At 66.0% G+C, this 57510-nt stretch carries 53 protein-coding genes (2 of these 53 cut by a window edge); 47 read left to right on the top strand and 6 right to left on the bottom strand.

All coding sequences use genetic code 11. The features are described 5' to 3' along the window. From ubiB to GV068_RS07680, 9 genes are all read left to right on the top strand, one after another. Positions 1-1243, top strand: partial view of a ubiquinone biosynthesis regulatory protein kinase UbiB gene (ubiB, locus tag GV068_RS07720; protein ID WP_159696774.1) — the 3' portion only. It extends 347 nt beyond the left edge of the window; the window shows 1243 of its 1590 coding nt (coding positions 348-1590); its start codon lies off the left edge, out of view; it ends in the stop codon at positions 1241-1243. A 3-nt stretch (positions 1244-1246) separates the two neighbouring features. Beyond that, complete coding sequence (locus GV068_RS07715) at positions 1247-1852, top strand: methyltransferase domain-containing protein (RefSeq protein ID WP_159696773.1); 606 nt, start codon at positions 1247-1249, stop codon at positions 1850-1852. 328 nt (positions 1853-2180) lie between these two features. Beyond that, positions 2181-2489 (top strand): FmdB family zinc ribbon protein, encoded by a 309-nt coding sequence (locus GV068_RS07710; RefSeq protein WP_159696772.1) that lies wholly within the window; start codon positions 2181-2183, stop codon positions 2487-2489. Positions 2490-2508: 19 nt separating this feature from the next. After that, positions 2509-3096: a DUF502 domain-containing protein gene (locus GV068_RS07705; protein WP_159696771.1), complete on the top strand. Its 588-nt coding sequence runs from the start codon at positions 2509-2511 to the stop codon at positions 3094-3096. Between the two features lie 73 nt (positions 3097-3169). Further along, complete coding sequence (aspS, locus tag GV068_RS07700) at positions 3170-4963, top strand: aspartate--tRNA ligase (RefSeq protein ID WP_201303257.1); 1794 nt, start codon at positions 3170-3172, stop codon at positions 4961-4963. Between the two features lie 82 nt (positions 4964-5045). Then, positions 5046-5498, top strand: coding sequence for a dihydroneopterin triphosphate diphosphatase (gene nudB / locus GV068_RS07695; protein WP_159696769.1), 453 nt, complete (start codon positions 5046-5048; stop codon positions 5496-5498). Between the two features lie 58 nt (positions 5499-5556). After that, positions 5557-6366: an endonuclease/exonuclease/phosphatase family protein gene (locus GV068_RS07690; RefSeq protein WP_159696768.1), complete on the top strand. Its 810-nt coding sequence runs from the start codon at positions 5557-5559 to the stop codon at positions 6364-6366. Between the two features lie 8 nt (positions 6367-6374). After that, on the top strand, positions 6375-7535 hold the full coding sequence (clsB, locus tag GV068_RS07685; RefSeq protein WP_159696767.1) for a cardiolipin synthase ClsB: 1161 nt from the start codon (positions 6375-6377) through the stop codon (positions 7533-7535). A gap of 17 nt (positions 7536-7552) precedes the next feature. Then, on the top strand, positions 7553-7945 hold the full coding sequence (locus tag GV068_RS07680) for an RNA-binding S4 domain-containing protein (RefSeq protein ID WP_159704718.1): 393 nt from the start codon (positions 7553-7555) through the stop codon (positions 7943-7945). A gap of 78 nt (positions 7946-8023) precedes the next feature. On the opposite strand, the gene GV068_RS07675 is transcribed toward GV068_RS07680, so the two are convergent. Next, entirely contained in the window at positions 8024-8869 is an 846-nt protein-coding gene (locus tag GV068_RS07675) for a transposase (RefSeq protein WP_159704715.1), read from the bottom strand. A 425-nt stretch (positions 8870-9294) separates the two neighbouring features. Here GV068_RS07675 and GV068_RS07670 point away from each other — a divergent pair, with 425 nt between their 5' ends. The 7 genes from GV068_RS07670 (at position 9295) to GV068_RS07640 (ending at position 17450) form a co-directional block, all read left to right on the top strand. After that, positions 9295-9897, top strand: coding sequence for a TetR/AcrR family transcriptional regulator (locus tag GV068_RS07670; RefSeq protein WP_159696766.1), 603 nt, complete (start codon positions 9295-9297; stop codon positions 9895-9897). 54 nt (positions 9898-9951) lie between these two features. Next, a complete protein-coding gene (locus GV068_RS07665) occupies positions 9952-11742 on the top strand; it encodes an acyl-CoA dehydrogenase C-terminal domain-containing protein (protein WP_159696765.1) in 1791 nt (596 codons plus the stop codon). 161 nt (positions 11743-11903) lie between these two features. Continuing rightward, positions 11904-14300 (top strand): 3-hydroxyacyl-CoA dehydrogenase/enoyl-CoA hydratase family protein, encoded by a 2397-nt coding sequence (locus GV068_RS07660; protein WP_159696764.1) that lies wholly within the window; start codon positions 11904-11906, stop codon positions 14298-14300. Positions 14301-14329: 29 nt separating this feature from the next. Further along, a complete protein-coding gene (locus tag GV068_RS07655; RefSeq protein WP_159696763.1) occupies positions 14330-15526 on the top strand; it encodes an acetyl-CoA C-acyltransferase in 1197 nt (398 codons plus the stop codon). Positions 15527-15638: 112 nt separating this feature from the next. Then, positions 15639-16418 carry an enoyl-CoA hydratase gene (locus GV068_RS07650; RefSeq protein ID WP_159696762.1) on the top strand — a complete coding sequence of 260 codons (780 nt, stop codon included), beginning with the start codon at positions 15639-15641 and terminating at the stop codon, positions 16416-16418. A gap of 144 nt (positions 16419-16562) precedes the next feature. Beyond that, complete coding sequence (locus tag GV068_RS07645) at positions 16563-17000, top strand: hypothetical protein (protein WP_159696761.1); 438 nt, start codon at positions 16563-16565, stop codon at positions 16998-17000. A 12-nt stretch (positions 17001-17012) separates the two neighbouring features. Beyond that, a complete protein-coding gene (locus GV068_RS07640; RefSeq protein WP_159696760.1) occupies positions 17013-17450 on the top strand; it encodes a hypothetical protein in 438 nt (145 codons plus the stop codon). 33 nt (positions 17451-17483) lie between these two features. On the opposite strand, the gene GV068_RS07635 is transcribed toward GV068_RS07640, so the two are convergent. Beyond that, complete coding sequence (locus GV068_RS07635; protein WP_159696759.1) at positions 17484-18218, bottom strand: SDR family oxidoreductase; 735 nt, start codon at positions 18216-18218, stop codon at positions 17484-17486. A 99-nt stretch (positions 18219-18317) separates the two neighbouring features. Between GV068_RS07635 and GV068_RS07630 the strand changes: the two genes are divergently transcribed. The 4 genes from GV068_RS07630 to GV068_RS07615 all read left to right on the top strand — a co-directional run bounded on the left by GV068_RS07630 (position 18318) and on the right by GV068_RS07615 (position 21431). Continuing rightward, on the top strand, positions 18318-19223 hold the full coding sequence (locus tag GV068_RS07630; RefSeq protein WP_159696758.1) for an AraC family transcriptional regulator: 906 nt from the start codon (positions 18318-18320) through the stop codon (positions 19221-19223). A 92-nt stretch (positions 19224-19315) separates the two neighbouring features. Next, the gene (locus GV068_RS07625) at positions 19316-20470 is read left to right on the top strand and encodes an MFS transporter (protein ID WP_159696757.1); all 1155 of its coding nucleotides are present in this window, start codon (positions 19316-19318) and stop codon (positions 20468-20470) included. 45 nt (positions 20471-20515) lie between these two features. Beyond that, positions 20516-20920 (top strand): OsmC family protein, encoded by a 405-nt coding sequence (locus GV068_RS07620; RefSeq protein ID WP_159696756.1) that lies wholly within the window; start codon positions 20516-20518, stop codon positions 20918-20920. Positions 20921-20927: 7 nt separating this feature from the next. Continuing rightward, complete coding sequence (locus tag GV068_RS07615) at positions 20928-21431, top strand: arsinothricin resistance N-acetyltransferase ArsN1 family B (protein ID WP_201303256.1); 504 nt, start codon at positions 20928-20930, stop codon at positions 21429-21431. Between the two features lie 6 nt (positions 21432-21437). On the opposite strand, the gene GV068_RS07610 is transcribed toward GV068_RS07615, so the two are convergent. Next, positions 21438-22628 carry an MFS transporter gene (locus tag GV068_RS07610; RefSeq protein WP_159696755.1) on the bottom strand — a complete coding sequence of 397 codons (1191 nt, stop codon included), beginning with the start codon at positions 22626-22628 and terminating at the stop codon, positions 21438-21440. Between the two features lie 162 nt (positions 22629-22790). Between GV068_RS07610 and GV068_RS07605 the strand changes: the two genes are divergently transcribed. Together GV068_RS07605 and GV068_RS07600 are read left to right on the top strand one after the other, a co-directional pair. Beyond that, complete coding sequence (locus GV068_RS07605) at positions 22791-23087, top strand: helix-turn-helix transcriptional regulator (RefSeq protein ID WP_159704709.1); 297 nt, start codon at positions 22791-22793, stop codon at positions 23085-23087. Next, a complete protein-coding gene (locus tag GV068_RS07600; protein WP_159696754.1) occupies positions 23084-23413 on the top strand; it encodes a DUF4326 domain-containing protein in 330 nt (109 codons plus the stop codon). Before GV068_RS07605 ends, GV068_RS07600 begins: the two co-directional genes overlap by 4 nt. A gap of 15 nt (positions 23414-23428) precedes the next feature. Here GV068_RS07600 and GV068_RS07595 read toward each other — a convergent pair whose 3' ends face one another. Beyond that, complete coding sequence (locus GV068_RS07595; protein WP_159696753.1) at positions 23429-24052, bottom strand: GIN domain-containing protein; 624 nt, start codon at positions 24050-24052, stop codon at positions 23429-23431. A gap of 281 nt (positions 24053-24333) precedes the next feature. On the opposite strand from GV068_RS07595, the gene GV068_RS07590 reads away from it, so the two are divergent. From GV068_RS07590 to GV068_RS07575, 4 genes are all read left to right on the top strand, one after another. Continuing rightward, positions 24334-24804 carry a GyrI-like domain-containing protein gene (locus GV068_RS07590; RefSeq protein ID WP_159696752.1) on the top strand — a complete coding sequence of 157 codons (471 nt, stop codon included), beginning with the start codon at positions 24334-24336 and terminating at the stop codon, positions 24802-24804. A 216-nt stretch (positions 24805-25020) separates the two neighbouring features. Continuing rightward, positions 25021-26679 carry an acid phosphatase gene (locus GV068_RS07585; protein WP_229463887.1) on the top strand — a complete coding sequence of 553 codons (1659 nt, stop codon included), beginning with the start codon at positions 25021-25023 and terminating at the stop codon, positions 26677-26679. Positions 26680-26899: 220 nt separating this feature from the next. Then, on the top strand, positions 26900-27685 hold the full coding sequence (locus GV068_RS07580; protein WP_159696751.1) for a DUF4142 domain-containing protein: 786 nt from the start codon (positions 26900-26902) through the stop codon (positions 27683-27685). Between the two features lie 76 nt (positions 27686-27761). Beyond that, positions 27762-28415: a DUF4142 domain-containing protein gene (locus GV068_RS07575; protein WP_229463885.1), complete on the top strand. Its 654-nt coding sequence runs from the start codon at positions 27762-27764 to the stop codon at positions 28413-28415. A 36-nt stretch (positions 28416-28451) separates the two neighbouring features. Here the strand turns inward: GV068_RS07575 and GV068_RS07570 are convergent, their stop codons facing one another. Together GV068_RS07570 and GV068_RS07565 are read right to left on the bottom strand one after the other, a co-directional pair. After that, a complete protein-coding gene (locus GV068_RS07570) occupies positions 28452-28988 on the bottom strand; it encodes an FMN-binding negative transcriptional regulator (RefSeq protein WP_159696749.1) in 537 nt (178 codons plus the stop codon). Next, complete coding sequence (locus GV068_RS07565) at positions 28988-29452, bottom strand: OsmC family protein (RefSeq protein WP_159696748.1); 465 nt, start codon at positions 29450-29452, stop codon at positions 28988-28990. Before GV068_RS07565 ends, GV068_RS07570 begins: the two co-directional genes overlap by 1 nt. Positions 29453-29525: 73 nt before the next feature. Here GV068_RS07565 and GV068_RS07560 point away from each other — a divergent pair, with 73 nt between their 5' ends. The 21 genes from GV068_RS07560 to tssM all read left to right on the top strand — a co-directional run. After that, positions 29526-31013: a PLP-dependent aminotransferase family protein gene (locus tag GV068_RS07560; protein WP_229463883.1), complete on the top strand. Its 1488-nt coding sequence runs from the start codon at positions 29526-29528 to the stop codon at positions 31011-31013. Positions 31014-31102: 89 nt separating this feature from the next. Continuing rightward, positions 31103-32992, top strand: a complete 1890-nt coding sequence (locus tag GV068_RS07555; protein ID WP_159696747.1) for a glycoside hydrolase family 2 protein — start codon at positions 31103-31105, stop codon at positions 32990-32992. 332 nt (positions 32993-33324) lie between these two features. Continuing rightward, on the top strand, positions 33325-34371 hold the full coding sequence (tssA, locus tag GV068_RS07550) for a type VI secretion system protein TssA (protein ID WP_159696746.1): 1047 nt from the start codon (positions 33325-33327) through the stop codon (positions 34369-34371). 77 nt (positions 34372-34448) lie between these two features. After that, complete coding sequence (gene tssB / locus GV068_RS07545; protein WP_159696745.1) at positions 34449-34973, top strand: type VI secretion system contractile sheath small subunit; 525 nt, start codon at positions 34449-34451, stop codon at positions 34971-34973. A gap of 10 nt (positions 34974-34983) precedes the next feature. Further along, the gene (tssC, locus tag GV068_RS07540; protein ID WP_159696744.1) at positions 34984-36471 is read left to right on the top strand and encodes a type VI secretion system contractile sheath large subunit; all 1488 of its coding nucleotides are present in this window, start codon (positions 34984-34986) and stop codon (positions 36469-36471) included. 117 nt (positions 36472-36588) lie between these two features. Continuing rightward, entirely contained in the window at positions 36589-37098 is a 510-nt protein-coding gene (locus GV068_RS07535; protein WP_159696743.1) for a type VI secretion system tube protein Hcp, read from the top strand. 64 nt (positions 37099-37162) lie between these two features. Then, positions 37163-37948 (top strand): type VI secretion system accessory protein TagJ, encoded by a 786-nt coding sequence (locus GV068_RS07530; RefSeq protein ID WP_159696742.1) that lies wholly within the window; start codon positions 37163-37165, stop codon positions 37946-37948. After that, positions 37941-38453 carry a type VI secretion system baseplate subunit TssE gene (tssE, locus tag GV068_RS07525; RefSeq protein ID WP_159696741.1) on the top strand — a complete coding sequence of 171 codons (513 nt, stop codon included), beginning with the start codon at positions 37941-37943 and terminating at the stop codon, positions 38451-38453. Before GV068_RS07530 ends, tssE begins: the two co-directional genes overlap by 8 nt. After that, positions 38450-40339: a type VI secretion system baseplate subunit TssF gene (gene tssF, locus GV068_RS07520; protein ID WP_159696740.1), complete on the top strand. Its 1890-nt coding sequence runs from the start codon at positions 38450-38452 to the stop codon at positions 40337-40339. The genes tssE and tssF overlap by 4 nt, the downstream gene beginning before the upstream one ends. After that, the gene (gene tssG, locus GV068_RS07515) at positions 40324-41331 is read left to right on the top strand and encodes a type VI secretion system baseplate subunit TssG (protein WP_159696739.1); all 1008 of its coding nucleotides are present in this window, start codon (positions 40324-40326) and stop codon (positions 41329-41331) included. The genes tssF and tssG overlap by 16 nt, the downstream gene beginning before the upstream one ends. A 26-nt stretch (positions 41332-41357) precedes the next feature. Further along, positions 41358-44066: a type VI secretion system ATPase TssH gene (tssH, locus tag GV068_RS07510; RefSeq protein ID WP_159696738.1), complete on the top strand. Its 2709-nt coding sequence runs from the start codon at positions 41358-41360 to the stop codon at positions 44064-44066. Between the two features lie 35 nt (positions 44067-44101). Next, positions 44102-44677: a hypothetical protein gene (locus GV068_RS07505; protein WP_159696737.1), complete on the top strand. Its 576-nt coding sequence runs from the start codon at positions 44102-44104 to the stop codon at positions 44675-44677. A 43-nt stretch (positions 44678-44720) separates the two neighbouring features. Beyond that, positions 44721-45110, top strand: a complete 390-nt coding sequence (locus GV068_RS07500; protein WP_159696736.1) for a DUF4280 domain-containing protein — start codon at positions 44721-44723, stop codon at positions 45108-45110. A gap of 16 nt (positions 45111-45126) precedes the next feature. Then, positions 45127-47202, top strand: a complete 2076-nt coding sequence (locus GV068_RS07495; protein WP_159696735.1) for a type VI secretion system Vgr family protein — start codon at positions 45127-45129, stop codon at positions 47200-47202. Between the two features lie 6 nt (positions 47203-47208). Next, complete coding sequence (locus GV068_RS07490) at positions 47209-48066, top strand: hypothetical protein (RefSeq protein ID WP_159696734.1); 858 nt, start codon at positions 47209-47211, stop codon at positions 48064-48066. A gap of 36 nt (positions 48067-48102) precedes the next feature. Beyond that, positions 48103-48981 carry a DUF3365 domain-containing protein gene (locus GV068_RS07485; protein ID WP_159696733.1) on the top strand — a complete coding sequence of 293 codons (879 nt, stop codon included), beginning with the start codon at positions 48103-48105 and terminating at the stop codon, positions 48979-48981. A gap of 25 nt (positions 48982-49006) precedes the next feature. Next, positions 49007-50473 carry a serine/threonine-protein kinase gene (locus tag GV068_RS07480; RefSeq protein ID WP_159696732.1) on the top strand — a complete coding sequence of 489 codons (1467 nt, stop codon included), beginning with the start codon at positions 49007-49009 and terminating at the stop codon, positions 50471-50473. Between the two features lie 101 nt (positions 50474-50574). Continuing rightward, entirely contained in the window at positions 50575-52014 is a 1440-nt protein-coding gene (gene tagH, locus GV068_RS07475; RefSeq protein ID WP_159696731.1) for a type VI secretion system-associated FHA domain protein TagH, read from the top strand. Positions 52015-52044: 30 nt separating this feature from the next. Next, positions 52045-53376: a type VI secretion system baseplate subunit TssK gene (tssK, locus tag GV068_RS07470; RefSeq protein WP_159696730.1), complete on the top strand. Its 1332-nt coding sequence runs from the start codon at positions 52045-52047 to the stop codon at positions 53374-53376. Positions 53377-53394: 18 nt separating this feature from the next. Continuing rightward, positions 53395-54717: a type IVB secretion system protein IcmH/DotU gene (icmH, locus tag GV068_RS07465; protein ID WP_229463881.1), complete on the top strand. Its 1323-nt coding sequence runs from the start codon at positions 53395-53397 to the stop codon at positions 54715-54717. A 25-nt stretch (positions 54718-54742) separates the two neighbouring features. Continuing rightward, a protein-coding gene (gene tssM / locus GV068_RS07460) for a type VI secretion system membrane subunit TssM (RefSeq protein ID WP_159696729.1) crosses the window boundary here: on the top strand, positions 54743-57510 show its 5' portion. The gene runs 763 nt beyond the window's last position; only the first 2768 of its 3531 coding nucleotides appear in the window; the start codon lies at positions 54743-54745; its stop codon lies off the right edge, out of view.

Here is a 57510-nt window from a genome sequence, read left to right as displayed (position 1 = left end):
ATTGTTCGCCAGCTTCGACCGGGTGCCGGTGGCCTCGGCCTCGATCGCCCAGGTCCACTTCGCCACGCTGAAGAACGGATTGGAAGTCGCCGTCAAGGTGCTGCGCCCCGGCATGCGCAAGACCATCGACGAAGACCTGGCGCTGATGGACATGGCCGCCGGCCTGATCGAAAAGGTGTGGGCCGAGAGCCGCCGCCTGAAGCCGCGCGAAGTGGTCGCCGAGTTCGACAAGTACCTGCACGACGAGCTCGACCTGATGCGCGAGGCCGCCAACGCGAGCCAGCTGCGCCGCAATTTCGCCGACTCGAACCTCTTGATGGTGCCCGAGATGTATTGGGACTATTGCTCGAGCAGCGTGATCGTGATGGAACGCATGCGCGGCATCCCGGTGTCGCAGATCGACCGCCTGGCGGCCGAGGGCGTGGACCTGAAAAAACTGTCGAGCGATGGGGTCGAGATTTTCTTCACCCAGGTCTTCCGCGACGGTTTCTTCCACGCCGACATGCACCCTGGGAATATCCTGGTCTCGGTGGAGAAGGAAACCTTCGGCCGCTACATCGCGCTCGACTTCGGCATCGTCGGCACCCTGAACGACTTCGACAAGGACTACCTGTCGCAGAACTTCCTGGCCTTCTTCCGCCGCGATTACAAGCGCGTGGCCGAGGCTCACATCGAATCCGGCTGGGCGCCGCGCGACACCCGCGTCGACGAACTGGAGTCGGCGGTGCGCGCCTGCTGCGAACCGATCTTCGACCGTCCGCTGAAAGACATCTCCTTCGGCCAGATCCTGCTGCGCCTGTTCCAGACGTCGCGCCGCTTCAACGTCGAGGTCCAGCCGCAGCTCGTGCTGCTGCAAAAGACCCTGCTCAACATCGAAGGCCTGGGCCGCCAGCTCGACCCCGAGCTCGATCTGTGGAAAACCGCCAAGCCTTATCTGGAGCGCTGGATGGGCGCGCAGGTGGGCTGGCAGGGCATGGTCGAGCGCCTGCGCGCCGAAGCGCCGCGCTACGCCCACATCTTCCCGCAACTGCCGCGCCTGCTGCACCAGACGCTCGAGCGCCACGCGCACTCAGGCATGGCCACCCACAACGGCCAGCCGCTGGCCCAGGCCGAGCTGCTGGCGATGGTGCTGATGGAACAGCGCCGCACCAACCGCCTGCTGGGGCTGATGACCTTCCTGGGACTGACCACCGGCGCGCTCGGCATGGCGGTGCTGGGCTGGTTCTTCTACACCGGTAATTAAGCGGTGGCGGCGACGCCCAGCTTCGCCAGCCGCGATCCGCTCAGTCCCGCGTTCTGGGACGAGCGCTTTGCCCGATCCTTCACCCCGTGGGACCGTGGCGGCGTGCCACAGGCCCTGCGCGACTTCGTGCTGGCTTCGCCGCGCCCGCTCAGCACCCTGATTCCCGGCTGCGGCAGCGCCTACGAAGTGGTCTACCTGTCCGACGCCGGGTGGGACGTGACCGCGATCGACTTTGCACCGGAAGCGGTGGCACGCGCCAAGGCGCTGGCGGGGCCGTGGGCCGAGCGGGTGGTGGAAGCGGATTTCTTTGCCTGGCAGCCGCCGCGCCAACTCGAACTCATCTATGAATGCGCCTTCCTGTGCGCGCTGCCGCTGGCCATGCGCCCGCAAGTCGCGGCGCGCTGGGCTGCGCTGCTGCCGCCCGGCGCCCGCCTGGCCGGCTTCTTTTATTTTGACCAAGCGGTCAAAGGCCCGCCGTTCGGCATCGACAGGGCAGGGCTTGAGGCTTTACTGGCGCCGTACTTCGACTGCATCGAGGATGCGCAGGTAAGCGATTCGATCCCGATCTTCGCCGGCAAGGAACGCTGGATGGTCTGGCGGCGCCGCTAGGCCAAAAGAAAAGCCCGCATGAAGCGGGCTCGGGAAATGCAGCGTTCTTTTACGGACCAGCGGCGGTGTGGCACCGCGCAAAATCTTCTGTTTCTTCTTAACTGTGGGCAGCAGAGCTTGCCTGCCGCCATCATGTTCTCAAGAAAGATGCTATTTAATCACCCGGCCCTGACATTGGGCAAACGAAACCGCGCCTAGCGATGACGAAAAACAACACCGTCAACGCGCCATGAAGCGGTCGGCAATGGTCCGCTGCAGCCAAATTGGGCAAGGCTTCACGTAAAAGCTTTATAATTCAGGGTTTTGAAGATTTTTGCGGAGTACTACGATGCCGATTTACGCTTACCGCTGCGATGAATGCGGTTTTACCAAAGATGTACTGCAAAAAATTTCCGACCCGGTGCTGACCGTCTGCCCGTCCTGCGGCAAGGATGCCTTCAAAAAACAGGTGACCGCCGCCGGCTTCCAGCTGAAGGGCACGGGCTGGTATGTGACCGACTTCCGTGGTGGCACCCCGCCGGCCACCGGCACCGCCGGCGGTGCCGCGGCGCCGGCCGCAGCCGCCGACAGCGGCAGCAGCGCAGCCGGCACGCCGGCGCCCGCGCCGGCCACGGGCGGCGACAAGAGCAGTAGCTGAACAAGAACAAGAGAAACCGATGCGCAAATATTTCCTGACCGGCTTGCTGGTACTGGTGCCCCTGGTGATCACGGCCTGGGTGCTGAGCATGATCATCAGCACCCTGGACCAGTCGCTGCTGTTCGTGCCGGAATCCTGGACGCCGCAGGCAATGTTCGGCCGCGACATCCCGGGCGTCGGCGCGGTGCTCACCATCGCCATCATTTTCATTACTGGCCTGCTGACCAATAACCTGGTGGGCGGCTGGGTCGTGCGCCTGGGCGACCGCATCATGAAGCGCATCCCGGTCGTCAGCTCGCTGTACGGCAGCGTCAAGCAGGTGTCGGACACGCTGTTCTCGTCCTCGGGCAACGCGTTCCGTACGCCGGTGCTGATCCCGTATCCGCACGCGGATTCCTATACCATCGCCTTCCTGACCGGCGTGCCGGGCGGCGACGTGAAGAACCACCTGGTGGGCGACTACGTGAGCGTGTACGTGCCGACCACCCCGAACCCGACCTCCGGCTTTTTCCTGATGATGGAACGCAGCAAGGTCGTGGAACTGAATATGTCCGTGGACGCGGCACTGAAGCACATCGTTTCGATGGGCGTCGTCGCTCCGGAATAAGAAAACGCAGTATCAAAGAATAGGCCTTCGGGCTTGACCGAACAACCAACCTGGAACGAAAACTATGTCCTCCATGCGTACTCACTACTGCGGCCTCGTCACCGAGGAACTGCTGGGCCAAACCGTCAGCCTGTGCGGCTGGGTGCACCGTCGCCGCGACCACGGCGGCGTAATCTTCATCGACCTGCGCGACCGCGAAGGCCTGGTGCAGGTGGTCTGCCACCCGGATAACGCCGAGGTGTTCAAGGCCGCGGAACACGTGCGCAACGAGTATTGCCTGCGCATCACCGGCACCGTCGTGAACCGCCTGGAAGGCACCGCCAACGCCAACCTGAAGTCGGGCAAGATCGAGATCAACACCACCAAGCTGGAAGTGCTGAACGCTTCCGTGCCGGTGCCTTTCCAGCTGGACGACGACAACCTGTCGGAAACCACCCGCCTGACCCACCGCGTGCTCGACCTGCGCCGCAACCAGATGCAGCACAACCTGCGCCTGCGCTACAAGGTCTCGATGGAAGTGCGCAAGTACCTGGACAACCTGGGCTTCATCGACATCGAAACCCCGATGCTGACCAAGTCGACTCCGGAAGGCGCCCGCGACTACCTGGTGCCCTCGCGCGTCAACCCGGGCAACTTCTTCGCGCTGCCGCAGTCGCCGCAGCTGTTCAAGCAGCTGCTGATGGTCGCCAACTTCGACCGCTACTACCAGATCACCAAGTGCTTCCGCGACGAAGACCTGCGCGCCGACCGCCAGCCGGAATTCACCCAGATCGACTGCGAAACCTCGTTCCTGACCGAGCAGGAAATCCGTGACCTGTTCGAAGACATGATGCGCGTCGTCTTCAAGAACGCCGCCGGCATCGACCTGCCGAACCCGTTCCCGGTGATGGACTTCGCCACCGCCATGGGCTCCTACGGTTCGGACAAGCCGGACATGCGCGTCAAGCTGGAGTTCACCGAATTGACCGAGCTGATGAAGTCGGTCGAGTTCAAGGTGTTCAATTCCGCCGCCAACATGGCCGGCGGCCGTGTGGTCGGCCTGCGCGTGCCGCAGGGCGGTTCGATGCCGCGTTCGGAAATCGACGCGTACACCCAGTTCGTCGCCATCTACGGCGCCAAGGGCCTGGCCTACATCAAGGTCAACGAGAAGGCCAAGGGCCGTGACGGCCTGCAGTCGCCGATCGTCAAGAACATCTCGGACGAAGTCCTGGCCCAGATCCTGGAACTGACCAAGGCCGAAGACGGCGACCTGATCTTCTTCGGCGCCGACAAGGCGAAGGTCGTCAACGACGCCATCGGCGCGCTGCGCGTCAAGATCGGCCACTCGGAATTCGGCAAGAAGGCCGGCCTGTTCGACGACCGCTGGGCGCCGCTGTGGGTCATCGACTTCCCGATGTTCGAATACGACGAAGACGGCGACCGCTGGAACGCCACCCACCACCCGTTCACCGCACCGAAGGACGGCCACGAAGACATGTTGGAAATCAATCCGGGCGCCTGCGTCGCCAAGGCCTACGACATGGTCCTGAACGGCTGGGAACTGGGCGGCGGCTCGATCCGTATCCACCGCGAAGAAGTCCAGAGCAAGGTGTTCCGCGCCCTGAAGATCGACGCCGAAGAAGCGCAGCTGAAGTTCGGCTTCCTGCTCGACGCCCTGCAGTACGGCGCGCCGCCGCACGGTGGCCTGGCCTTCGGCCTGGATCGCCTGATCACCCTGATGACCGGCTCCGAGTCGATCCGCGACGTGATCGCCTTCCCGAAGACCCAGCGTGCACAGGATCTCTTGACCAACGCGCCGTCGGAAGTCGACGAGAAGCAGCTGAAAGAACTGCACATCCGTCTGCGCAACGAGCCAAAAGTCGCCTAAGCGAAGCACGGGTTCGGTAAACGCGGGCGCGGCCATATAATGGCTGCGCCCGCGTTTTTTTATTTGCGCTATTTAATTGTCGATGCCTCACAAGATCCCCGAATCCGTCCTGGTCGTCATCCACACCTCCGCCATGGAGGTCTTGCTGATCGAACGCGCCGACCGCCCGGGTTTCTGGCAATCCGTCACCGGCTCGCTCGACTTTCATGACGAGCCCCTGATCCAGACCGCCACCCGCGAACTGTTCGAAGAGACCGGCATCGTGGCCGATGGCGAGCACATTCGCCTGCACGACTGGCATCTGTCCAACATCTATGAGATCTACCCCGTCTGGCGCCACCGTTATGCGCCCGGCGTTACGCATAACACCGAGCACGTGTTCTCGGTGTGCGTCCCGCGTGACGTCACGGTCACGTTGAGCCCGCGCGAGCATACCCAATATGCCTGGCTGCCTTACCTCGAGGCCGCCGACCGCTGCTTTTCCTCATCGAACGCCGAAGCCATCCTGCAGTTGCCTCGGCACATTTCTCCGTGAGCGCACGATTGGGCTGGGCACCAAGAGGGTAGACCCGGGATGTTGTTAGAATGTTCCCATGAAGATTCGTGTGGCCACCTACAACATCCACAAGGGCGTAAGCTCGCTGCGCAGCCAGCCGCGCGTGATCGCGCTGAAGAAGGCGATTGCCGAATTCCATGCCGACGTCGTGTTCCTGCAGGAAGTGCAGGGCCGGCACGACCGTTTCCAGGCCAGGTACGGCAAGGAAGAACACGCGCACCATCACTGGCCCGAGACGGCCCAGTACGACTTCTTCAAGGGCGAGAAGCACCATAGCGCCTACGGCATGAACGCCGTGTACGACCACGGCCACCACGGCAATGCGCTGCTCTCCGCCTTCCCGATCGAGAATTCGCACAACCACGATGTCTCGGACCACGCCTACGAGCAGCGCGGCATCCTGCATTGCGTCTTGAACACCCAGGCCGGCCGCGTTCATTGCTACGTGGTGCACCTGGGCCTGTTCGAGGGCAGCCGCGGGCGCCAGACCGAGGCCCTGATCGAGCACGTCAACACCTCTTCGCATGGCGAGCCGGTGATCATCGCGGGCGACTTCAACGACTGGCGCAATACCCTCAGCGATCGCCTGCGCAACGCCCTCGGCGTGGTCGAGGTGTTCGACGAGCTGGGACCGAAATCGGCGCTGGGCGACATGGTGCGCGGCTGGGCCGGCCGCCAGCCGCGCCTGGCGCCGGCGCGCACCTTCCCGGCCATGCTGCCCTGGTTCCGCCTCGATCGCATCTACGTGCGCGGTTTCGCGGTGGATAACGCCCAAGTGATGCACGGCCCGCTGTGGGCCAAGCTGTCCGACCACGCACCGATCGTGGCGGAACTCCAGCTGTCCTGACGCGCGCCATGCGTCACCTCAGCTTCGTAGACAACAACGACGTCACCCTGCTGGAAAGCGGCACCGCTTTTTTCCCGGCGCTGGTCGCCGCGATCGACGCCGCGCAGTATGACATCCTGTTCGAAACCTATATCTTCGCCGAGGACCCGACCGGCGAGCTGGTGCGCGACGCCCTGATCCGTGCGGCCGGGCGCGGCGTGAAGGTGCGGGTGCTGGTCGACTGGATCGGCACCGAGCACCGCACCGCGAAGCGCCTGGGCGGCATCTTCTTGCGCGGCGGCGTGCACTACCGCGTCTTCAACCCCTGGTGCAAGCGCGGCATCGCCCGTTCGCACCGCAAGATCGCGGTGATCGACCGCGCCATCGCGTTCGTGGGCGGTATCAACGTCAACGACGACTGGCTGTGCGACCACGCCGAGCACAAGCGCCTGGCGGCGCCGCGCTGGGACTTCACGGTGCAGGTACGCGGGCCGCTGGTGGCCCAGATCCACGACGAGGCGCAGGGGCAGTGGCTGCGCGCCGGCCACCTTAAGTTCCGGCAGCGCATCGAGCTGTTCAAGGAGATGCGCAAGAAGCCGGTGCAGTCCTGCGAATTCCCGGCCAAGGCGGCGTTCGTGGTGCGCGACAACCTGCGCAACCGTTCCACCATCCAGCGCGCCTACCTGCAGGCTTTGGGGCGCGCCAAGGACAGCGTGCTGCTGGCCACGCCGTATTTCGCCCCGGGCCGCAAGTTCCGCAAGGCGCTGGCCCATGCCGCGCGGCGCGGAGTGAAAGTCACGCTCCTGATCGGGGTAGGGGAGTTCGTCATCCAGGACATGGTCGCGCATTCCTTCTATCCCAAGCTGCTGGCCGACGGCATCAAGGTGGTGGAATACCAGAAGACCCAGCTGCACGCCAAGGTCGCGGTGGTCGACGACGACTGGGCCACGGTCGGCTCCAGCAACTGCGACGGCCTGTCGCTGTTCCTGAACCAGGAAGCCAACGTGGTGGTGCTGGACGAGCGCTTCGCCGCCACCATGCGCGCGCACATCGAGCGCGGCATTGCCGACGGGGTGCCGGTGCGCGCCGAGGATTACGCGCACATCGGCTGGTTCCGCCGTGCGAGCTACGGATTTGCCTACATGGTGTATAAACTGGTCATGCGGATCTTCGCGATCGGCTATGCATGAAAGAAAGCAGGCGAGAGATGGTGGACAAGGAAGACAACAACGTACGTATCGACAAATGGTTGTGGGCAGCGCGCTTCTTCAAGACGCGCTCGCTGGCAACCGACGCGATCGACCGCGGCCGCGTGCGCATCGATGGCGAGCCGATCAAACCGGCGCGCAACGTCAAGATCAACGACAAAATCGTCATCGACAACGGCTCGGACCGCTGGGAAGTGATCGTGGCCGCGATTTCCGGCACACGCGGCCCGGCGCCGGTGGCGCGCACCCTGTATTTCGAGACCGACGAAAGCATCGCCAAGCGCGAGAACAACAAGACGGCGCGCCGCCTGTTCCCGGAGCCGAGCATGGATCTCAAGGGGCGGCCGACCAAGCGCGACCGCCGGGCCATCAGCCGTATCAATGACGAGTAAATTCGGCAACAAAAATCAGCGCACGACCATCGACACCAACACCGGGGTCAGGTCTAACATTTCTACACGAGCTCTGCTTTAGCGCTCGGGCTTTTCGTAAGCAGCAATTGCTCGGCTTACTGTCATGGCCGATACACCAAACGCACGCGCGATCTGCTGCATCGTGAAAGCCGTGGACCGATAGGCGCGTGCCATCGCCTCGTCTCTATTGGGGTAGCTGGCTTGATACTCAGTCAGCGAAAGTGCAACCGCTCGCCGCTCGGTCCTGGAAACCTCCATAAATTCTTCAGCGCATTGCAGCTGCTGGTGTGACGCGACGAAGTCGTCATCGCCCAGAAGAATCTGGTGGCGGGTCGCGGTCAGCGGACTCGCTTGACCGATGCCCGCCAGGACAAACGCCCGATAGGCGGAGACAGCTTCTGCGGGAGTATGACCGAATCGACTTAGTATCCAGTCGCGCTGAAACCACTTGGGAGAGTGCTTTCTGCCGATAAGATAGTGATGACTGCTCCATAGCCATTCGTCCAGCGAGGTGACCATGTTCGCACGCAGCGGATTTAAGACGATATAGCGGCTCACTTCCAGGAGGTAGTTTTCTTTTTGAACGAGGATGGCTTTATAGCGACCCTGGAAAAGATGGCCGACGAGTTCGTGCCGGCGGTTGATCAGCTGTGAGTACAAGCCGTTCAGCTGGCGCATTCCGTGAGAAAGATTTGCCTCAACCGTTTCAACCAGCAGGTGATAGTGGTTTGTCATCTGGCAGAAGCTATGGATGACAAAGTTGTGCCGCTCGCATACTAGAGCGAGGACATCTAGCCAGGCACGACGATCTGAGTCGTTGCGATAGATGGGACTACTTCGGTTGCCACGGGATGTAACGTGGTAAAGAGCGCCGGGGAATTCGAGTCGAAGTGGTCGTGTCATACCGGTTACGGTACAGAAGAAAATCAATTTCAAGCTGAGCTTGCTCAGTTGCTGCAGGACGCCAGAGTAAAAATGCGGATCTGTGCAAGAACAATACCTTGCGCCTTTGGGCGAGCAACGGTTGAGCTCGTGTAGAAATGTTAGACCTGACCCCCGTCGTGGACCCCCGTCGTGGGCTGGGGAGTAGCGAAACAAAAATCAGCGCACGACCGTGCAAAATGCGGTACCTTTACATCTACGGCAACGCTGTCCGGGCTGATTCGAGGCGCGGACGTCCTGCAGGCGGTTTCTCCTCCTGCCGTTGTCATGCATCAATAGAATCTCGCCTCTAAGTTCCCGTTTGACATTTCAACTCTGGTAGATAATAGTACGAGCGTTCGGATTTTTTCGATTCAGGGGCTGTCATTACTACTTCAGCAAAATTCATGCGCAAGGGCGAACTCACGCGGGCAGCGATTCTCGACGTGGCGCTCGAACTGTCCAGCCGCGACGGCCTGGAAGGCCTGACCATCGGCCTGCTGGCCGACCGGATGAACATGAGCAAATCCGGCGTGTTCGCGCACTTCGGTTCGCGCGAAGACCTGCAGCTCGAGGTGGTCAAGCTGTATCACCACCGCTTCGAGCAAGAGGTGTTCTACCCGAGCGTGCGCGAGCCGCGTGGCCTGCCGCGCCTGCAGTCGATGTTCGACCGCTGGCTCGAACGCGTGTCGGTCGAGATCGCGTCCGGCTGCATCTACATCAGTGGCGCCGTCGAGTATGACGACCGCCCGGGCCCGATCCGCGAGGAGCTGGTCAAGATGGTGCAGGCCTGGCAGGGCGCATTACAGCGCAGCGCGCGCCAGGCGATCGAGGTCGGCCACCTGCGCGCCGACACCGACGCCGAACAGCTGGTGTACGAGATCTACGGGCTGATCCTGGCCCTGCACCATGACGCCCGTTTCCTGCGCATGCCCGGTTCCGTCGACCGCGCGCGCCGCGGCTTCGAGCGGCTGATCGAAAACTATCGCAATCCATCCACGCCGGCCTGAGTCAGCGCCGTCGATCAAACACATACACACTTTACCTTCGTTCAGGAGAAAACCATGGGTCAGTACGTCGCGCCAATCCGGGATATGCAGTTCGTTCTGCACGAATTCCTCAATGTCAGCGAAGAGTTCAAGAACCTGCCTGCCTATCAGGAAATCGACGCCGACATCATCAACCAGGTGCTGGAAGAAGGTGCGAAGTTCACGCAGGAAGTGCTGTTCCCGCTGAACCACAGCGGCGACCGCGAAGGCTGCCACTTCGATTCGACCACCAAGGCCGTGACCACCCCGAAGGGCTTCAAGGAAGCGTATAAACAGTATGTCGAAGGCGGCTGGGCCGCGCTGGCATGCGATCCGGAATACGGCGGCCAGGGCCTGCCGGTCTCGCTGAACAACTCGTTCTACGAGATGCTGAACTCCTCGAACCAGGCATGGACCATGTACCCGGGCCTGTCGCACGGCGCCTACGAGTGCCTGAAGGAGCACGGCACCGACGAGCAGAAGAAGCTGTTCCTGCCGAAGCTGGTCTCGGGCGAGTGGACCGGGACCATGTGCCTGACCGAAGCGCACTGCGGCACCGACCTGGGCCTGCTGCGCACCAAGGCCGAACCACAGGCCGACGGCACCTACAGCATCACCGGCTCCAAGATCTTCATCTCGGCCGGCGAACACGACATGGCCGAGAACATCGTCCACCTGGTGCTGGCGCGCCTGCCGGACGCACCGGAAGGCTCGAAGGGCATCTCGCTGTTCCTGGTCCCGAAATTCAAGGTCAGCGCCGACGGCTCGATCGGCGAGCGTAACGGCATCGCCTGCGGCGCCATCGAAGAGAAGATGGGCATCCACGGCAACGCCACCTGCCAGATGAACCTGGACGGCGCGATCGGCACCCTGATCGGCCAGCCGCACAAAGGCCTGCAGGCGATGTTCGTGTTCATGAACGCCGCCCGCCTGGGCGTCGGCATGCAGTCGCTGGGCCTGACCGAAGTCGCCTACCAGAACGCGCTGGTGTATGCGAAAGACCGCATCCAGATGCGTAGCCTGTCGGGCCCGAAGGCCCCGGACAAGCCGGCCGACCCGATCATCGTGCACCCGGACGTGCGCCGCATGCTGCTGACCGCGAAAGCCTTCGCCGAAGGCGGCCGCGCCCTGACCTCGTACATCGCGCTGCAGATCGACCGCGAACTGAACCACCCGGATGAAGAAGTGCGCAAGGAAGCCGCCGGCGAAGTCGCGCTGCTGACCCCGATCGTCAAGGCCTTCATCACCGACAACGGCTGGATCGCCACCTCGGAAGCGATGCAGGTGTACGGCGGCCACGGCTACATCAGCGAGTGGGGCATGGAGCAGTACGTGCGCGACGCCCGCATCAACATGATCTACGAAGGCACCAACACCGTGCAGTCGCTGGATCTGCTGGGCCGTAAGATCCTGATGGACAACGGCACCAAGCTGCGCGCCTTCGGCGAGAAGATCAAGAACTTCGTCGAAGAGAACGGCCTGGACGAGTCGATGTCGGAATTCGTGACCCCGCTGGGTGAACTCGGCGAAAAGGTCACCAAGCTGACCATGGAAATCGGCATGAAGGCCTTCCAGAACCAGGACGAAGTCGGCGCCGCCGCCGTGCCTTACCTGCGCGTCGTGGGCCACCTGGTGTTCAGCTACTTCTTCGCCCAGATGGCGAAGATCGCGCTGGCCAAGCAGGACTCGGGCGACAAGTTCTACGAAGCCAAGCTGCACACCGCGCGCTTCTACTTCGCCCGCCTGTACCCGGAAACCGCGATGCTGATTCGCCAGGCACGTTCGGGTTCGGCGAACCTGCTGGCCATGGACGCAGACCTGTTCTAACCATCACGTAGCTACTCAACCGACCCGCGCCAGTAGCCCGTCATTCCCGCGAAGGCGGGAATCCAATTTTGCCAGCGTTACGTTATCGCACGCAGAACTTGGATCCCCGCCTACGCGGGGATGACGGAGCAAAGGCAGCGGGTACTAAAAAGGATTCAAGAATGTCCAATTTCATCGTCAAGAAAGTCGCCGTGCTGGGCGCCGGCGTGATGGGCGCGCAGATCGCTGCGCACTGCGTGAACGCGAAAGTGCCGGTCGTGCTGTTCGACCTGCCGGCCAAGGAAGGTAACAAGAACGCCATCGTCCTGAAGGCCATCGAAGGCCTGAAGAAGCTGTCGCCGGCCCCGCTGGGCAACAAGGATGACGCGTCCCTGATCGAAGTGGCCAACTACGAGGACAACCTCGACGTGCTGGCCGGCTGCGACCTGATCATCGAAGCCATCGCCGAGCGCATGGACTGGAAACACGACCTGTACAAGAAGGTCGCTCCGCACATCGCCCCGAACGCGATCTTCGCCTCGAACACCTCGGGCCTGTCGATCAACAAGCTGGCCGAAGGCTTCGACGAAGAACTGAAAGCGCGCTTCTGCGGCGTCCACTTCTTCAACCCGCCGCGCTACATGCACCTGGTCGAACTGATCCCGACCACCAGCACCCGTCCGGAAATCCTCGACCAGCTCGAGACCTTCCTGACCTCGACCCTGGGCAAGGGCGTGGTGCGTGCAAAAGACACCCCGAACTTCATCGCCAACCGTGTCGGTATCTTCGGCATGCTGGCCACCATCCACGAAGCCGAGAAGTTCGGCCTGTCGGTGGACGTGGTCGACGACCTGACCGGCGCCAAGCTGGGCCGCGCGAAATCGGGCACCTTCCGCACCGCCGACGTCGTCGGCCTGGACACCATGGGCCACGTGATCAAGACCATGCAGGACACCCTGCAGGACGATCCGTTCTTCAGCCTGTACAAGACCCCGGACGTGCTGGCCAAGCTGATCGAGAAGGGCGCGCTGGGCCAGAAGGCCGGCGGCGGCTTCTATAAAAAGGTCGGCAAGGAGATCCAGCGTCTCGACTTCGCCACCGGCGAATACGTGCCGAGCGGCGCGAAAGCGGCCGACATCGTCGCCCGCATCCTGAAAGAAAAGGACCCGGTCAAGAAGTTCAAGGCCATGCGCGAATCGACCAACCCGCAGGCGCAGTTCCTGTGGGCGATCTTCCGCGACGCTTTCCACTACATCTCGGTCCACCTCGACACCATCGCCGACAACGCGCGCGACGTCGATTTCGCGATGCGCTGGGGCTTCGGCTGGAGCGTCGGCCCGTTCGAGACCTGGCAGGCCGCCGGCTGGACCCAGATCGCCCAGTGGGTCAAGGAAGACATCGACGCCGGCAAGGCGCTGACCAACACGCCGCTGCCAAGCTGGGTGTTCGAAGGCCCGGTCGCAGAGAAGGGCGTGCACACCGCCGAAGGTTCGTACTCGGTCTCGAAGAACGCGTATGTTCCGCTGTCCGACCTGCCGGTCTACAAGCGCCAGCAGTTCCGTGCACCGGTGGTCGGTTCGACCACCATCGACCCGAAGACTGCCGGCACCACCGTGTTCGAGGACGACTCGGTGCGCCTGTGGCACGCGGACGACGAAGTGCTGGTCATCTCGCTCAAGACCAAGATGCACGTCATCGGCGAAGGCGTGGTGAAGGGCCTGCAGCGCGGCATGGCCGAAGCCGAAAAAGGCTACAAGGGCCTGGTGATCTGGAATACCGATGCGGCCGAAGGCGGCGCCTTCTCGGCCGGCGCCGACCTGCAGTCGGCCATGCCGGCCTTCATGATGGGCGGCGCCAAGGCGATGGACCCGATGGTGCGCGACCTGCAGAACGTGTTCATGCAGATGAAGTACTCGAACATCCCGGTGGTGGCCGCTGTCGCTGGCCTGGCGTTGGGCGGCGGTTGCGAGATGATGCTGCACGCCTCCAAGCGCGTGGCCTCGATCGAATCCTACATCGGCCTGGTCGAAGTCGGCGTCGGCCTGGTGCCGGCCGGCGGCGGCCTGAAGGAAGCGGCAGTGCGCGCCTTCACCGAAGCCAAAGGCAACGACATCCTGCAATTCCTGAAGACCGGCTTCACCAACGCGGCCACCGCGCAGGTGTCGAAATCGGCCCTGGAAGCGAAGGCCATGGGCTACCTGAAGGAAGACGACGTCATCGTCTTCAACCCGTACGAACTGCTGCACGTGGCGAAGACCACCGCGCGCGCCATGTTCGACGCAGGCTACCGCGCCCCGGCGCGCCGTCCGATCACCGTCACCGGCCGCTACGGCTGGGCGACCATCCGCGGCCAGCTGGTCAACATGCGCGACGGCGGCTTCATCTCGGCCTACGACTTCAAGCTGGGCGACATGATCGCCGAGATCGTGACCGGCGGTGACGTCGACCAGGGCAGCGTCGTGTCCGAGCAGTGGCTGCTCGACATGGAGCGCAAGGCCTTCATCGAGCTGCTGGGCAACCCGAAAACCCAGGAACGCATCATGGGCATGATGCAGACCGGTAAGCCAGTGCGTAACTAAGTCGCTGACAAAGAACAGGACGACCAATCATGAGCAAACAACTTCAAGACGCATACATCGTCGCAGCGACCCGTACCCCGATCGGCAAGGCGCCGCGCGGCTTCTTCAACAAGACCCGTCCGGACGACCTGCTGGTGCACGCCATCCGCGGCGCCATGGCGGCCGTGCCGAACCTGGATCCGGCCCTGATCGTCGACGCCATCGTCGGCTGCTCGTTCCCGGAAGCGGAGCAGGGCTTCAACGTGGCGCGTAACGCGGTGGTGCTGGCAGGCCTGCCGAACACCGTGGGCGGCGTCACCGTCAACCGCTACTGCGCCTCGGGCATCACCGCCCTGGCCATGGCCGCGGACCGCATCCGCGTGGGCGAAGCCGACGTGATGATCGCCGGCGGCGTCGAATCGATGTCGATGGTCCCGATGATGGGCCACCATCCTTCGATTAACATGGAAACGTTCAAGGACGAGAACGTGGGCCTGGCCTACGGCATGGGCCTGACCGCCGAGAAGGTGGCCGAGCAGTGGAAGGTGTCGCGCGAAGACCAGGACGCCTTCGGCCTGGAATCGCACCGCCGCGCCATCGCCGCCCAGCAGGCCGGGTACTTCAAGGACGAGATCACCCCGGTCGAAATCGTCACCCGCACCCCGAACCTGGCCACCGGTGAAATCACGGTCAAGCGCCGCACCGTCGACCTGGACGAAGGCCCGCGCGCCGACGCCTCGATGGAAGGCATGGCCAAGCTGAAGCCGGTGTTCGCCGCCAAGGGCTCGGTGACCGCCGCGACCTCGTCGCAGATGTCGGACGGCGCCGGTGCGCTGATCGTCGTCAGCGAGAAGATCCTGAAAGAGCACAACCTGACCCCGCTGGCCAAGTTCTCCTCGTTCGCCGTGCGCGGCGTGCCGCCGGAGATCATGGGCATCGGCCCCAAGGTCGCGATTCCCGCAGCGCTGGCCGCGGCCGGCATCACCCAGGACCAGCTGGACTGGATCGAGCTGAACGAAGCCTTCGCCGCCCAGGCGCTGGCTGTGATCCGCGACCTCGGCCTGGACACCAGCAAGGTCAACCCGATGGGCGGCGCGATCGCCCTGGGCCACCCGCTGGGCGCGACCGGCGCCATCCGCGCCGCGACCGTCGTGCACGCACTGCGCCGCAACAACCTGAAGTACGGCATGGTGACGATGTGCGTCGGCGCCGGCATGGGCGCGGCAGGCATCATCGAACGCGTATAAGCATCAGGTAAGCAGTACCGCGTGGGCGGGAGAACCGCGAGCCCTTCGTAGGGTGGGCGGGTCTCCCGCCCACGCGTCCAACCAGACTCAGAATAAACGGGAGACTCCAGACATGGACATGCTGATCACCAAGGCCAACGGCCTTTTGACCATCGAATTCAACCGCCTCGAACGCAAGAACGCGATCACCGCCGCGATGTACCAGTCGATGGCCGACGCGCTGATCGACGCCGAGAGCGACACCGCCGTGCGCGCCATCCTCATCGCCGGCAAACCCGAGATCTTCACCGCTGGTAACGACCTCGACGACTTCATGAAGAACTCGGCCCCGGTCCCAGGCGTGCCGGCCGAGAACCGCCCGGTGTTCCAGTTCATGCGCGCGCTGAACGGCTCGACCAAGCCGGTGATCGCGGCCGTCGCCGGCGCCGCGATCGGCATCGGCACCACCATGCTGATGCACTGCGACCTGGTCTACGCCGCCGACAACGCCAAGTTCTCGGTGCCCTTCACCCAACTCGGCCTGTGCCCGGAATTCGCATCCTCGCTGCTGCTGCCACAGCTGGCCGGCTACCCGCGCGCGGCCGAGAAGCTGCTGCTGGGCGAAGCCTTCGGCGCCCAGGAAGCCTTCGAGATGGGCCTGATCACCCGCGTGCTGCCGGCCGCCGAGTTGCGCGCTTTCGCAGAACAGCAGGCCGCTAAGCTGGTGGCGCTGCCGGCCGCCTCGATCCGCACGACCAAGGCGCTGATGAAGCGTCCACGCACCGACGCCATCCAGGGCGCGATCGCCGCCGAGAACGAACGCTTCGCCGCCATGCTACTGGCGCCGGAAGCGAAGGAAGCCTTTACCGCCTTCTTTGAAAAGCGCAAGCCGGACTTCAGCAAGTTCGACTGAGCCGGTGATGCATCCGTAGCACACCACCTGTGGGGGAACTGTGGCTTGAAGCCTTTCCCCCGCTGCGTGCGATCCCTATACTTCGCGGTCCATTTCATCGAAGGGATTCACATACAGCATTTTTTCCGCTCCGGTATTGCAGCCTTGCTCTCCGTATCCTTGAGCATCGCGACGGCCAAGGCCTCCACCCCGGACGACCACTACGTCTTGACGGCAGCTGTCGTACAGAAGCTGAAAGCCGCTAACAAGGCGATCGAGCAGGCCGACCTGCCGGAAGATACGCCGGCCCAGGAAAAAGAAGACGACAAGTACCGCGTCAAGGGCGAGCTTCCGGTCGAACGCTTCATCCTCAGCATCGAACGTCGTCCACAGGCCAAGGCCCTGGTCCTCAAGCATGGCTTCACACCGAAGGAATTCGGCCTGGCGACCTACGCCTTGCTGGATGCGTCCATGCACCTGACCTACGAATCCATGGCGTCCAAGGCGGACGTGGCCAAGCAATACGCGAAGCTGACCAAGGAACAGCAGGCGAACATCAGCCTCCTGCGCAAGCTCGGTCCGGCCGCGTATGCATCGCACTGAGGCGGTCGCATCATGAAAAAAGCACCTGTCTCCCTAATTTTCGCGCTGATCCTTGGCGCCTCGAGCCAGCAAGCCGCACAGGCGCAAAGCTGGGCCGATCGCCTGATCAACCTGGGCAGCGCGGCCAAGGCCGCCGGCGGCCTGCGCGTGCCGGGACTGGGCCAGTCCGGCAAGTCGACATCGACCAGTTCCGACGATCCGGTCTTCGGCAAGGCCCGTGTCGAAGCACGCGCGCATCCGCAGTACCCTGGCGACGAATGGCCGGACCGCATGGTCGAGGGCTATATCGCTCGCGACCGCTACGGTTGCCCGGCCTTCTTCGCCAACGGCAAGTCCATGTTCGTTTACAGCTTCGACAAGTTCGAAGAGAAGGTCGACGGCGCCTGGGCGACACTCGACATGCAGAAGCTGGCGAAGGAAGTACCGCAGCACTGCACGGGCGGCGGCTGAGGCATCGCCGCCAACTCCGCGCTGACCGGATGATCAGGCCAGCGCCACCGCATCGGCGCCGGCCGGGATGCGCAGCGGCGCGCCCGGATCGTTTGCCACCCGCCACACCGCTTCCACCACATCCGCCGCATGCGTGACCGGCCCGTCGCCGCCACGGCCTGCGAATACGCCTTCCACAAAAGCCGCATAGGCCTCCGGCACGCCGGCGTGCATGCGCGGCGCGGCATTGCTTGCAAACGCGGTTTCGGGTGAGCGTCCCGGCAAGACCACGTGGGTGCGCACGCCGATGGGCCGCAGTTCCAGCGCAAGCGATTCGGTCCAGGCGTTCATTGCCGCTTTACTGGCGGTGTAAGCGGCCAGCAGCGGCAGCGGCAGCAGCGTCGTGCTGGACGAGACGTTGATGATGACACCGGCGCCGCGTTCGCGGAACTGCGGCAGCAGCGCCTGCGCCATCGCCATCGCGCCCAGCACGTTGGTATCGAACAGTTCGCGCAGGGTGGCCGGCGGGGTAGTCTCGAACACGCCCAGCAGGCCGATGCCGGCGTTGTTGACCAGGACGTCGACCGGTCCCGCCAACTCTACCGCGCGCCGGACGCTGGCCTCGTCGGTCACGTCGAGCGGGACGATGCGCAGCCGCGGGGACGCCGGCAGCAGGCCGGCGCGCGGCGTGCGCATGGTGGCGACGACGTTCCAGTCGCGTTCGAGGAAGTGGCGGGCGGTCTCGAGGCCGAATCCGGACGAGCAGCCGGTGATGAGGACGGTAGGCATGGTGCAGCTCCTTGGTGGTGGTTGGTAGAAACAGGATAGGATCTTCGGGTCGGACTGGATATAATCGGAAGTACACCTTTCATTTGCGAGCGTCCAAACATGGTCGATCCCTTTGCCGAACTCGTGCTGCTGCTCCAGCCTGGCGCGCCCTTCTCGAAATACGTCACCGGCGCCGGTCGCTGGCGTGTGCAGCGTTCGGAGACGGGGCGCCCGTTTTTCTGCCTGGTCCTCGAGGGCGGCTGCCGGCTCGTGGCCGGCGCTCATGCACCGCTTCGTCTGCAGCAGGACGATTTCGTCCTGATCCCGGCGGCGCGCGACTTCACCGTCTCCAGTCTGGACGAAGGACCGGTCGATGCGGACCAGGCGCCGCCGGTGCTGCGCGAGGGCGAGATCCGCCACGGCGTCCAGCACGGCGCGCCGGATGTCCGGCTGCTGGTCGGCTACTGCAGCTTCGGTTCGCCCGATGCGGCGCTACTCGTGTCGCTGCTGCCCGAACTGGTGCACGTGCGCGGCGACCAGCGCCTGGGCGCCATCGTGGGTCTGGTCGGCGACGAGTTCCGTGCAGCGCGGCCGGCGCGCGAGGTCTTGCTCGCCAGGCTGCTGGAAGTGCTGCTGATCGAGGCCCTGCGCTCGGGCGGCATCGAGAACGGCGCCCCCGGCCTGCTGCGCGGACTGGCCGACCCGCGCTTGGCGGGCGCCCTGCGGCGATTGCACGAGGATCCGGCACGTGGCTGGACGGTGGCGGAACTGGCCAAGGAAGCGGCGCTGTCGCGCTCCACCTTCTTCGAGCGTTTCAGTCGCGCGCTCGGGATCGCGCCGATGGAATACCTGCTCAATTGGCGCATGGCGATGGCGCGCTCCCTGTTGCGACGCGGGAGCAGCGGCGTCGCCGAGGTGGCGCAGCGGGTCGGCTACGGCTCGGCCAGCGCCTTCAGCGTCGCGTTTTCCCGCCACGTCGGGGTGCCACCGGCGCGCTACGCACAAAACGCGGCCGCAGCGCCCTAGCGCCGCCCGGTGTAGACTGGGTAGCCGTCACACCTGATTTGCCAATGTCGCCACCTTCCTCTTCCTCACCCACCGCGCCCCCTGGTGCGGTGATGCAAATCCTCTTCTCCGTCGCCTTCGTCCACCTGCTGAACGACTGCGTGCAGGCCGTCCTGCCCGCGATCTACCCGCTGCTCAAGCACGAATTCGCGCTCAGCTTCACCCAGATCGGCCTGATCACGCTGACCTTCCAGTGCACCGCCTCGCTCCTGCAGCCCTGGATCGGCCTGTACACCGACAAGCGCCCAATTCCCTTCCTGCTGCCGGTCGGCATGTGCGCCACGCTGGGCGGCGTCGCGCTGCTGTCGGTGGCCGGCAGCTTCCCGATGCTCCTGCTGGCGGCCGGCCTGATCGGCCTCGGTTCCTCGACCTTCCACCCGGAAGCCTCGCGCGTCGCGCGCCTTGCCTCGGGCGGGCGCTTCGGCTTCGCGCAGTCGCTGTTCCAGGTGGGCGGCAACCTGGGCTCGGCCTTCGGGCCCTTGCTGGCGGCCGCCATCATCGTCGGCAGCGGGCAGGGCAGGATCGCCTGGCTGATGCTGCTGGTGGTGCTGGCGGTGGTGGTGCTGTTCCAGGTCAGCCGCTGGTACGCGGGGCACCTGCGTAATGTGACGAAGAAGATCGCGGTGCACGCGGGCCCTGGCCTGCCGCGCCGGCGCGTGATCTGGGCCCTGACGGTGCTGGCGCTGCTGGTGTTCTCGAAGTACATCTACATGTCCAGCCTGTCGAGCTACTACACCTTCTTCCTGATCGAGAAATTCCACGTGTCGGTGGAGGCGGCGCAGGGCTATCTGTTCCTGTTCCTGGCCGCGGTGGCGGCGGGGACCTTCGCGGGCGGGCCGATCGGCGACCGCATCGGCCGCAAGCGCGTGATCTGGTTCTCGATCCTGGGCGCGGCGCCCTTCGCCTTGGCGCTGCCCTACGCGAACCTGTTCTGGACCGCGGTGCTGTCGGTGGTGATCGGGCTGGTGATGTCGTCGGCCTTCTCGGCCATCGTGGTGTTCGCGCAGGAGCTGGTGCCGAACAAGGTCGGCATGATCGCGGGCCTGTTCTTCGGCCTGATGTTCGGCATCAGCGGCATTGGGGCGGCGGCGATGGGTGCCATCGCGGACAGCACCGGTATCGAGACCGTGTACCGGATCGCCTCCTTCCTGCCGCTGTTCGGCATCCTGGCCGTGTTCCTGCCACGGATGGATGCGGCCCGGCGCTAGCTGCGCTAGCATGGTCCCAGCCCATCCCGGGCTTGGGAGAACGCCATGCGCATCACTGCCTTTGTCGACAACTCCGCTACGGCGCACCAAGTTGCCGTGGACACCGAGGGATCGCGCCAGTCGCTGCAGGTACCAACGAAGGCTTCAGGCCCCGGCTCGGGCGTCAACGGCGGCGAATTCCTGATGCTGGCGCTGGCTACCTGCTACTGCAACGACCTGTATCGCGAAGCGCGGCGGCTCGGCATCGTGCTGGAGGGCGTGCAGGTCGAAGCCAGCGCGGACTTCCCCGGCGTCGGCCTGGCCGCCACCAATATCCGCTATCGCGCCACGGTGCGTTCGCCCGCTTCACCCGGGGACGTCGCCCGCCTGCTGGCCGAGACCGATGCGGTGGCCGAGGTGCACAACACCCTGCGCGCAGGCTGCACGGTCGTGTTCGAGCCCGGCCTATAATGGCCTCATGTCCGAGATCATCATCCGCCCTGCCACGCTTGAGGATGCCGCCGCTTTCTGCGCCATCTACAACCCCTACATCGCCGGCACCACCATCAGCTTCGAAGAGCAGCAGGTAGCCGCCGCCGACATGGCCCAGCGCATCGCCGACGTGGCGGCCGCCGGCCTGCCCTGGCTGGTGGCCTGCCGCGACGGCCGTCCGGTGGGCTATGCCTACGCCACCAAATGGCGTGCCCGTCCCGCCTACCGCACCTCGGTGGAAAGCTCGGTCTACCTCGACATGCAGGAGGCCGGCCGCGGCCTGGGCACGCTGCTGTACCGCGCGCTGCTCGATGCGCTGCGCCTTCTCGACGTGCACATGGTGATCGGCGGGATCGCCCAGCCGAACGAGCGTAGCGTGGCGCTGCACGAGAAGCTGGGCTTTCGCAAAGTGGCCCACTTCAGCGAAGTGGGACGCAAGTTCGGGCGCTGGGTCGACGTCGGCTACTGGGAGCTGCGCCTGCAGGATTGAAGCGCCTCAGGCGAGGCGGCGTTCAGGCGTGGGTGCGCCGACCGCCGACAGATAGAGCAGCAGCGAGGCGACACCGCAGCCGAACAGCGCCAGCGGCAGCAGCATCGGCCCGGACGCAGTCGACAGCACCGCCGCGGCGACCAGCGGCCCGGCGGCGCGCGCCAGCAGCGACGGCACCGACAAGGCGCCGCTGATCGCGCCGTAGTGGCGGGCGCCGAACATTACGCGCGGTAGCGTCCCGCGCACGATCGTCAGCACGCCGTTGCTCATGCCGTAGAGCGCGCAGAACAGCGCCACCGCCCAGGCCTCGGTACCGAGCAGCGCCAGCGCCAGCAGTCCGAAGGGCAGGGTGGCGAACACGATGCGGCCGACCGCCTGCGGCGTGGCGCCCTTGGCCAGCGTGCGCTCGCCGATGCGGCCGACGACCTGCATCGGCCCGATCATCGCGGCCAGCGCCACGGCGGTGGCGGCCGGATGGCCCAGGGTGCGCAGCAGCGGGATCAGGTGCAGCGCCAGCGCGGTGAAGATGAAGACATTGGCGGCGAAGGCCAGCGCCAGCTTCCAGAAGGCTGGATGGCGCACCGCTTCGCCCAGCGTGTGGCTGTCGCGCGGCGCGTCCGGCGCGGCAGGGGGATGGGGCGCGTCGCGGCCGAGGCCCAGGTGCAGCGGCAGGCAGACCACCAGCTGCAGCGAGGCATAGGCAAGGTAGGTGTCGCGCCAGCCCAGGCGCGAGGCGAGCGCCATCGTGAGCGGCCAGAAGATGCTGCTGGCGAAGCCGGCGAACAGGGTCAGTGTCGAGATGGCGCGCGGCGCGCCCACCGCGACCTTGCGGTTGATGGTGGCGAAAGCCGCCTCGTACAGGGTCAGCGACATCGCCACGCCGATCACGGTCCAGGCGCCGAAGTAGGAAGCGTTGGTGGTGCAGCGCGACAGCCAGGCCAGGCCGGCGGCGCTGACCAGCGAACCCGCCGCCATGACGAAGCGGCCGCCGTGGCGGTCGACCATGGCGCCGATCGGCGTGGCCGCGACGCCCGATACCAGCAGGCTCCAGGAATAGGCCGCGAACGCGGTTTCGGAGGAGATGCCCAGCTCGCGCCGGATATCGGGCGCCAGCACCGCGAAGGCATAGTACAGGGCTCCCCATGACGCGATCTGCGTGATGGCGAGGATGCCGATGGTCCTGCGTGCTGCTGACAAAGCCGTTCTCCCGATGCGGTGCTGCGCAAGCCATGACTCTACCGCAGGCGCGCTATTCATGCCGGATGTCATCATCTGGTCAAATCGTTTCGATATCCTTCGAAGGGTGCGACCCGCACGGCTACTACTTCGACAGGAGCGGACATGAGCAAGCAAGCCCCGATGGACAATCGGACCGCGATCGCGGCGCTGGCGGCGCTGGCCCAGGAATCGCGGCTGGCCGCCTACCGCTTGCTGGTGCAGGCCGGCCAGCACGGCATGGCGGCGAGCCGGATCGCGTCAAGCCTGCGCATGCCGGCGTCCTCGCTGTCCTTCCACCTGAAGGAGCTGAGCCACGCCGGCCTGGTCGTGCCGCGCCAGCAGGGGCGGTTTATCATTTATACGGCGCAGCGCGAAACCATGCGCGGGCTGCTGGCCTTCCTGAACCAGCAGGCCAAACCAGAGGCGGGAGCAGAATGAAACCGGTACGTGTGAAACTGAGCAGGAAGAAGGGCTGGAAGCTGCCGCCGAACACGGTGTCGGTGGCGCGTCCCGGACGCTGGGGCAATCCGTTCTCGGTGGCGCCTGACGTGGCGCCGGGCACGCCGGTCGGCGAGCGCTACATCGCGATGCCGAACATCCCGGAAGCCGTTGCCGCCTTCCGGCGCTGGGTGGAAGAGGACCCGGCCGGACGCCGGCTGGCGGAAGCGGCGCGCCTTGAGTTGCGCGGCCGCAACCTGGCCTGCTGGTGCCCGCTCGACGGTCCCTGCCATGCCGAGGTCTTGCTCGACATCGCCAACCGCTGAGCGGGTTTTACATCCTTACTTGACCGCCACCACGCTGCCGATGCCCGACACCGACTTGTTCACCACGCGCGGGTTGCCGTAGTAGGTGAGGTTGCCCATGCCGCGCACGTTGGCATTGAGCTTGTCCTTGGCGTAGATGTTGACCGAACCGATGCCTTCGAAGCTGACGTCGGCTTCCTGGGCGATCAGGGCCTTGGTGTCGACTTCGCCCACGCCTTGCGCGCGCAGGGTCAGCTGACGCACTTCGCCGTCGATCGCCAGGCGGCCGGCGCCGCGGTAGTTCACATCCAGGCGCTCGCCGCGGATCTTGTTCAGCCGCATCACGCCAGCGCCTTCGCCCTTGAAGGTCTGCAGTTCCGGCATGGTCACCACCACCCGGTCGCTGCTTTCGATGCTGTTGCGCGAGCTGTCCTTCATGTCCAGGCGCAGTTCGCCGTCCACCACTTCGCTGGTGACGCGGGCGATGAAGCGCGGGTCGCCATACACCTTCAGCGAATACGATTTTCCGGCTTCCACCGTCAGGCTGACCGGGCCGTGCACGGAGATGCCCTTGAACGGCGAAACGCTACGCGCCTGCTCATCGGCATGGGCGCTCAGCGAAGCGATGGACAGGACAGCGGCGAGGATCAGGCGTTGCATGGTGTTCTCCGGTGGTGTGTTGGTATGAGTCCATTGTAGGGACGTGAAAAACGCCGGGTTGCCGTTTGCGACGAACTGCAAAAAACCGTGCCTGGACTGCTGCGAAGGCGGGATATGTGTATTCAACAAGCCTTTACGGATGCTGGTCAATACGCTTGTGTGCGTTGTTGCACATTTGTCCTGCCAGATTAGGAAAAATAGGTGCGCACGATTGCGTGCGTGGCAATATTGTCACTGAGTTAAGGCTATAATTTTCTTCGTCCACTTGCGTAGCCAACACCATGCACATCACGACCGTTAACCTACCTGAAATGAAGCTTGCCGGGCTGCCACTTGCAGGTCCGATGTCGGTTCTGGAAGCGGACTTGCCGGACATCTGGAGCAGCTTCCTCGAGCGCGAAAGCGAACTGGGCGAGAACAAGGATCACCTGCGCTATACCGTCAGGCTGCAGGACAAGGATGGCGTGCGCGTCGTATTGGTCGCCGCCGAAGTTCCTGACTTGAACAATCTGCCGCCGGACATGATCGGCATCCGCATCCCGGAGCGCCGCTATGCCCTGGTCACCCACCGCGGTCCGGTGACGAAGACCCAGGCAACCTACCTGACCGGCTATGCCACCATCGATCAGCTGGGCATGACGCCCGACGAAGAGGGCTGGCGTATCGAACGCTACGACCGGCGCTACACGCCGGCCATGCACGACGGTAACCGCCCCGACAACGCCTTCGACATCCTGATCCCGCTGTATTAGAAAACTGGTGCCGGTATCTTTTACGACCGCCGGCCCCGGTCGGGCGGCTTGCGCCGCCAGCATCCCTTCCCAAGGACAGACGCATTCTGCCTGCCGAATGTGACAGGCGTTTGACGTGGTATGCGCGCAAACGCTGCCACGCCATATCGCCGTAAATATTCCAGCTGGCAATAAAAGCGCGGATAATGCCTGATTTCCCGCACCACGGAGCAGGCAGTGCACGACCACGCCCCCCACGATCCCCTTGACGCTTCCCCCGACGATCCGGCGCGCCGGCGCCTGATGCAGGCCGCCGCCGCCGGCCTGTCGCTGGCCGTGCCTGGCCTGGCCGAGAGCGCGCAGGCCAAGCCCGCCCCGCGCGCCGCCAACTCGCTGGACGCCAAGCTGCGCGCCCACGTCAAGAACGTGGTCGTGATCTACCTCGAGAACCGCAGCTTCAATAACCTGTTCGCCGACTTCCCCGGGCTGGCCGAGCCGCTCTCCGGCGTGCCCGCCGCGCGCTTCCAGCAGAAGGACCGCGACGGTTCGGTGCTGCCGACGCTGCCGAAGATCTGGGGCGGCATGGTGCCGGGCCGCCAGAACCTCGGCGGCAAGGACTACCTCGTCAAGGAAGACGACATCCAGGGCCTGCCGAACGCGCCCTGGAAGCTGAAGGATGCCGAAGGCCATCCGCTGCCGGAAGGCCTGGTGACGCGCGACCTGACCCACCAGTTCTACCAGAACCAGATGCAGATCAACGGCGGGCGTAACGACGGCTTCGTGGCCTGGGGCGATTCCGGCTCCCTGGTAATGGGGCAGTACGGCGAGACGGCCGAAAACCTGGGCCTGTGGCAGATCGCACGCGCGTACACGCTGTGCGACAACTTCTTCATGGCGGCCTTCGGCGGCTCCTACCTGAACCACCAGTTCTTGATCAGCGGCCGCACGCCGGAGTACTTCAACGCCGCATCGACGCCGGCCAAATCCAAGATCGCGGTCACGGCCGACGGCCCCCAGGGGGCGCGCCTGGCGGTGGCGCCGGATTCGCCCAGGTCGGCGCTCGAGGGCAAGGCCAAGTACGTGCACGCCGGCGCCATCACGCCGGACGGCTACGCGGTGAACACCATGGCGCCACCCTACCAGCCGAGCTGGGTGCGCCCGGCGCCCGGGGGCGATGCGCGCGAGGCCGATCCGCAGGATCCGTCGACCCTGCCGCCCCAGAGCTACCAGACCATCGGCGACCTCTTGTCCGCGCGCGGCGTGAGCTGGGCCTGGTATGGCGGCGCCTGGCAGGCTGCGCTCGATGGCCGCGGCGCCGGCCAGCGCCCCAACTTCCAGCACCACCACCAGCCCTTCAACTACTTCAAGCAGTTCGCACCGGGCACCAAGGCGCGCGAACAGCACCTGCTGGACGGCGGCCTGGGCGACAGCCCGATCTCGAACCGCTTCATCGCCGACGCGGTGGCCGGCAAGCTGCCGGCGGTGGCCTTCTACAAGCCGCAGGGCAACCTCAACTTGCACGCCGGCTATTCGGACATCGAGTCGGGCGACGCCCACGTGGCCAACGTGATCGAGCACCTGAAGAAATCGCCGCAGTGGAAGGACATGGTGGTGGTGATCACCTTCGACGAGAACGGCGGCTGGTGGGACCACGTGGCGCCGCCCCAGGGCGACCGCTGGGGACCGGGCTCGCGCATCCCGGCGATCGTGGTGTCGCCGCACGCCAAGCGCGGCGCGGTCGACCACAATTTCTACGACACCACCTCGATCCTGCGCTTCATCACGCGCCTGCACGGCCTGCCGCTGCTGGAAGGCCTGGCCGCGCGCAATGCCGCCTTCGCGGCGCGCGGCGCCAGGCCGCCGGGCGACCTGACGGCAACCCTGCGCTTCCGCTGACGGCAGCGCACACCCTCCAGGCCAGTCCCAGGACTGGCCTTTTTTTCGCGTGTTACGGGTCACTTTCCGGACGAGTATTGCGATACGGCTAACGTGCGCTGTTCCGAAATACGCGGCGCTACACTCGAAAGCGCTCGACATCTTCTGATGTCAGAAGAAGGAGACGCCGCCGGCCCAGGTCTGGCGGCAGCCCATACCATCGAAAAAACAGGAGAACGTCATGCAGAAGAATTCAGTAGTGAAGAAATTGCTCGCCGTGAGCGCAGTCGCCGCCATGTTCAGCGCCTTCGGCGTCCAGGCCCAGACCAGCGGCCAGAGCGCCCAGTCCATGAGCAACCAGAGCGCGACCGGCAAGCAGAACATGACCGGCAAGACCGCTGCCGACGGCACCGTCAACAACACCAGCAGCCAGGGCATGGAAGACCGCAGCGGCCAGATGGGCGCCACCCGCGCCGACAGCGCCAAGTCGCACACCTCCGGTTCGAGCTCGATGCAGTCGACCTCGGGCGCATCGGGCGCCGCCGGCGCCACCGCATCCGGCGCAGCCAAGCTGAGCGCCGCCGACAAGAAGGCGATGATGGACATGGCCGTGGCCAACATGGCCGAAGTCGAAACCGGCAAGCTGGCGCTGAGCAAGAGCCAGAACGCCGAGGTGAAGACCTTCGCCCAGCAGATGATCGACGACCACGGCAAGGCCTTGTCCGATCTGCAGACCCTGGCCCAGGCCAAGGGCGTGACCCTGCCGACCGAACTCGACGCCAAGCACAAGGCCATGTCGGCCAAGCTGGAGAAGCTGAGCGGCGATGCCTTCGACAAGGCCTACATGAAGCAGGCCGGCCTGGCTGACCACAAGGCCACCCATGCCAAGCTGCAAAAGATCAGCAAGAGCGCGAAGGATACGGATGTGAAGGCCGCGGCCGACAAGACGATCCCCACCGTCGAGCAGCACCTGAAGGCTGCCCAGCAGATGTCGACCGCCAAATCGGGAACGACCTCTGGCAAATAAGCGGCTGATGCTCAGCAGCTAGTCAATGCCGGCGGCACGCCAGCGCCGCCGGCCCGCAGTGCATCAAGGAGATTTCATGCAGAAGAGACCGCGCATCCACGCTGCGCTTGCGCTGTCGTTCGCCGGCGCCATGTTCGCTGCCACCACGCAAGCCCAGACCGCCCAGCCCGCTGCCCCGGCAGCCGCACCCGCCGCCAAGGCGCCCGCCAAGCTCGACCGCTCAGACCGCAATTCGCTGATCGAGATGGCCCAATCCAACATGGCCGAAATCTCGAGCGCCAAGCTGGCGCTGACCAAGGCCGCCAATCCCGAAATCAAGGCCTACGCCCAGCGCATGGTCGACGAGCACACCAAGGCGCTTGCCGAGGTGCAGGCGCTGGCCCAGGCCAAGGGCGTCGAGCTGCCCAAGGAGCTGACCGTCAAGCACAAGGCCAAGGGCGCGATGCTCGAAGCCCTGAGCGGCGACATTTTCGACCGCACCTACATGAAGCAGTCGGGCCGGCGCGACCACCGCGTCACGCACGAACAGCTGCGCGACGGCATGGACAAGATCAAGGATCCGGACATCAAGGCCCTGGCCATGAAGATGCGTCCGATCGTCGAGCAGCACCTGCTGGCAGCGGACGAGCTGATCGCCCGCACGGCGCGCAACGCCACCGGCACGGCCGGTACGCCGGGCAACGACACCAGCACCGCGACCGGCAAGGAGCCGACGCCGATGAAGAAATAAACGGGCCACACGCACCCTGCGGGCGCCCCGTTCGGCTCAAGCCGTCGGGGCGCCTTTCCATTTGCCCTCGATGCGCTCGATCGCGATCTCGATGCCGACGATCGCCTTGAGCATGCCGTCGATATAGGCCGGTGGCGCATCCGCCACCGACCACGGATGCGCCAGCCCCGCCTCGTGGTGCTGCGTTTGCCCGTGCAGCAAGTCGAGCAGCCAGCCCGGCTCCTCGATCGCGCGCAGGCGCCCGTGCACGTGCACCACGTGGTAGTCCCAGGTCGGCACTACGCGTCCGCCGGTGGCGAGCTTTTCCTGCTGGTCGGGCGGCACGTAGGCGGCGGGGCCGCGAAATACCGCCAGCACCTGCTGGCCGGCGCGGCGCCACAGCGGGTTGGCGCGCGCCACGTGGGCGCGCAGGATGCCGAGTCCCTGCGCGCCACCATCGGCGAACTCGAAGGGAAGGTGGTCGGCGTCCGGCAAGGCGCCGTCGTGTGTGACGAGCATGCCCAGCGCGTGCTCGCGGATCAGCGCGCGCATGGCCAGCGGGTCCTGCTGGCGGTGGCGGGTCGGCAGGTACATCAGCGCGCCCCCATGACGATGACGGCGGTCTTGAGCGAATTCGCGATGTAGCAGCGCTCGTGGGCGGCGTGGTGCAGGGCGTCCAGTTGGGTGCTTGACGGCTGGCGCTCGCCCGCGAACACGATCGCGGGGCGCAGCTCGATGCGGCTCATCGCCACGCGTCCATCCTCGTCCGCGCCGAGCACGCCTACGGCGCGGTCCTCGTAGCTGTCCACCGTAAAACCCTGGCTTGCCGCGAGCGACAGGAAGAACAGCATGTGGCAGCTGGAGGCCGCCGCCACCAGCGCTTCTTCCGGATCCACGGCCGCGGCATCGGACATCGGCAGCGGTACCGACAGCGGCGAGGACGAGGCGCGCAGGCGCAGGCCGCCGTCGAATTCCCAATCGTGGGCGCGGCTGTAGCGCCCGTCCAGGAAAGCCTGGCCAGCGCGCTGCCAGGCGACCCGTGCTTCGAACTCCTTCATCGTTCCTCCGTTGATGTGATGCCGCCATCTTAGCCAGCACCTTGGCTTGCTCAAAGTGCCAATCCGAGCGAAGATGGGCGTACCAATCATGCTCGTCCACGAACTCATCGCCGCCGCGCCGCTCGACCGCGCCGCCGCCATTCCCCTGTTCCGCCAGCTGTATGCGCGGCTAAAGGAAGCCATCCTGCACGGCCGCCTGCGGCCGGGGGCGCGCCTGCCCGCCACGCGCGAGCTGGCGCAGCAGCTGCAGGTGTCGCGCCAGACCGTGCTGGCCGCCTACGAACAGCTGACGGCCGAGGGCTACCTGCGCGGCGGGGTAGGGCAGGGCACCTTCGTGGACGCCGCCCTGCCGGCGCCATCGCAGGGAGATGAGGATTTGGCGCGCGGCGCCATGCGTCCGCTGCCGGAGCGGGGCGCGGCGCTGGCTTCGAGCATGGCGCGGGTGCGCCACCACCACGGGCTGCTCCGCGCCTTTCGGCCCAGCATGCCGGGCCTCGACCTGTTCCCCTTCGAGACCTGGCGCAAGCTGGAAGCGCAGCAGTGGCGCCGCCGCACGCTGCCGCTCGGCTACGGCGCCGGCGCCGGCCATCCCGAGCTGCGCGAACTGCTGTGCGCCTACCTGAACGCTTCGCGCGGGGTGCGCTGCACGCCGGACCAGATCATCGTCACCACCGGTTCGCAGCAGGCCCTGTACCTGCTGGCCCAGCTGCTGTTGGCGCCGGGCGAGGGCGTGTGGCTGGAGTCGCCCGGCTACCAGGGCGCCGCCGCACCCTTCGAGGTGGCGGGCGCGCGCATCTGCCTGGTGCCGGTGGATGCCGAGGGCATGGACGTGGCTTATGCCGCCGACCGTTTCCCGGATGCCGCCATGGTCTTCGCCACGCCCTCGCACCAGCTGCCGCTGGGCGTGACCATGAGCCTGGCCCGCCGCCTCGAGCTGCTGCGCTGGGCCGAAGTGCAGCGCGCCTGGATCGTCGAGGACGACTACGACAGCGAGTACCGCTACACCGGTCCGCCGCTCGCTTCGCTGCAAAGCCTGGACCGCGCCGGCTGCGTGATCTACGTCGGCACCTTCTCGAAGGTGCTGTTCCCCGGCCTGCGCCTGGGCTATGTGGTGGCGCCGCCGGCGCTGGCCGAAGCGCTGGCACAGGCCAAGGCGGTGGTCGACCGCCACAGCCCGATCGTGCCGCAGGCGGTGCTGGCCGACTTCATCCGGCAGGGCCATTTTGCGCGCCACATCCGGCGTACCCGCGAGGCGTATGCGGAGCGGCGCGCGACGATGCTGGCGTCGCTCGACCGGCAGCTGGGCGGCATGCTGGCCTGCGGCCCGACGGATGCAGGACTCGATGTCTGCGTCCATCTGACGGGGCCCCTGGCCGAAGCCGATGCGGTGGCGCGCGCCACCGCCGCGGGCGTGGATGTGCGGCCGCTTTCCTACTTCACGCATCCGCAGGCCGGGCCGGATTGCGCGGTGCGTCCCGGGATGCTGCTCGGCTTCTCGGCCTTCACGCCGGCGGAGATCCGCGCCGGCGTCGCGCAACTGGCGCAGGCCTTTGCGGCCTGAGGCGAACTGCGCTTTACCTGCTCATCCATTGCCGATACCATCGTCGAGACGGAACTGGAAACCTTCCCAAAACCGAAGGAGAAAAGAGGATGAGACATCTGGTCGCAGCGCTACTCGCCTGCGTGCTTCACTGCCCGGCCCTGGCGGCCGACCCGCCGCAGGTGGTCGACGTGCAGCTGGCCGGCCAGCCTGCCACCGCGGCGCGCGACAGCGCCCTGATGGCGCCGCTGCAGAACGTGTATGGCCGCAGCCACCTGAGCCTGAACGGCCGCTGGAGCTACATCATCGACCCCTACGAGAACGGCTACTACGATTATCGCCGCCAGGCCTTCGACGCGTCCAAAAGCGGCAAGGGCGGCTTCTACGACGACCGCAAGCCGAAGGACAAGGGCGATTGGGTCGAGTACGACTTCGAGCGCGCCCCGACCATGAAGATTCCGGGCGACTGGAATTCGCAGGCCGAGAAGCTGCAGCTGTACGAGGGGACCGTGTGGCTGCGCCAGGTGTTCGAGGCCGACCCGAAACCGGGCCGCCACTATGTGCTGTATTTCGGCGCCGTCAACTACGAAGCCCACGTCTACCTGAACGGCAAGAAGCTCGGCATGCACAAGGGCGGCTTCACACCCTTCCAGTTCGACGTCAGCGGCAAGCTGGCCAAGGGCCGCAACGTGGTCGTGGTCAAGGCCGACAACACGCGCCGCCAGGACGAGATCCCGACCGTGAACACCGACTGGTGGAACTACGGCGGCATCACGCGCGACGTGCTGCTGGCCGAGATGCCGGCCACCTACATCGCCGACTACAAGCTGCAGCTGGCGAAAGGCGATGCACGCCACATCGAAGGCTTCGTGCAGATGGCCGGTAGCGGCAAGGCGCAGCAGGTGACCGTGGCGATCCCCGAAGCGGGCATCAAGGCCAGCGTGCGGCTCGATGCGAACGGCCGCGCCGCGATCAAGCTCCCGGTCAAGAAGCTCGACTACTGGTCGCCCGAGAAGCCCCGGCTGTACACGGTCGAACTCATGGCTGGCGAAGACAGGGTGGTCGACCGCATCGGCTTTCGCACCATCGAGACGCGCGGCCAGGACATCCTCCTGAACGGCAAGCCGGTGTTCCTGCGCGGGATCTCGCTGCATGAGGAAAACCCCCTGATTCCAGGACGCCTGCGCGGCCAGGGCGACATGCGCATGCTGCTGCAGTGGGCCAAGGAACTGAACTGCAATTTCGTCCGCCTGGCCCACTATCCACACAGCGAGGAGATGACCCGCCTGGCCGACGAGATGGGCCTGATGGTGTGGGCCGAAGTGCCGGTCTACTGGACCATCTCGTGGACCAACCCGGCCACATTGGCGAACGCCGGGACCCAGCTGACCGACATGATCGTGCGCGACAAGAACCGCGCCAGCGTGGTGGTGTGGTCGGTCGGGAACGAGACCCCGATCAGCGCGCCGCGCAATGCCTTCATGGGCAGCCTGGTGCGCACCGCGCGCGCCCTCGACGACACCCGCCTGGTGGCGGCCGCGCTCGAGATCCACCGCACGGGCCGCGACATCACCATCAACGATCCCTTGGCCAGCGAGATCGACCTCGCCAGCTTCAACGAATACGCCGGCTGGTACTGGGCCAGCAATGCCGAGATGCTCGACTTCCGCTTCGACATCCGCCTCGACAAGCCAGTGGTGATCACCGAGTTCGGCGCCGATGCGCTGGGCGGCTACCACGCCGATGCCGACACGCGCTGGAGCGAGGAATACCAGGACCGCCTGTACCAGAACCAGTTCCGGATGCTGGCCGGGATCCCGGGCCTGCGCGGGATGACGCCCTGGGTGCTGGCCGATTTCCGCTCGCCGCGGCGCCAGCATCCCTACTTCCAGGACTTCTGGAACCGCAAGGGTCTGATCTCGGACGACGGCAAGAAAAAGCAGGCCTTCTGGACCCTGAAAAAACACTACGACGAGGTGCAGCGGCGCTACGAAAACTAAGCGAACAAAGCGGTTTCCAGGCAAGGCGCGCGACGCTGTACGGTGTCGCGCGCCTTGTCGTTTATTACTATAAATTTCATAACATTATGGACGATGGGTAGACTTTCCAAGTGAAAAAGTCAATGCCTTTGATTTGATTTAGATAAAAAAAAATTATCTTTTTTCACTAACCTTGAGGCCGCTAGGTGGCGTATAGTGCGCAAAAACAAGAGTAAAACTCACTCGGAAAACGAGTAAGTCTCGCTTACCCATAACAACAAACACGATGGCGCACGCGGGGGGAAACCTTCACCGTGACGCCGTTGGTGATCCAAAACGAACCACGCGCAATCATGAGTATTGTCGACGTCGATGTCCTGCTCCAGGAAGTGGAAGCGGGCATGCCATGCGGTCCGAACCTCGAGTACGACCCGCTGTTCCTGGAGCTTGAGCAGAACGCTCTCGGCAAGCCCGAAGTCCAGTACGGCGCCACCATCGTTCCAGCCGTTCCTCCGGAATGGAAGCTGGTCAAGAAGCAGGCCTTCGAGCTGCTCGGCCGTTCGCGCGACCTGCGCGTGGCCATGCTGCTGGTGCGCAGCCTGCTGGCCCTGCACGCGATCCCCGGTTTTGCCGACGGCCTGAAGCTGGTCGAGCGCCTGGTCGACGAGCGCTGGGACAGCGTGCACCCGCAGCTGGACCCGGATGACGACAACGATCCGACCCTGCGCATCAATTCCCTGGCCACCCTGCTGGACGCTTCCTCGATCCTCCGCGAGCTGAAGGAGACCGCCTTCATCCAGCTGCCCAACCTCGGTCCGCTGTCGGTGCGCGTGCTCGAAGTGTCGTCGGGCGAGACCCCGCCGCCGGCGGGCCAGGCCGCGATTGCCCAGTCCAGCATCGACGCCGCGCTGCGCGACGTGCGGCCCGAAGCCATGCTGGAAGCGACAGCCGCGGTCAGCCAGGCGCACGACAGCGCCGCCGCCCTCGAAGCCGCGCTGGTGCGCCAGGTCGGCGCCGCCAATGCGCTCGACATGGGCATCCTGAAACGCCAGCTGCGCCGCATGCGCGACACGCTGGCTCCCCACCTGCCGCAGACGGAGGAGAACGAGGCCATGCCCGACACCCTCGCCCAGGAAGACAGCACCGCCGCGCCTTCCGCCGGCGTGCCCGCCGCGGCGCCCGCCGCCATCAGCGGCGAGATCAACAGCCGCGCCGACGTGGTGCGCATGCTCGACAAGATCCTGGCCTACTACCAGCGCAACGAACCTTCCAGCCCCGTGCCGATGCTGCTCGAGCGCGCCAAGCGGCTGGCACCGAAGAGCTTCTTTGAAATCATGGAAGAACTGGCGCCCGAGAGCGTCAACCAGCTGAAGATCCTTCGCGGTCCGGAAGCGGCCTGAGACCCAGGCCGCATCACCGGCATCGCGAGCAGCCGTCCAGGCAAAAGCCGTGTAGTCCAATCCTGAAGGAGTCAATCGTGGGCAAAGAGAGTAGCCAGAAGTTCATCGCGCGCAATCGTGCGCCGCGTGTGCAGATCGAGTACGACGTCGAGGTGTATGGCGCCGAGAAGAAGGTCCAGCTGCCGTTCGTGATGGGCGTGCTGTCGGACCTGTCCGGCCAGCCGGCCGAGCCGCTGGCGCCGGTCGCCGACCGCAAGTTCCTCGACATCGACGTCGACAACTTCGACGAGCGCCTCAAGGCCATGAAGCCGCGCGTCGCGGTGCAGGTGCCGAACACCCTGACCGGCGAAGGCAACCTGGCGGTCGACCTGACCTTCGAGAGCATGGACGACTTCACGCCGGCCGCGATCGCCCGCAAGGTCGAGCCGCTGCGCAAGCTGCTGGAAGCACGCGGCCAGCTGGCCAACCTGATGACCTACATGGACGGCAAGACCGGCGCCGAGGAACTGATCGGCAAGCTGCTGGCCGAACCGACCCTGATGCAGGCGCTGACCTCGGCGCCGAAGCCTGCCGACGCATCTGCCGACGCCACTGCCCAATAAGGAGAACACGATGTCTGAAGCACTCGCCGATGTACAGCAGGAGTCCGGCACGCTCGAGATGAGCGACTTCGGCGCCCTGCTGCAAAAGGAATTCAAGCCGCAATCCGACAAGGCCAAGGAATCGGTCGAAGTCGCGGTGCGCACCCTGGCCGAGCAGGCCCTCGCCGGCGCCAACCTGGTCTCGGGGGACGTGCTGGCCACGATCCAGAGCCTGATCGCGGCGCTCGACCAGAAGCTTACCGAGCAGATCAACCTGATCATGCACGCCGAGGAATTCCAGAAGCTGGAAGGCGCATGGCGCGGCCTGCACTACCTGGTGAACAACACCGAAACCGACGAGATGCTCAAGATCCGCGTGATGAACATCTCGAAGAACGACATGGCCAAGTCGCTCAAGAAGTTCAAGGGCACGGCCTGGGACCAGAGCCCGCTGTTCAAGAAGATGTACGAGGAAGAGTATGGCCAGTTCGGCGGCGAGCCCTTCGGTTCGATCGTGGCCGACTACTACTTCGACAATAGCGCCCCGGACGTCGAGCTCCTGACCTCGATGGCCAAGATCTCGGCCGCCGCCCACGCTCCGCTGATCGCCGGCGCCGCGCCCTCCGTCATGCTGATGGAGTCCTGGAACGAGCTGGCCAACCCGCGCGACCTGACCAAGATCTTCCAGACTCCCGAGCACGCCGCCTGGCGTTCCTTCCGCGAGTCCGAGGATTCGCGCTACGTCGGCCTGGCCATGCCGCGCTTCCTGGCGCGCCAGCCCTACGGCGCCAAGACCGACCCGGTGGAAGCCTTCGATTTCGAGGAAGACACCAGCGCCCCGGGCTCGAAGAACTACGCCTGGGCCAACGCGGCCTACGCGATGGCGGTGAACATCAACCGCTCGTTCAAGGAATACGGCTGGTGCTCGCGCATCCGCGGCGTCGAGTCCGGCGGCGCGGTCGAAGGCCTGCCTGTGCATGCCTTCCCGACCGACGACGGCGGCGTGGCGATGCAGTGCCCGACCGAGATCGCGATCTCCGACCGGCGCGAAGCGGAACTGGCGGCCAACGGCTTCATGCCGCTGGTGCACAAGAAGAACACCGACTTCGCCGCCTTCATCGGCGCCCAGTCGATGCACAAGCCGGCCGAGTACGACGATCCGGACGCCACCGCCAACGCCAACCTGGCCGCGCGCCTGCCTTACCTGTTCGCGACCTGCCGCTTCGCCCACTACCTGAAGTGCATCGTGCGCGACAAGGTCGGCTCCTTCAAGGAGCGCGCCGACATGCAGCGCTGGCTGCAGTCGTGGATCATCAAGTACGTCGACGGCGACCCGGGCAACTCGAGCGAAAGCACCAAGGCCCGCAAGCCGCTGGCCGCCGCCGAGGTGGTGGTCGAGGAAGTCGAAGGCAATCCGGGCTACTACAGCTCCAAGTTCTTCCTGCGTCCGCACTACCAGCTGGAAGGCCTGACGGTGTCCCTGCGCCTGGTGTCGAAGCTGCCCTCGGCCAAGGGCTGAGTAATCGGTTCAGATTCAGCGGTTAAAGTTCATCGGTTCATGTAGCAACGCGCGGGCAAGCCTCCTTGCCCGTTCACTCACATCGCCGGTACATCCGGCAAACTAGGGAGAGATGCAATGGCATTAGATATGTTCATCAACATGGGCGACAACATCAAGGGCGAATCGGCCGACTCCGTGCGCGGCGCGAAGGGCGACATCGACGTCCTGGCCTGGAGCTGGGGCATGTCGCAGTCCGGCACCACCCACATGGGCGGCGGCGGCGGCGCCGGCAAGGCCAACTTCCAGGACGTGAGCTTCACGAAGTATGTCGACGCGTCGACCAACGCGATCATGACCGCCCTGGCCAAAGGCACGCACATCCCGAAAGTGCAGCTGCTGGTGCGCAAGTCCGGGGAAGGGCAGCAGGATTACATGCACATCATCATGGAAGAAGTCCTCGTGACCTCGCTCTCGACCGGTGGCAGCGGCGGTGAAGACCGCCTGACCGAGAACGTGACGCTGAACTTCGCCAAGGTCACCTTCGGCTACAAGCCGCAGAAGTCGGAAGGCAGCCTCGAAGCGGTCAAGCCGTTTGCCTGGGATATCGCCGGCAACGTTGCCGGCACCGCGCAAGACGTCGCCTGACGCAGCAATCCGGCGGCCCCTTGCCGGGCCGCCTTTTCCGTCTCTTTCCATATCAGGACAAGCCATGCAAGCGCAAGCGTTGATCAAGGAAGGCAAACTGGCCGAGGCGCTCGCCGCACTGCAGGCCCAGGTCCGCAGCGAACCGTCGAACGCGAAGCACCGCATCTTCCTGTTCCAGCTGCTGTCCGTGATGGGGGACTGGAACCGCGCGCTGACCCAGCTGAACGTGGTGGGCGAACTCGATGCCGAGGCCTTGCCGATGGTGCAGACCTACCGCGAGGCGATCCAGTGCGAAGCGCTGCGCGCCGAAATCTTTGCCGGCCGCCGCGCGCCCCTGATCTTCGGCGAACCGCAGGACTGGCTCGGCCCGCTGGTCGAGGCGCTGCGCGTGGACGCCACCGATCCGGTCCACGCGGCCGCGCTGCGCGAACAGGCCTTCGCACAGGCGCCGGCTTCCAGCGGCAGCATCGACGGCGAGCGCTTCGACTGGCTGATGGATGCCGACGGGCGCCTGGGACCGGTGCTGGAAGCCGTCGTCAACGGCCGCTATTTCTGGATTCCCTTCAGCCGCATCGCCCGCATCGAGATCGACCCGCCGAGCGACCTGCGCGACACCGTCTGGACCGCGGCGACCTTTACCTGGACCAACGAGGCCCAGGCGGTCGGCCTGATCCCGACGCGCTACGACGGCAGCATCGACAGCCAGGACCACGCCATCAGGCTGGCGCGCCGCACCGAATGGCAGGACGGACGCGGCCTGGGCCAGCGCATGCTGGCCAGCGATAGCGCCGACTACGCCCTGATGGACGTGCGCGCGATCGTGTTCGACAACGTGGAAGCCCATGGCTGAACTGGCGCCGCGCGAACGCCTGCAGCCTTCGCTGCTGGACCGGCTGACCGACGAGGAGCCGGAACAGCAGGTCGAAGCGCGCGAGCGCCGCATCATGTCGATGCGCAGCCTGCGCGAAGGCGTGCTGCGCGACCTGGCCTGGTTGCTCAACACCACCAACCTCTTGTCGGTGACCGCGCAGGCGCCGACGCAGCGCCTGCCGCACCTGGCCGGCTCGGTCATCAACTACGGGATGCCCGACATCTCGGGCGCCTCGCTGGCGGGGATGAATACGGCCGACCTCGAACGGGCGATCCGCCAGGCGATCTGGGACTTCGAGCCGCGCCTGATCCGCTCCTCGGTGCAGGTCCGGGCCGCCAAATCCGACAGCATCACCAAGATCACTTTCGAGATCGAAGCCGACATGTGGGCACAGCCTTACCCCGAGCGGCTCTACATCAAGACCGAACTCGATTTGGACCAGGCCCACATCAGCCTGAGCGAATCGGCGGGCAGGCGGCCATGACCAATCCGCGCCTGCTGCGCTACTACAGCCAGGAACTGCAGCACCTGCGCGAGGTGGGCGGCGAGTTCGCCGCCCAGTACCCGAAGATCGCGGGCCGCCTCGGGCTGGAAGGCTTCGATTGCGCCGATCCTTACGTCGAGCGCCTGCTGGAAGGCTTTGCCTTCCTGACCGCGCGCGTGCAGATGAAGATCGACGCCGAGTTCCCGCGCTTCACCCAGCACCTGTCCGAGATCGTCCATCCGCACCTGCTGGCGCCGACGCCCTCGATGGCGATCGTGCAGCTGCAGCCCGACCTGTCCAACCCGGCCCTGAGCGCCGGCTACCAGGTCCCGCGCGGGAGCGGCATGCGCAGCGTGCTGGGCAAGGACGACGTCACCGCTTGCGAATACCGCAGCGCCCACGCCCTGACCCTGTGGCCGGTGGAGCTGGCCGAAGCGCGCTTCTTCACCCATGCCGGCAGCATCGCCGGCGTCGAAGCAAACCTGCCGCCCGGCGTCAAGGCCGGCCTGCGCCTGCGCCTGCGCACCACCAACGGCGCGCCCTTCAATACCCTGGCGCTGCAGCAGCTGGACCTGCACCTGCGCGGCGCCGACGACCTGCCGGGACGCATCCTGGAGAAGCTGCTGGGCAGCGTCGAGGGCGTGCTGGTGCTGCCGCGCCCGGCCGGTGGGGCGAACCCGGCCTGGCACCGCCTGCTGCCGAAGACGGCGCTGCAGCCGCGCGGCTTGCGCGAGGACGACGCGCTGCTGCCGAGCGGGCAGCGCAGCTTCCAGGGCTATCGCCTGCTGCAGGAGTACTTCGCCTTTGCCCAGCGCTTCATGTTCGTCGAACTGAACGGCCTGGGGCCCGCGGTGCGCGCCTGCGCCGAACGCGAGCTGGAAATCATCGTCCTCCTGAACCGCGGCGACGCGCGCCTGGAGCAGACCCTGGACGCCGGCCACTTCGCGCTGAACTGCACCCCGGTGGTGAACCTGTTCCAGCGCCGCGCCGACCGCATCAACCTGTCGGGCGAGCAGTACGAATACCACGTGCTGGTGGACCGCACCCGGCCGATGGACTTCGAGGTGCATGGGGTCGAGAGCGTGACCGGCTACGGCAGCGGCGCCGACGCCGAGCAAAGCTTCCATCCGCTGTACAGCGCACGCGACCTGCAGTCGTCCCTGCCTGAGCAGGCATTTTTCCAGGTGCGGCGCGAGCCGCGCGTGGTGTCGCAGCGCCAGCGCGCGCGTGGCCCGCGCTCGTCCTATGTCGGCAGCGAAACCTTCATCGCCATCGTCGATGCCGCCGAAGCGCCGTACCGCCACAGCCTGCGCCAGCTGGGATTGAACGTCTGGTGCACCAACCGCGACCTGCCGCTGTCGATGCCGCTCGGCGTCGGCAAGACCGATTTCATCCTCGACGACGGCGGACCGGTGCAGGCGATCCGCGTACTCGGCGGCCCCAGCCAGCCGCTGCCGTCCTTCGCCGAAGGCAGCATGGCCTGGCGCCTGATCAACCAGCTCTCGCTGAATTACCTGTCGCTGGTCGACAACGATCCGGACGAGGGCGCGCACGCGCTGCGCGAACTGCTGGCGCTGTACTGCCATCCGCTCGACCTGGCCAGCCAGCGCCAGGTCGAGGGCGTGCGCTCGATCGCCTCGAAAGCCATCACGCGGCGCATGCCGACGCCGGGCCCGATCACCTTCGGGCGCGGCCTGGAAATCACCGTGACCATGGACGATGCCGCCTTCGAAGGCGCCGGCGCCTTCGTGCTGGGCGGGGTGCTGAGCCACTTCTTCTCGCAATACGTGTCGATCAACGCCTTCACCGAGACCGTGATCCGTACCGTCGGGCGCGGCGAGATCATGCGCTGGCCGGCGAGGGGAGGCGCATGCGCGATCCTCTAGCACTCGAGCGCGAGCTGTTTGAGAAGGCCGAGCGCATGGACTTCTTCCAGATCCTGCGCCTGCTCGAGAATGCCCACCCGGACAAGCCGCGCATCGGCGCCTCGCTGCGCGCGCGCGACGATGCGGTGCGCTTCGGCCAGGACCCTTCGATGGCTTTCGAACCGACCGCGGTGCGCGGCTTCACGCCGGCCAACGCGGAGGCGCGCGCCCGGCTGGCGGTGAACTTCATCGGCCTGCTGGGACCGAATGGCCCGATGCCGCTGCACCTGACCGAGTACGCACGCGAACGCGCCCGCCATCAGGGCGACCGCACGCTGGCGGCCTTCCTCGACGTCTTCCACCACCGCATCGTGTCGCTGCACTACCGAGCCCGCGCCAGCGCCGAGCCGGCGATCAGCCTCGACCGCCCGGAGCTCGACCGCTTCGGCGACTACGTCGGCAGCCTGTTCGGCATCGGCAGCCCGGCGCTGCGCGGGCGCGACGAGATCGCGGACTTCGCCAAGCTGCATTTCGCCGGTCTGATGGCGAACCAGCGCCGCCCCGCGGCCGGCCTGGTCACGATCCTGCGGGCGTACTTCAAGCTGCCGGTCGCGCTCGAGCAGTTCGTCGGCCACTGGATGAAGATCCCGCTGGACGGCCAGACCCGGATCGGCATGCAGGACCAGGGCAACCGGCTGGGCAGCTCCGCCGTGCTGGGACGCACCGTGTGGGACTGCCAGCACAAGTTCCGCCTCGTGATCGGCCCGCTCGACTACGAAAACTACCAGCGCATGCTGCCCGGCGGCGACAGCATGAACCGCCTGCTGGCCTGGGTGCGCAACTACGCGGGCATGGTGCTCGACTGGGACGTGCGCCTGATCCTCGAGCAGCACGAGGTGCCGCGCCTGGCCCTGGGCAGCCGCCGCCTGGGATGGACCACTTTCCTCGCCAGCGGCCCGGCCCGGCGCGATGCGAGCCAACTCTTGATTAACCCAACAGCCTTTGCCGGCTGACCTCTTGATAAGCGAAAGAACCGATCATGGCCGAAATCAGTCGTGTTGCCCTCTTTGGAAAGCTCAATTCGCTGTGCTACCGCGCGATCGAGAGCAGTACCGTGTTCTGCAAGCTGCGCGGCAATCCCTATGTCGAGATGGTGCATTGGATGCACCAGATCCTGCAGCTGCAGGATTCGGACCTGCACCGCATCATCCGCCACTATGAGCTGGACGGCGCGGTGCTGGCGCGCGACCTGACGGCGGCGCTCGACCGCCTGCCGCGCGGCGCGACCTCGGTCACCGACCTGTCGGCCCAGGTGGAAGAGGCGGTGGAACGGGCCTGGGTGTTCGGCACCCTGATGTTCGGCGAGTCCCAGGTGCGCAGCGGCCACCTGGTGTTCGGCATGCTCAAGACGACCAACCTGCGCAACGCCCTGTACGCGATCAGCCGCCAGTTCGAGCGGGTCAAGGCCGACGACCTGTCGGAGCGCTTCTCGACCCTGCTGAAAGACTCGCCGGAAGCGAAGCTGGCGGCCAGCGACGGCTTCCAGGCCAGCGCGGCGCCGGGCGAAGCCTCGGGCGCGATCGCCCCGGCCCAGATGGGCAAGCAGGAAGCGCTCAAGAAATTCACGGTCGACCTGACCGAGCAGGCGCGCTCGGGCAAGATGGACCCGATCGTCGGCCGCGACGATGAGATTCGCCAAATGGTCGACATCCTGATGCGGCGCCGCCAGAACAACCCGATCATGATCGGCGAGGCCGGCGTCGGCAAGACCGCCGTGGTCGAGGGATTCGCCCAGCGCATCGCGCGCGGCGACGTGCCGCCAATGCTCAAGGACGTGAAACTGCTGACGCTCGACGTCGGCCTGCTGCAGGCCGGCGCCAGCATGAAGGGCGAGTTCGAGCAGCGCCTGCGCTCGGTGATCGACGAGGTGCAGGCCAGCCAGCAGCCGATCATCCTGTTCATCGACGAAACCCATACCCTGGTCGGCGCCGGCGGCGCGGCCGGCACCGGCGACGCCGCCAACCTCTTGAAACCCGCGCTGGCGCGCGGCACCCTGCGCACCATCGGCGCCACCACCTTTGCCGAGTACAAGAAGCACATCGAAAAGGACCCGGCGCTGACCCGCCGCTTCCAGAGCATCCAGGTGGACGAGCCGAGCGAAGAGCGCGCGATCCTGATGATGCGCGGCGTGGCGTCGACCATGGAGAAGCACCACCAGGTGCAGATCCTCGACGAGGCGCTGGAGGCGGCCGTCAAGCTGTCGCACCGCTACATCCCGGCGCGCCAGCTGCCCGACAAGTCGGTCAGCCTGATCGACACCGCCTGCGCCCGCGTGGCCGTCAGCCTGCACGCCACCCCGGCCGAGGTCGACGACAGCCGCAAGCGCATCGAGGCGCTGAAGGTCGAGATGGAGATTATCCGCCGCGAAGGCGCGATCGGGATCGAGACCGGAGCGCGCATGCGCGACGCCGAGACCCTGCTGGCCGCCGAGCAGGATCGCCTCGCAGGGCTGGAGCAGCGCTGGAACGAGGAGCGCGCCCTGGTCGACGAGCTCCTGACGCTGCGGGCGAAGCTGCGTGACGGCGCCCGTCCGGTGGAAGGTACGGGCAGCAAGCTGGAAGCGGCCGCCGACATGACGCCCGTCACGGACGAAAACGAGCGCGCCGCGCTGAAGGAGCAGCTCAAGTCGGTGCAGGCGAAGCTGAGCGCGCTGCAGGGCGAGAACCCGCTGATCCTGCCGACCGTCGACTACCAGGCGGTGGCCGCGGTCGTGGGCGACTGGACCGGCATCCCGGTCGGCCGCATGGCGCGCAACGAGATGGAAACCATCCTCAACATCGCCTCCACCCTGAGCCAGCGCGTGATCGGCCAGGACCATGCGATGGAGATGATCGCCAAACGCATCCAGACCTCGCGCGCCGGCCTGGACAACCCGAGCAAACCGATCGGCGTGTTCATGCTGGCCGGTACCTCGGGCGTGGGCAAGACCGAGACCGCGCTGGCGCTGGCCGAAGCCCTGTACGGCGGCGAGCAGAACCTCATCACCATCAACATGAGCGAGTTCCAGGAAGCGCACACGGTGTCGACGCTGAAGGGCGCGCCGCCGGGCTACGTCGGTTACGGCGAGGGCGGGGTGCTGACCGAGGCGGTGCGCAGGAAACCCTATTCGGTGGTGCTGCTCGACGAAGTGGAAAAGGCGCATCCGGACGTGCACGAGATGTTCTTCCAGGTCTTCGACAAAGGCTTCATGGAAGACGGCGAAGGGCGCTTCATCGACTTCAAGAACACCCTGATCATCCTCACCACCAATGCCGGCACCGACCTGATCGCGGGCCTGTGCAAGGACCCGGACCTGGTGCCGGACCCGGAAGGCATGGCCAAGGCCTTGCGCGCGCCGCTGCTGAAGGTGTTCCCGCCGGCGCTGCTGGGCCGCCTGGTGACGATTCCCTACTACCCGCTGTCGGACGAGATGCTGGGCTCGATCGTCAGGCTGCAGCTGAACCGCATCAAGAAGCGCGTCGAGGCGCGCTACAAGATTCCGTTCGAGTACACCGGCGAGGTGGTCAAGCTGGTGGTGTCGCGCTGCACCGAGAGCGAGTCGGGCGGCCGCATGATCGACGCCATCCTGACCAACACCATGCTGCCGGATATCTCGCGCGAATTCCTGAACCGCATGATCGTGGGACAGCCGGTCGGCGGCGTGAAGGTCGGCGTCGAGAGCGGCGAGTTCGCATACCACTTTGATTGACATTGTTTTTTCAACGGACAACGAGGACGATAACCATGCCTTACACACAAGCAGACGTGGCCGCCGCCATTGCGCGTGCCAATGGACAGCAACTGGCAACCATCAAGGCGGGCGGTTTGAATGGTTTCACAGCCAGCGACCTGGGACAGTCGCGCACCGTGCAGACGCAGGGCAGCAGCCCGTACAAGAAAGGTACGGGCCATACTTTCTCGCATGTGGCGACCTTCGGCCAGGGGGCGCTGGATCCGAAGATCAAGGCGAGCGCTGCGATGGCCAGTGCGATCAAGTCGCAGTGGCAGGACCGCCGCACCGCGATTGCCGCGGCGACCGAGATGATCAATTCGCCGCAGGCCCAGCCGGGTATCGACTCCTTCCTGAATGGCGGACCGACCCCGGCCAACCCGGTCTGGCTGAAGCGCATTCCGCTCGACGATGTCTACTACGGCTACGAAGCCGGGTCGATGACGCCGCGTCTGGTCGAAACCGGCTCCATCAATTTCTGGATCGCCGGACATTCGCTGTTCATCTACAGCTGCTATCCGGACGGCTTCATTGCCGGCGTCAAGGGCCTGTGCGATCCGACCTTCGACATGCGCGGGCTGTTCGACTGATTCGTGCGCCCCACGCTCAATGGGGCGCGACCGGGAAAACGACATGCCAAATCAGGTTTCAATGGGCGCCATCATGAGCTGCACCTTCGGGGTGGCGCCTTCCTCGCTGGTGGTGCTCCCGAAGAACAAGGTGCTGTGCGAAGGACCGCCGGCCGCCAACATCATGGACCACATCCCGCTGGTGAACATCATGCCATTCGGGATGTGCAACTCGCCGTCCAACCCGACCGTCGCCGCCGCCACCGCGGCGGCGCTGGGCGTGCTTACGCCGATGCCCTGCGTGCCGGCGACCTCCGCGCCCTGGGTGCCCGGCGCACCGACGGTCATGATCGCCAACATGCCCGCCCTCGACAACGTCTCCAAGTGCATGTGCAACTGGGGCGGCGTGATCGGCTTCACCAACGCCGGCACCGTCAAGACCATGATTCCCTGAACCGAGTATCCGAAGAATGCCGATCGTCCCTACCCAAGCCCAGCGTGAAGTATCCGTCAAGTCGGCGCTCGCCGACGACGTGCTCCTGTTCCGGAGCATGAGCTGCAGCGAAGCGCTGGGCCGGATGTACACTTACCGCCTCGAACTGTTGTCGGCCAAGGGCGACATCAAGATCGCCGACGTGCTCGGGACCAGCATGACGGTGGTGCTCGACCTGCCGGAAGGCGGCTCGCGCTATTTCAACGGCATCGTCACGCGCTTCGCCTACCGCGGCTGGCGCGACGGCAGGGCCAGCTACGAGGCGGTGCTGCATCCCGCGCTATGGCTGCTGACCCGTTCTTCCAACTGCCGCATCTTCCAGGACAAGAGCGCGATCGATATCGTCAAGGCAGTGTGCGGCGATGCGGCCTATGGCGGCCTGATTTCGCTCGACGCCGGCAGCCTGTCCGCCACTCCGGCGGCGCGCACCTACTGCGTCCAGTACCGCGAGAGCGACTTCAACTTCGTCTGCCGGCTGCTGGAGGAAGAGGGCATCTATTTCTACTTCACCCACCAGGATGGCGCCCACACCATGGTGCTGGCGGACAGCTATGGCGCCCATGCACCGGCCGAGGGCTACGCCACGGTGCAGTTTCGCGACGAGGAGGCGCGCCGCGATCCGCTCGAGGAGGCGGTGACGCGTTTTGCACCGGGCGGCGAAATCCAGTCGAGCGTGTATGCGCTCAACGACTTCGACTTCGAAAAGGCATCCAGCAGCGTCGGTGGCGGCCTGCTGGTCAAGGCGACCATCGCCGCCGCCTTCGGCCAGGCGAGCTACGAGCAGTACGACTATCCCGGCCTGTACACGACCAGCAGCGCCGGCAGCGGCTTCGCACGTGCGCGCATGGAGGCGCTGCACGGCCAGTGCGAGCAGGTCGAGGCCTTTGGCAACGCGCGCGGCCTGACGACCGGCGCCCTGTTCACCCTGTCCGAGCACCCGCGCGACGACCAGAACCGCGAGTTCCTGATCACGTCCGCCGAGACCGAGATCGCCGGGATCGGTTACGGCAGCGATGGCGCCAATACCAGCACCCAGTTCCGCTGCGCCTTCCAGGCGGTCGGCAAGGAGCACAGCTACCGCGCGCCCGCAACGGCGCGCAAGCCCTTCGTGCAGGGGCCGCAGACGGCGATGGTGGTCGGCAAGGCCGGCGAAGAGATCTGGACCGACAAGTACGGCCGGGTCAAGGTGCAGTTCCACTGGGAGCGCAACGGCAAGGCCGACGAGACCAGCTCGTGCTGGGTGCGGGTCCAGCAGGGCTGGGCCGGGAAAGGCTGGGGCGCGATCTTCATCCCGCGCATCGGCATGGAAGTGGTGGTCAGCTTCCTCGAGGGCGATCCGGACCAGCCCTTGATCACGGGCTGCGTGTACAACGGCGACAGCATGCCGCCCTACGAGCTGCCGGCCGAGCAGACCAAGTCCACCATCAAGTCGAATTCTTCCAAGGGCGGGGGCGGCTTCAACGAGATCCGCTTCGAGGACAAGAAGGACAGCGAAGAGATCTTCGTCCAGGCCGAGAAGGACTTCAATCGCGTGGTGAAGAACAACGACACGCTGAAGGTCGGCTTCGAGAAGGCCGACAAGGGCGACCAGACCATCCAGATCAAGAACGACCGCAGCCTCGACGTCGGCCACGACCACAAGGAGCACGTGACCAACGACCACACGGTCAACGTCGACAACAACCAGACCATCACGATCAAGAACGACCGCAAGCTCGATGTCGGCAACAACCATACCGAGCACGTGGCGAACGACCACTCGGTAACGATCGACAACAACCAGACGGTGAACATCACCGGCGACCAGAAGGTGACGGTATCGAAGACCATCGTGGTCGAGGCGACCACCTCGATCGAGCTGAAAGTGGGCGGTAGCAGCATCAAGATCGAACCGGCCAAGATCACGATGAAGTCGACCCAGATCGCGATCGAGGCAGAGGCCAACATGGACGTCAAGGCCGGCGCCATGATGAACGTGAAGGCGGGTGCGCCGATGTCGGTGAAGTCGGATGCCATCGTGACCATCGAAGGCGCGCTGGTGAAGATCAATTAAAGGCCCATGATGCGTATTCGTTTGATGTTCGCCTGCCTGCCGCTGCTGCTCGCGGCCACCGTCCAGGCCCAGGCGCCGGCCGCGCCGCGCGCGGTGCTGACCCTGGCCGAGCAGCCGCTGCGCCTGGTCCGCGGCGCGGCCGTCTACAAGGCCGGCCCCGGGATCGCCGTGCAGAAGGACGACATCCTGGAAACCGGCGCCGCCGGCGCCCAGATCGAGGCCGGCCCGAACGCCATCCTGGCGCTGGGCCCGCAGACCCGCGTGCTGGTGCTGGAGCTGCCGCCCGGCGGCAAATCCTTTGAACTGGCGCTGCTGCAGGGCTGGGTCAAGCTGATGGCGGACACCCCGGCGCGGGTTGCCACGCCGGCGCTGCAGGTCACGCTGGCGAACGGTTCGACGATCGTGAGGAGCGCGGGCGACGGCCGCGATGCGGTGTTTGCGGAAGAGGGCGCCCAGCAGGCCGCGAAGGTCGACAAGGGGCGCGCCGGCGCGCCGCTCAAGCTAGCCGCCGAAGGCTATGCCGAAGTCGATCCGGCCAAGCCGCAGCCCGTGGCGGGGCGCCCGCCGCGCACCTATATCACGGCCATGCCGCCCGCTTTTCGTGACCGCCTGGCGCGCGTGCCGAACCTGCCGAATGCCGGCAAGGCGGCGCCCGGCAAGGAGCGCGAGGCCGATTTCGCCGATGTCGAGCCCTGGCTGACGGCGCGCCTGCCCGGCGTGAAATCCTTCGTTCCCCGCTTCCGCACGCGCCTGCTGGATGCGGAGTTCCGCAAGCAGCTCGAGCGCGTTCTCGGGCAGCAGGCCGATTGGAAGGCGGCGCTGCACCCGCCGGCCCGTCCGGGCGCCGCCACGTCGCTGTTCTGACGCAGCGGCCCATTACAGATTTTCAGGAGAGATGTCATGAAGCTTTCGATTGCCGCCAAGTTCAACCTGGTGTTCGTGTCCATCTTCGCTGTCGGCTTCCTTGCCGCCGGCGTGGTCGCCGACCGCCTGCTCAAGCAGAGCGCCAGGGAGGAGACGCTGCAGAACGCACGCCTGCTGCTGGAAGCGGCCAAGAGCGTGCGCGGCTACACCGCGACCCAGATCGCGCCGCTGCTGCGCAACCAGATGAAATTCGAGTTCCACCCGCAGTCGGTGCCCTCGTACTCGGCGGTGGAGAGCCTGAACACCGTTCTCAAGTCCTATCCGGACTTTTCGTACAAGGAAGCGACGCTGAACCCGACCAATCCGCGCGACAAGGCCTCGGACTGGGAAGTCGACGTGGTCAACAAGCTGCGCAGCACCGCCGACATGAAGGAATTCATCGGCGAGCGCGATACCGCGACCGGCCGCAGCCTGTACATCGCACGCCCGTTGCAGATCAAGGATCCGGTCTGCCTCGGCTGCCACACCACCGCGGCGGCGGCGCCCAAGACCATGGTCGACATCTACGGCCCGAACAACGGCTTCGGCTGGAAGCTGAACGAAATCGTCGGCGCCCAGGTGATCTCGGTGCCGATGGCGGTGCCGTTGGCCAGGGCCGACCAGATCTTCAAGACCTTCATGGCCTCGCTGTTCGGGGTGTTCCTGGTGGTGTTCGTGGCCCTGAACGTGATGGTGCACCTGTTCGTGACGCGTCGCATCAAGCACCTGGCGCTGGTCGCCGACGAGGTCAGCATGGGCAAGTTTGAAGCCCAGGAATTCGAGGTCAAGGGTAACGACGAGATCAGCGGCCTGGGACGCTCGTTCAACCGCATGCGCACCAGCCTGGCCAGCGCGCTGAAGATGCTGGAAGAGTAAGGCCGCAAAGGAAGAAGTGACAGGAATGCTAGAGAGAATCGGGAAATACCGCATCGACGGGGTACTCGGGACCGGCGCCATGGGCGTGGTCTACAAGGCTTACGACGCCAACATCGCGCGCACGGTCGCGCTCAAGACCATCCGCCGCGAGCTGCTCGACGGCCTGCAGGAAAGCGAACTGATAGCGCGTTTCAAGAACGAGGCCCAGGCCTCGGGCCGGCTGGTGCATCCGAACATCGTCGCCGTGTACGACTTCGGCGAGGTCGAGGACGCGACCTACATCGCGATGGAGTACGTGGACGGCACACCGCTGAGCGCCTTCCTGGCAAAGGAAACGGCGATGGACCCGGCCGCCAGCGTGAACTGCATCGGCCAGCTGCTGCGCGCGCTGGACTATGCCCACGCGCGCGGCGTGGTCCACCGCGACATCAAGCCGGCCAACGTGCTGGTGACCGCAGACGCCCAGGTCAAGATCACCGACTTCGGCATCGCCAAGATCGAGTCCTCGACCCTGACCCAGGTCGGCGCCGTGATCGGCACGCCCAGCTACATGTCGCCCGAACAGTTCAAGGGCGAGATGGTGGACGGCCGCTCCGACCTGTTCGCGGTCGGGATCGTGCTGTACCAGATGCTGACGGGATCGCGGCCCTTCACCGGCGCCGCGTCCGCCGTCATGCACCAGATCCTGAACGAGGACCCGGTGCCGCCCAGCGTGCGCAAGCCCGGGCTGCACCCGGCCTTCGATGCGGTGCTGGGCAAAGCCATGTCCAAGCGCATGGAGGACCGCTATCCGAACGCGCTGGCCTTCCTCGCGGCGCTCACCGAGGCCCATCTGCAGCACAACGGCGGCCTGCCGCTCACCGAGGAAGACAACGAGCGCACCGTGCTGGCCTTCCAGCCGCCGCCGCGCCCGATCGAGCCGGTGCGCCCGGCCACGCCCTCGCAGCATGGCGCGGCGCCGGCCCAGGTTTCTTCGCACGGCTCGAACCTGACCGCCAGTGCGCCCGAGTGGCTGCTGGCGCTGGCGCCGGACCTGCAGGTGGCGCTGTCGACCCAGATCGGACCGGTCGCCAAGCTGGTGCTGAAGAACACGGCGCGCGAAGCGGTCGACCTGGACGACCTGTGCGTGCGCCTGCTGCCGCACATCGGTTCGGATGCGGGGCGGGCCCAATTCCAGGAGGCGATCAAGGAGATCAAGAAGAAGCACGGCCTGTCGACCCTGTCGACCATGGGCGCGCGCAGCCAGGTTCATACCGGGGCGACCCAGCTGACCGCGATGACCGGCATGCCGACCCTGCTGCAGCTGAGTCCCGAGCTGATGGACGCTGCGCAGCAGAAGCTGGCCGTCTACGTCGGACCGATCGCCAAGATCCTGGCCAAGCGGGCCTCCAAGATGACGGGCAATGCCGACGAGTTCTACCGGCTGCTGGCCGAGAACCTGCCCGATCCCCAGGACCGCGCGCGCTTCCTGAGCGAAGTAAAGCGGGGCTAGGCCATCGGCACATATTGTATAAATAATATGCAAATGTATAATTGTTTGATAACCAACAGGTGTTGCCTGCGGCGCGGTCCGGTCCACTTCCCAGGAGTCGTATGTCTCTCACGCTGAGTGTCCACAGCTACCGCGATGCCGCACCCAGCCAGCCGCTGTTCCGGCGCTTCGACCGTCTCGGCGGGGCGCTTGGCCGCGCGGTGGGCAATGAGCTGGTGCTCGACGATCCGGGCAAGTACATCTCGCGCGTGCATGCGCGCATCGAGTTCCGCGACGGCGCCTACTGCCTGGTCGACGTCGGCAGCAATCCGAGCCTGGTGAACGAGCGTCCAGTCGGGCCCGGACGCCATGTGGCGCTGGCCGATGGCGACCGCATCACCATCGGCGACTACCAGCTGGTGGCGAGCGTGGCCGGCGAGGCGGCGCCGACGCTGGCGCCGTCGCCGCTGCAGGACATCACCGTGGCGCCGCCACCTACCAATGCGCTGCCGGCCAATCCGGACGATTCACTGGCCGGCGCCGGCATCCTCGACGTCGGCGGCGATCCGCTCAACCCCAGCTTCGATCCGCTCGGCCTGAACCTGTTCGGCAGTGCGCCGACGCCCCTGCCTCCCGAGCCGGCCTGGCGCGGCGCGGAGAGCGACCACGTGCCGCCCGAGCTGGCGCCGTTCCCCGCGTCCGAGCTGCCCTCGGCGCCGGTCGTCGCGCCCGTCGCCAGCGGACCGATGGCGATCCCGGACGACTACGATCCGCTGGCGGACTTCCTGCCGCCGCGCATGCAGGCGACGCCGGCGCCGACACCGGCCCCGACCCTGGCGCCAAGCGCGCCGCCGCCCCCGACACCGGCGCCGGCCGAGGCGACCGCGATCGCGCCGCCTGCGCCACTGCCGACGCCTGCACCGCAGCCTGTGCCGCAAGCCGCTGCGCCACGCGGCGGCAGTGCTGCCGACGACCCGGTGATCCGCGCCCTGATGCGCGGCCTCGGGCTGGAAGAACTGAACACCCGCCGCAGCGCCGAGGAGATCGCCGAGCTGGCCGGCGCCATGCTGCGCGAAGCCACCGCCGGCACCATGAGCGTGCTGATGGGACGCGCCATGACCAAGCGCGAGAGCCGCCTGGACATGACGATGATCTCGTCGCAGGCGAACAATCCGCTGAAGTTCTTCCCCGATGCCGACAGCGCCCTGACGCAGATGGTGAACGGCAGCATGCCGGGCTATATGCCGGCGCAGCGCGCCTTCGCCAACGCGTTCGATGACCTCAAGGCGCACGAGCTGGCGATCATGGCCGGCATGCGCGCCGCGCTGGCGGGCGTCCTGAAGCGCTTCGACCCGGCGGCGATAGAGGCGCGCCTGGACGTGCCGAGCGTGATGGACAAGATGCTGTCGTCGAACCGCAAGGCCAAGATGTGGGACCGGATGGTCGAGCTGTACACCGACCTGGCCAGGGAGGCCGACAGCGATTTCCACCGCCTGTTCGGCGAAGCCTTCGCCGCGGCCTACGAAGAACAGGTCCAGCTGCTGCGCCAGGCGCGGCGTTGATCATTACTACAATCAGAAACGGCGAACCGTATGTCCTGGAACAGTAAAGTCATCTGGTCGGAAGGGATGCTGCTGCAGCCGCAGCACCTGCAGCAGCACGACCGCTACCTGCACAACACCATCGAGAACCGCGTCGCCGGCATGCGGCCCTACGCCTGGGGCTTCACCCGGCTGGCGATCGACGAGCAGCTGCTTGCGCAGGGCAAGCTGGCGCTGCTGGCCTGCGCCGGCGTGCTCCCGGACGGCACCACCTTCAACCTGCCGCAGGACGATGCGCTGCCCGAGCCGCTCGACATCCCCGAGGATGCGCGCGACGCCCTGGTGGTGCTGGCGCTGCCGCTACGCCGCCAGGGCATCGTCGAAACCGATGGCGACACCGGTGGCGACAACTTCGCGCGCCACCGGCCGGTCGACTACGAGGCGATGGACAGCAATGGACTCGACAACAGCGCCCTGATGCAGGTCGGCAGCCTGCGCCTGCGCGTGTCCCTGGAAAAGGACGTGGTCAATGCCTATGCCACGCTGGGCATCGGCCGCGTGGTCGAGCGCCGTCCCGACAACCGGGTGGTGCTCGATCCCGCCTACTGCCCGCCGTGCATGGACTTCCGCGCGGCGCCGCGCCTATCAAGCTTCGCCGATGAACTGGTCGGCCTGCTGAACCAGCGCGCCCAGGCCCTGGCCGGGCGCCTGAGCCAGCCGGGCGTGGCCGGCGCCGCCGAGATCGTCGACTTCCTGATGCTGCAGCTGCTGAACCGCAGCACGCCGCTGTTCGCCCACCTGGCGGGCGCCACCGGCCTGCATCCGGAGCGCCTGTACAGCGAACTGGCCCAGCTGGCCGGCGAACTGGCGACCTTCAGCCGCCCCGACAAGCGCGCCACGCCGTATCCCGTGTATCGCCACGACCGCCTGAGCGAAAGCTTCGCGCCGCTGATCGAGGATGTGCGCGCCGCGCTGTCGATGGTGGTCGACACCCGCGCCCTGGCCCTCACGCTGGAGGAGCGCCAGTTCGGCATCCGGGTGGCGGTGCTGCCCGATCCGGAGCTGCTGCGCTCCGCGACGTTTGTCTTGGCGGTGAATGCCCACATGCCGCCGGAGGCGGTGCGCAGCGGCTTCCCGGCCATGGTCAAGATCGGCTCGATCGAAAAGATCCGCGACCTGGTCAACCTGCAGCTGCCGGGCGTCGCCCTGCGCGCGCTGCCGGTGGCGCCGCGCCAGCTGCCTTTCCACGCGGGCTACACCTACTTCGAGCTCGACAAGACTGGCGAGAACTGGAAGATGCTGGCCAATTCGGTCGGCTTCGCGATGCACATCCCGAACGAGTACCCAGGGCTGCAGATGGAATTCTGGGCGATCCGCAAATAAGGCCATGAGGACTGCACCGTGAGCGCCGACCAACCGATCAACCCGATGCAGGATCCCGACCGCACCATGCTGATGCCGGCGCCGGGCGGGCGCCGCACGCCCTCATCAGGCGCACCGCCCGCGCCGGCGTCGCCGCCGCCCGGCCAGCCACGCGCCGCCACCACGGGTCCAGCCACCTTGCACGGCGAGGGCCTGAATCCGCTGGTGCGCGCCGCCAATCCGCTGCTCGACCTGGTGACGCCGCTACGCCATATGGCCACGCACCCGGATGTCGAGAGTCTGCGCATGCAGCTGGTCCAGGCCATCAAGGGTTTCGAGGCGTCCGCGAAGGCGGCCCAGGTCCAGCATGACCAGATCGCTGCCGCACGCTATGCCCTGTGCACGCTGCTGGACGAAACCATCTCGTCGACGCCCTGGGGCGGCGGCGGGGTCTGGGCCAGCCGCAGCCTGCTGGTGGCCTTCCACAACGAGGCCTTCGGCGGCGAGAAGTTCTTCCTGATCCTGCAGAAGCTGTCGCAGGACCCGAAAAACAACCTGCCGGCGCTGGAACTGATGTACCTGTGCCTGGCGCTCGGCCTGGAAGGGCGCTACCGCGTGATCGACAACGGCCGCTCGCAGCTCGAGCAGCTGCGCGAGCGCCTGCAGGGCCTGATCGCCCAGCAGCACGCACCGGCGGAGACGGAGCTGTCGGTGCACTGGAAGGGCGCCAGCGGCAAGGGCGAGCCGCTGTGGCGCATGGTGCCAGTGTGGATCCTGGCGGCCGTCGCCGCGGGCCTGCTGGTACTGCTGCACATGTTCTTCGGCTACCGCCTCGGCAATGCCTCCGACCCGGTCTTTGCCAGCCTGCTGTCGCTCAAGACCGCGCAGGCGCCCGTGGCCCCGCCGCCCAAGCCGGGACCGGCGCGCATCGCCGGCTTCCTCGCGCCGGAAGTGGCGCAGGGCCTGGTGACCGTGGTCGAAACCGCCGACCGCTCGGTGGTCACCCTGCGTGGCGACGGCGTGTTCGGCTCGGGCAGCGGCGAGGTCTCCAGCGCCTACCTGCCGCTGCTGGCGCGCATCGGCGAAGCCTTGAAAGCGGTGCCGGGCAAGGTGATCGTGGTGGGCCACACCGACAACACGCGGCCCGGCCTGTCGGCGCGCTTCCCGTCGAACTACGAACTGTCGAAGGCGCGCGCGACCGCCGTGCGCGACCTGCTGGCGGAGCGGGCCGGACCCGAGGACCGCTACAGCGTCGAGGGGCGCGGCGACTCCGCGCCGCTGGTGAACAACGACAGTCCCGCCAACCGTGCCCGCAACCGCCGCGTCGAGATCACCCTCTTGATGCCGTCCACGGCGCCATGACCATCCGAGACAGACGGTACCCGCAATGAAAAAGTTCTTCAAATGGCTGGTCAAACCTCCTGTGCTGGCCTTTATCGGCGTGCTGCTGCTTTCCTTGATCGTCTGGTTCGAAGCGCCGCTGCTGAGTTTCGACGGCAGCGCGCCCTTTGCGTCGGAGACGGTGCGCTGGACGATCATCGGACTGTTGTTCCTGGCCTGGGCGGGCTGGTTCGGCTGGCGCAAGCTGCAGGCCCACCTGGCCAATCGCCGCCTGATGAAGAGCATGGCGGGCGAGGACACGCCCGCCGCGGCGCCAGTGCCGGAAGAAGGCGCGCTCGAGGTTGCCCAGCTCAACAAGCGCATGCAAGAAGCCATCGCCGTCCTGCGCAAGAGCAAAGGCAAGGACGGCAGCAGGGGTGGCCTGTACCAGCTGCCCTGGTATATGTTCATCGGTGCGCCCGGCACCGGCAAGACCACGGCGCTGACCCACTCGGGCTTGAAGTTCCCGCTGGCCGACACGCTGGGCAAAGGCGGCGTCAAGGGCGTCGGCGGCACCCGCAACTGCGACTGGTGGTTCACCGACGAAGCCGTGCTGCTCGATACCGCCGGCCGCTACACGACCCAGGACAGCCATGGCGAGGCCGACAAAGCGGCGTGGACCGGCTTCCTGCAGCTGCTGCGCAAGTACCGCCGCCGCCGTCCCGTCAACGGCGTAATCGTCACATTGTCGGTGTCCGACCTGCTGCAGGGCGACGACATCTGGCGCTCGTCGCAGGCCCAGGCGATCCGCGAACGCATCAAGGAACTGCACGAGCAGCTTGGCGTACGCTTTCCGGTCTACGTGCTGGTGACGAAGTGCGACCTGCTGGCCGGCTTCGTCGAATACTTCGACAGCCTGGGCCGCGAGGAGCGCGCGCAGGTCTGGGGCACGACCTTCGCGCTGGCCAAGGACGAAGGCACCGATGCGGCGCTGGCCGCCTTCCCCGAAGAGTTCCGCCTGCTGGAACAGCGCCTGCAAGAGCGCGTGCTGGCGCGCATGCAGCAGGAGCGCGATCCCTACAAGCGCGCGCTGGTCTACAGCTTCCCGCAGCAGTTCGCCGGCCTCGGCGAGGTGCTGGGGCGCTTCCTGAATGACGTATTCGCATCCAACCGCTACGAAGCCCAGGCCCTGCTGCGCGGTGTCTACTTCAGCAGCGGCACCCAGGAGGGCAGCCCGCTCGACCGCGTGATGAGCGCGATGGCTGCTTCCTTTGGATTGGATCGCCAGGCGGTGCCGGCCAACGGCGCCACCGGCCGCAGCTACTTCATCACCAATCTGCTGCAGCAGGTGATCTTCCCCGAAGCCGAGCTGGCGGGCGTCAACCACAAACTGGAACAGCGCCGCCGCCTGCTTCAGTGGGGCGCCGTGGCCGGCATCTCGGTGCTGTTCGTGCTGGGTACTGCCGGCATGATCGCCAGCTACCTGCGCAACCAGGCCTACGTGGCCGACATGGCCGAGCGCACCAAAGCGATCGCCAAACAGGTGGCCGCGCTGCCGGCCCAGGCCTCGCCGATCGAACTACTGCCGGTGCTGAACGCGGCGCGCAGCCTGCCGGGCGGTTACGAGGACAGCGACAAGCGCGTGCCGCTCTTGAACCGCTTCGGTCTGTACCAGGGCGACAAGCTGGGCGAGGCCGCGCGCATCGCCTACCGCAAGCTGCTGCAGGATACCCTGCTGCCGCGCCTGCAGCAGCGCATGGAAGCCCAGCTGCGCCGCAACGACGCCAACAACGCCGAGTATCTGTACGAGGTGCTGCGCGTGTACCTGATGCTGGGCGACCCCAAGCACTTCGACGCCGAATCGATCGCCGCCTGGGCCGCGCTGGACGACGACCGCAACCTGAAGGGCGCCAGCGACGAGCAGCGCCTGTCGCTGGCCGCGCACGAGCTGGCCCTGATGGAGAACTTCCGGCACGGGCAGGCGATGCCGGAACTTAACCAGTCGCTGATCGCCGACACCCGCCTGGCGCTGGCCCGCATGCCGCTGCAGCAGCGCGTCTACAACCAGGTGAAACGCCAGCTGATGCGCGAGAAGCTGCCCGAGTTCAGCCCGACCAGCGCCGGCGGACGCGAAGCAGCCACCGTCTTTGTGCGCAAGAGTGGAGAACCGATCACGCGCGGCGTGAACGGCATGTTCTCGGTGGCCGGCTACGCCAAGTTTTTGGAGGCGACCGAGGAGGCCGTGGCCGACGTCGAAAAGGAACGCTGGGTGCTGGCGCAGCAGGAAGCGTCGCAAGCCGACAACCAGGACCAGGTGCGCGCCGCGGTGCTGCAGCTCTACTATGACGACTACATCGCCCAGTGGGACGCGCTGCTGGCCGACGTCACAGTCCGTCCCTTCGACAACCTGGAGCAGGGCGCGCGCATCACCAACCTGCTGGCGGGCGCAGATTCGCCCTTGCGCAAATTCCTGATCGCGGCCGGCAAGGAGACCACGCTCGGCTCCGCGCAGGCGCCGAAGCTGCCATCTGCGGCGGCTAAGGTGATGGGCAAGTTCAGCGCCTACAAGAAGAAGCTGGAAAGCGCGATGGGCAGCGCGCCCGACGCCAGCGCCGCCGCGGGCAAGGAAACCAATCCGGTCGATGAGCACTTCGACGACCTGCACCGCATGACGGCGGGCACACCGCCGCCGCTAGACCAGAAGCTGGCCATGCTGAAGGACGTCGCCGTCTACATGGACAGTGCCGCCAGCGCCAAGCGCACCGGCACCCCACCCCCGCCGGGCGATGCGCTGGCCAAGGTCAAGCTGGAAGCCGACGGGGCCCCGGCACCGCT

Origin of the sequence: Massilia sp. 9I, assembly GCF_902506415.1 — a bacterium.
In the GTDB taxonomy this organism is placed as follows: domain Bacteria; phylum Pseudomonadota; class Gammaproteobacteria; order Burkholderiales; family Burkholderiaceae_D; genus Telluria.
Note: the sequence above shows the minus strand (reverse complement) of the source record. Positions and strands in the feature narration are given on the sequence as shown.

Bases quoted from the DNA above. Each gene is read 5' to 3' on its own strand.
- GV068_RS07710 (WP_159696772.1), top strand. From the start codon at position 2,181: ATGCCGATTTACGCTTACCGCTGCGATGAATGCGGTTTTACCAAAGAT.
- GV068_RS07705 (WP_159696771.1), top strand. From the start codon at position 2,509: ATGCGCAAATATTTCCTGACCGGCTTGCTGGTACTGGTGCCCCTGGTG.
- aspS (WP_201303257.1), top strand. From the start codon at position 3,170: ATGCGTACTCACTACTGCGGCCTCGTCACCGAGGAACTGCTGGGCCAA.
- nudB (WP_159696769.1), top strand. From the start codon at position 5,046: ATGCCTCACAAGATCCCCGAATCCGTCCTGGTCGTCATCCACACCTCC.
- GV068_RS07690 (WP_159696768.1), top strand. From the start codon at position 5,557: ATGAAGATTCGTGTGGCCACCTACAACATCCACAAGGGCGTAAGCTCG.
- clsB (WP_159696767.1), top strand. From the start codon at position 6,375: ATGCGTCACCTCAGCTTCGTAGACAACAACGACGTCACCCTGCTGGAA.
- GV068_RS07680 (WP_159704718.1), top strand. From the start codon at position 7,553: ATGGTGGACAAGGAAGACAACAACGTACGTATCGACAAATGGTTGTGG.
- GV068_RS07675 (WP_159704715.1), bottom strand. From the start codon at position 8,869: ATGACACGACCACTTCGACTCGAATTCCCCGGCGCTCTTTACCACGTT.
- GV068_RS07670 (WP_159696766.1), top strand. From the start codon at position 9,295: ATGCGCAAGGGCGAACTCACGCGGGCAGCGATTCTCGACGTGGCGCTC.
- GV068_RS07665 (WP_159696765.1), top strand. From the start codon at position 9,952: ATGGGTCAGTACGTCGCGCCAATCCGGGATATGCAGTTCGTTCTGCAC.
- GV068_RS07660 (WP_159696764.1), top strand. From the start codon at position 11,904: ATGTCCAATTTCATCGTCAAGAAAGTCGCCGTGCTGGGCGCCGGCGTG.
- GV068_RS07655 (WP_159696763.1), top strand. From the start codon at position 14,330: ATGAGCAAACAACTTCAAGACGCATACATCGTCGCAGCGACCCGTACC.
- GV068_RS07650 (WP_159696762.1), top strand. From the start codon at position 15,639: ATGGACATGCTGATCACCAAGGCCAACGGCCTTTTGACCATCGAATTC.
- GV068_RS07640 (WP_159696760.1), top strand. From the start codon at position 17,013: ATGAAAAAAGCACCTGTCTCCCTAATTTTCGCGCTGATCCTTGGCGCC.
- GV068_RS07635 (WP_159696759.1), bottom strand. From the start codon at position 18,218: ATGCCTACCGTCCTCATCACCGGCTGCTCGTCCGGATTCGGCCTCGAG.
- GV068_RS07630 (WP_159696758.1), top strand. From the start codon at position 18,318: ATGGTCGATCCCTTTGCCGAACTCGTGCTGCTGCTCCAGCCTGGCGCG.
- GV068_RS07625 (WP_159696757.1), top strand. From the start codon at position 19,316: ATGCAAATCCTCTTCTCCGTCGCCTTCGTCCACCTGCTGAACGACTGC.
- GV068_RS07620 (WP_159696756.1), top strand. From the start codon at position 20,516: ATGCGCATCACTGCCTTTGTCGACAACTCCGCTACGGCGCACCAAGTT.
- GV068_RS07615 (WP_201303256.1), top strand. From the start codon at position 20,928: ATGTCCGAGATCATCATCCGCCCTGCCACGCTTGAGGATGCCGCCGCT.
- GV068_RS07605 (WP_159704709.1), top strand. From the start codon at position 22,791: ATGGACAATCGGACCGCGATCGCGGCGCTGGCGGCGCTGGCCCAGGAA.
- GV068_RS07600 (WP_159696754.1), top strand. From the start codon at position 23,084: ATGAAACCGGTACGTGTGAAACTGAGCAGGAAGAAGGGCTGGAAGCTG.
- GV068_RS07595 (WP_159696753.1), bottom strand. From the start codon at position 24,052: ATGCAACGCCTGATCCTCGCCGCTGTCCTGTCCATCGCTTCGCTGAGC.
- GV068_RS07590 (WP_159696752.1), top strand. From the start codon at position 24,334: ATGCACATCACGACCGTTAACCTACCTGAAATGAAGCTTGCCGGGCTG.
- GV068_RS07580 (WP_159696751.1), top strand. From the start codon at position 26,900: ATGCAGAAGAATTCAGTAGTGAAGAAATTGCTCGCCGTGAGCGCAGTC.
- GV068_RS07575 (WP_229463885.1), top strand. From the start codon at position 27,762: ATGCAGAAGAGACCGCGCATCCACGCTGCGCTTGCGCTGTCGTTCGCC.
- GV068_RS07570 (WP_159696749.1), bottom strand. From the start codon at position 28,988: ATGTACCTGCCGACCCGCCACCGCCAGCAGGACCCGCTGGCCATGCGC.
- GV068_RS07565 (WP_159696748.1), bottom strand. From the start codon at position 29,452: ATGAAGGAGTTCGAAGCACGGGTCGCCTGGCAGCGCGCTGGCCAGGCT.
- GV068_RS07560 (WP_229463883.1), top strand. From the start codon at position 29,526: ATGGGCGTACCAATCATGCTCGTCCACGAACTCATCGCCGCCGCGCCG.
- GV068_RS07555 (WP_159696747.1), top strand. From the start codon at position 31,103: ATGAGACATCTGGTCGCAGCGCTACTCGCCTGCGTGCTTCACTGCCCG.
- tssA (WP_159696746.1), top strand. From the start codon at position 33,325: ATGAGTATTGTCGACGTCGATGTCCTGCTCCAGGAAGTGGAAGCGGGC.
- tssC (WP_159696744.1), top strand. From the start codon at position 34,984: ATGTCTGAAGCACTCGCCGATGTACAGCAGGAGTCCGGCACGCTCGAG.
- GV068_RS07535 (WP_159696743.1), top strand. From the start codon at position 36,589: ATGGCATTAGATATGTTCATCAACATGGGCGACAACATCAAGGGCGAA.
- GV068_RS07530 (WP_159696742.1), top strand. From the start codon at position 37,163: ATGCAAGCGCAAGCGTTGATCAAGGAAGGCAAACTGGCCGAGGCGCTC.
- tssE (WP_159696741.1), top strand. From the start codon at position 37,941: ATGGCTGAACTGGCGCCGCGCGAACGCCTGCAGCCTTCGCTGCTGGAC.
- tssF (WP_159696740.1), top strand. From the start codon at position 38,450: ATGACCAATCCGCGCCTGCTGCGCTACTACAGCCAGGAACTGCAGCAC.
- tssG (WP_159696739.1), top strand. From the start codon at position 40,324: ATGCGCGATCCTCTAGCACTCGAGCGCGAGCTGTTTGAGAAGGCCGAG.
- tssH (WP_159696738.1), top strand. From the start codon at position 41,358: ATGGCCGAAATCAGTCGTGTTGCCCTCTTTGGAAAGCTCAATTCGCTG.
- GV068_RS07505 (WP_159696737.1), top strand. From the start codon at position 44,102: ATGCCTTACACACAAGCAGACGTGGCCGCCGCCATTGCGCGTGCCAAT.
- GV068_RS07500 (WP_159696736.1), top strand. From the start codon at position 44,721: ATGCCAAATCAGGTTTCAATGGGCGCCATCATGAGCTGCACCTTCGGG.
- GV068_RS07495 (WP_159696735.1), top strand. From the start codon at position 45,127: ATGCCGATCGTCCCTACCCAAGCCCAGCGTGAAGTATCCGTCAAGTCG.
- GV068_RS07490 (WP_159696734.1), top strand. From the start codon at position 47,209: ATGATGCGTATTCGTTTGATGTTCGCCTGCCTGCCGCTGCTGCTCGCG.
- GV068_RS07485 (WP_159696733.1), top strand. From the start codon at position 48,103: ATGAAGCTTTCGATTGCCGCCAAGTTCAACCTGGTGTTCGTGTCCATC.
- GV068_RS07480 (WP_159696732.1), top strand. From the start codon at position 49,007: ATGCTAGAGAGAATCGGGAAATACCGCATCGACGGGGTACTCGGGACC.
- tagH (WP_159696731.1), top strand. From the start codon at position 50,575: ATGTCTCTCACGCTGAGTGTCCACAGCTACCGCGATGCCGCACCCAGC.
- tssK (WP_159696730.1), top strand. From the start codon at position 52,045: ATGTCCTGGAACAGTAAAGTCATCTGGTCGGAAGGGATGCTGCTGCAG.